Annotated in this window: 56 protein-coding genes (2 of these 56 cut by a window edge); 26 read left to right on the forward strand and 30 right to left on the reverse strand. The window is 63.4% G+C overall.

Annotation, left to right across the window (positions count from 1 at the left end; all coding sequences use genetic code 11):
- Positions 1-953, reverse strand: partial view of a multidrug transporter subunit MdtD gene (gene mdtD, locus ACL0K2_RS09285; RefSeq protein ID WP_239610477.1) — the 5' portion only. Its footprint begins 460 nt before the window's first position; only the first 953 of its 1,413 coding nucleotides appear in the window; it begins with the start codon at positions 951-953; the stop codon falls past the left edge of the window.
- A gap of 326 nt (positions 954-1,279) precedes the next feature.
- Between mdtD and ACL0K2_RS09290 the strand changes: the two genes are divergently transcribed.
- The 5 genes from ACL0K2_RS09290 (at position 1,280) to ACL0K2_RS09310 (ending at position 5,133) form a co-directional block, all read left to right on the forward strand.
- Positions 1,280-1,813, forward strand: coding sequence for an iron transporter (locus tag ACL0K2_RS09290; protein WP_413044270.1), 534 nt, complete (start codon positions 1,280-1,282; stop codon positions 1,811-1,813).
- A 13-nt stretch (positions 1,814-1,826) separates the two neighbouring features.
- Positions 1,827-2,159, forward strand: coding sequence for a cupredoxin domain-containing protein (locus ACL0K2_RS09295; RefSeq protein ID WP_413044271.1), 333 nt, complete (start codon positions 1,827-1,829; stop codon positions 2,157-2,159).
- A 21-nt stretch (positions 2,160-2,180) separates the two neighbouring features.
- Positions 2,181-3,038: an FTR1 family iron permease gene (locus ACL0K2_RS09300; RefSeq protein ID WP_413044272.1), complete on the forward strand. Its 858-nt coding sequence runs from the start codon at positions 2,181-2,183 to the stop codon at positions 3,036-3,038.
- Positions 3,035-4,411, forward strand: a complete 1,377-nt coding sequence (locus tag ACL0K2_RS09305; protein ID WP_413044273.1) for a 4Fe-4S binding protein — start codon at positions 3,035-3,037, stop codon at positions 4,409-4,411. Before ACL0K2_RS09300 ends, ACL0K2_RS09305 begins: the two co-directional genes overlap by 4 nt.
- A gap of 263 nt (positions 4,412-4,674) precedes the next feature.
- On the forward strand, positions 4,675-5,133 hold the full coding sequence (locus ACL0K2_RS09310) for a GNAT family N-acetyltransferase (RefSeq protein WP_045163578.1): 459 nt from the start codon (positions 4,675-4,677) through the stop codon (positions 5,131-5,133).
- A 156-nt stretch (positions 5,134-5,289) separates the two neighbouring features.
- Here ACL0K2_RS09310 and ACL0K2_RS09315 read toward each other — a convergent pair whose 3' ends face one another.
- Genes ACL0K2_RS09315 through ACL0K2_RS09325 form a run of 3 tightly spaced genes read right to left on the reverse strand, consistent with a single transcriptional unit; the run spans position 5,290 to position 8,197 of the window.
- Positions 5,290-5,985 carry an anaerobic ribonucleoside-triphosphate reductase activating protein gene (locus ACL0K2_RS09315; protein ID WP_045163579.1) on the reverse strand — a complete coding sequence of 232 codons (696 nt, stop codon included), beginning with the start codon at positions 5,983-5,985 and terminating at the stop codon, positions 5,290-5,292.
- Complete coding sequence (gene nrdD, locus ACL0K2_RS09320; RefSeq protein ID WP_045163580.1) at positions 5,982-6,149, reverse strand: anaerobic ribonucleoside-triphosphate reductase; 168 nt, start codon at positions 6,147-6,149, stop codon at positions 5,982-5,984. Before nrdD ends, ACL0K2_RS09315 begins: the two co-directional genes overlap by 4 nt.
- A 32-nt stretch (positions 6,150-6,181) precedes the next feature.
- Complete coding sequence (locus ACL0K2_RS09325) at positions 6,182-8,197, reverse strand: ribonucleoside triphosphate reductase (protein WP_413044274.1); 2,016 nt, start codon at positions 8,195-8,197, stop codon at positions 6,182-6,184.
- A gap of 235 nt (positions 8,198-8,432) precedes the next feature.
- Between ACL0K2_RS09325 and ACL0K2_RS09330 the strand changes: the two genes are divergently transcribed.
- The gene (locus tag ACL0K2_RS09330; RefSeq protein ID WP_045163582.1) at positions 8,433-9,110 is read left to right on the forward strand and encodes a Crp/Fnr family transcriptional regulator; all 678 of its coding nucleotides are present in this window, start codon (positions 8,433-8,435) and stop codon (positions 9,108-9,110) included.
- Positions 9,111-9,208: 98 nt separating this feature from the next.
- Complete coding sequence (locus tag ACL0K2_RS09335; protein ID WP_413044275.1) at positions 9,209-9,592, forward strand: putative zinc-binding protein; 384 nt, start codon at positions 9,209-9,211, stop codon at positions 9,590-9,592.
- Positions 9,593-9,709: 117 nt separating this feature from the next.
- On the opposite strand, the gene ubiT is transcribed toward ACL0K2_RS09335, so the two are convergent.
- From ubiT to norR, 5 genes are all read right to left on the reverse strand, one after another.
- Positions 9,710-10,204: a ubiquinone anaerobic biosynthesis accessory factor UbiT gene (ubiT, locus tag ACL0K2_RS09340; RefSeq protein ID WP_413044276.1), complete on the reverse strand. Its 495-nt coding sequence runs from the start codon at positions 10,202-10,204 to the stop codon at positions 9,710-9,712.
- Entirely contained in the window at positions 10,198-11,088 is an 891-nt protein-coding gene (locus tag ACL0K2_RS09345; RefSeq protein WP_045163585.1) for a U32 family peptidase, read from the reverse strand. The genes ubiT and ACL0K2_RS09345 overlap by 7 nt, the downstream gene beginning before the upstream one ends.
- 14 nt (positions 11,089-11,102) lie before the next feature.
- Positions 11,103-12,098, reverse strand: a complete 996-nt coding sequence (gene ubiU, locus ACL0K2_RS09350) for a ubiquinone anaerobic biosynthesis protein UbiU (RefSeq protein WP_045163586.1) — start codon at positions 12,096-12,098, stop codon at positions 11,103-11,105.
- Positions 12,099-12,448: 350 nt separating this feature from the next.
- The gene (locus ACL0K2_RS09355) at positions 12,449-12,658 is read right to left on the reverse strand and encodes a hypothetical protein (protein WP_045163587.1); all 210 of its coding nucleotides are present in this window, start codon (positions 12,656-12,658) and stop codon (positions 12,449-12,451) included.
- A gap of 107 nt (positions 12,659-12,765) precedes the next feature.
- A complete protein-coding gene (gene norR / locus ACL0K2_RS09360) occupies positions 12,766-14,295 on the reverse strand; it encodes a nitric oxide reductase transcriptional regulator NorR (RefSeq protein ID WP_413044277.1) in 1,530 nt (509 codons plus the stop codon).
- 146 nt (positions 14,296-14,441) lie between these two features.
- Here norR and ytfE point away from each other — a divergent pair, with 146 nt between their 5' ends.
- The 4 genes from ytfE to ACL0K2_RS09380 all read left to right on the forward strand — a co-directional run bounded on the left by ytfE (position 14,442) and on the right by ACL0K2_RS09380 (position 16,470).
- Complete coding sequence (gene ytfE, locus ACL0K2_RS09365; protein ID WP_045163589.1) at positions 14,442-15,113, forward strand: iron-sulfur cluster repair protein YtfE; 672 nt, start codon at positions 14,442-14,444, stop codon at positions 15,111-15,113.
- A gap of 55 nt (positions 15,114-15,168) precedes the next feature.
- Positions 15,169-15,315, forward strand: a complete 147-nt coding sequence (locus tag ACL0K2_RS09370; RefSeq protein ID WP_413044278.1) for a hypothetical protein — start codon at positions 15,169-15,171, stop codon at positions 15,313-15,315.
- A gap of 144 nt (positions 15,316-15,459) precedes the next feature.
- Complete coding sequence (locus ACL0K2_RS09375) at positions 15,460-16,143, forward strand: Crp/Fnr family transcriptional regulator (RefSeq protein ID WP_413044279.1); 684 nt, start codon at positions 15,460-15,462, stop codon at positions 16,141-16,143.
- Between the two features lie 135 nt (positions 16,144-16,278).
- Positions 16,279-16,470, forward strand: coding sequence for a DnrP protein (locus ACL0K2_RS09380; RefSeq protein ID WP_239610466.1), 192 nt, complete (start codon positions 16,279-16,281; stop codon positions 16,468-16,470).
- 1,486 nt (positions 16,471-17,956) lie between these two features.
- Here the strand turns inward: ACL0K2_RS09380 and ACL0K2_RS09385 are convergent.
- The 6 genes from ACL0K2_RS09385 to ACL0K2_RS09410 form a co-directional block, all read right to left on the reverse strand.
- Entirely contained in the window at positions 17,957-19,801 is a 1,845-nt protein-coding gene (locus ACL0K2_RS09385) for a nitric oxide reductase activation protein NorD (RefSeq protein WP_413044280.1), read from the reverse strand.
- A gap of 81 nt (positions 19,802-19,882) precedes the next feature.
- On the reverse strand, positions 19,883-21,310 hold the full coding sequence (locus ACL0K2_RS09390) for a cbb3-type cytochrome c oxidase subunit I (protein WP_045163594.1): 1,428 nt from the start codon (positions 21,308-21,310) through the stop codon (positions 19,883-19,885).
- 3 nt (positions 21,311-21,313) lie between these two features.
- Positions 21,314-21,754, reverse strand: coding sequence for a c-type cytochrome (locus tag ACL0K2_RS09395; RefSeq protein WP_045163595.1), 441 nt, complete (start codon positions 21,752-21,754; stop codon positions 21,314-21,316).
- A gap of 391 nt (positions 21,755-22,145) precedes the next feature.
- Positions 22,146-22,397 carry a cytochrome C oxidase subunit IV family protein gene (locus ACL0K2_RS09400; RefSeq protein WP_045163596.1) on the reverse strand — a complete coding sequence of 84 codons (252 nt, stop codon included), beginning with the start codon at positions 22,395-22,397 and terminating at the stop codon, positions 22,146-22,148.
- A 10-nt stretch (positions 22,398-22,407) separates the two neighbouring features.
- A complete protein-coding gene (locus tag ACL0K2_RS09405) occupies positions 22,408-22,992 on the reverse strand; it encodes a cytochrome c oxidase subunit 3 (RefSeq protein WP_413044281.1) in 585 nt (194 codons plus the stop codon).
- Positions 22,976-23,782, reverse strand: coding sequence for a CbbQ/NirQ/NorQ/GpvN family protein (locus ACL0K2_RS09410; protein WP_239610463.1), 807 nt, complete (start codon positions 23,780-23,782; stop codon positions 22,976-22,978). Before ACL0K2_RS09410 ends, ACL0K2_RS09405 begins: the two co-directional genes overlap by 17 nt.
- A 349-nt stretch (positions 23,783-24,131) precedes the next feature.
- Between ACL0K2_RS09410 and ACL0K2_RS09415 the strand changes: the two genes are divergently transcribed.
- The 8 genes from ACL0K2_RS09415 to ACL0K2_RS09450 are packed head-to-tail and all read left to right on the forward strand — an operon-like array spanning position 24,132 to position 29,637.
- Positions 24,132-25,841, forward strand: coding sequence for a nitrite reductase (locus ACL0K2_RS09415; protein WP_045163599.1), 1,710 nt, complete (start codon positions 24,132-24,134; stop codon positions 25,839-25,841).
- Between the two features lie 53 nt (positions 25,842-25,894).
- Positions 25,895-26,209, forward strand: a complete 315-nt coding sequence (locus ACL0K2_RS09420; RefSeq protein WP_045163600.1) for a c-type cytochrome — start codon at positions 25,895-25,897, stop codon at positions 26,207-26,209.
- Between the two features lie 16 nt (positions 26,210-26,225).
- Positions 26,226-26,567, forward strand: coding sequence for a c-type cytochrome (locus ACL0K2_RS09425; RefSeq protein ID WP_413044282.1), 342 nt, complete (start codon positions 26,226-26,228; stop codon positions 26,565-26,567).
- On the forward strand, positions 26,564-27,742 hold the full coding sequence (locus ACL0K2_RS09430; protein ID WP_413044283.1) for a cytochrome D1 domain-containing protein: 1,179 nt from the start codon (positions 26,564-26,566) through the stop codon (positions 27,740-27,742). The genes ACL0K2_RS09425 and ACL0K2_RS09430 overlap by 4 nt, the downstream gene beginning before the upstream one ends.
- Before the next feature lies 1 nt (position 27,743).
- Positions 27,744-28,202, forward strand: coding sequence for an Lrp/AsnC family transcriptional regulator (locus ACL0K2_RS09435; protein WP_413044284.1), 459 nt, complete (start codon positions 27,744-27,746; stop codon positions 28,200-28,202).
- A complete protein-coding gene (locus tag ACL0K2_RS09440; RefSeq protein WP_239610460.1) occupies positions 28,199-28,714 on the forward strand; it encodes an AsnC family protein in 516 nt (171 codons plus the stop codon). The genes ACL0K2_RS09435 and ACL0K2_RS09440 overlap by 4 nt, the downstream gene beginning before the upstream one ends.
- Positions 28,707-29,150, forward strand: coding sequence for an Lrp/AsnC family transcriptional regulator (locus ACL0K2_RS09445; RefSeq protein WP_239610459.1), 444 nt, complete (start codon positions 28,707-28,709; stop codon positions 29,148-29,150). Before ACL0K2_RS09440 ends, ACL0K2_RS09445 begins: the two co-directional genes overlap by 8 nt.
- Complete coding sequence (locus ACL0K2_RS09450) at positions 29,125-29,637, forward strand: Lrp/AsnC family transcriptional regulator (protein WP_045163606.1); 513 nt, start codon at positions 29,125-29,127, stop codon at positions 29,635-29,637. The genes ACL0K2_RS09445 and ACL0K2_RS09450 overlap by 26 nt, the downstream gene beginning before the upstream one ends.
- 30 nt (positions 29,638-29,667) lie before the next feature.
- Here the strand turns inward: ACL0K2_RS09450 and ACL0K2_RS09455 are convergent, their stop codons facing one another.
- A complete protein-coding gene (locus ACL0K2_RS09455) occupies positions 29,668-29,898 on the reverse strand; it encodes a hypothetical protein (RefSeq protein WP_045163607.1) in 231 nt (76 codons plus the stop codon).
- A 298-nt stretch (positions 29,899-30,196) separates the two neighbouring features.
- Between ACL0K2_RS09455 and nirJ the strand changes: the two genes are divergently transcribed.
- From nirJ to ACL0K2_RS09475, 4 genes are all read left to right on the forward strand, one after another.
- Complete coding sequence (gene nirJ / locus ACL0K2_RS09460) at positions 30,197-31,378, forward strand: heme d1 biosynthesis radical SAM protein NirJ (RefSeq protein ID WP_413044285.1); 1,182 nt, start codon at positions 30,197-30,199, stop codon at positions 31,376-31,378.
- A gap of 64 nt (positions 31,379-31,442) precedes the next feature.
- Complete coding sequence (gene cobA / locus ACL0K2_RS09465) at positions 31,443-32,288, forward strand: uroporphyrinogen-III C-methyltransferase (RefSeq protein WP_413044286.1); 846 nt, start codon at positions 31,443-31,445, stop codon at positions 32,286-32,288.
- Positions 32,279-33,772: a cytochrome D1 domain-containing protein gene (locus ACL0K2_RS09470; protein WP_413044287.1), complete on the forward strand. Its 1,494-nt coding sequence runs from the start codon at positions 32,279-32,281 to the stop codon at positions 33,770-33,772. The genes cobA and ACL0K2_RS09470 overlap by 10 nt, the downstream gene beginning before the upstream one ends.
- Before the next feature lie 109 nt (positions 33,773-33,881).
- Complete coding sequence (locus ACL0K2_RS09475) at positions 33,882-34,742, forward strand: LysR family transcriptional regulator (RefSeq protein ID WP_413044288.1); 861 nt, start codon at positions 33,882-33,884, stop codon at positions 34,740-34,742.
- A gap of 243 nt (positions 34,743-34,985) precedes the next feature.
- Here the strand turns inward: ACL0K2_RS09475 and ACL0K2_RS09480 are convergent, their stop codons facing one another.
- The 13 genes from ACL0K2_RS09480 to ACL0K2_RS09540 all read right to left on the reverse strand — a co-directional run bounded on the left by ACL0K2_RS09480 (position 34,986) and on the right by ACL0K2_RS09540 (position 51,081).
- Entirely contained in the window at positions 34,986-36,125 is a 1,140-nt protein-coding gene (locus ACL0K2_RS09480) for a CBS domain-containing protein (RefSeq protein ID WP_045163612.1), read from the reverse strand.
- Positions 36,126-36,505: 380 nt separating this feature from the next.
- Positions 36,506-37,249, reverse strand: coding sequence for an SDR family NAD(P)-dependent oxidoreductase (locus ACL0K2_RS09485; protein WP_413044289.1), 744 nt, complete (start codon positions 37,247-37,249; stop codon positions 36,506-36,508).
- Positions 37,250-37,361: 112 nt separating this feature from the next.
- The gene (locus ACL0K2_RS09490) at positions 37,362-38,552 is read right to left on the reverse strand and encodes an NnrS family protein (protein WP_413044290.1); all 1,191 of its coding nucleotides are present in this window, start codon (positions 38,550-38,552) and stop codon (positions 37,362-37,364) included.
- Positions 38,553-40,328: 1,776 nt separating this feature from the next.
- Complete coding sequence (gene tatA / locus ACL0K2_RS09495; protein WP_413044456.1) at positions 40,329-40,505, reverse strand: twin-arginine translocase TatA/TatE family subunit; 177 nt, start codon at positions 40,503-40,505, stop codon at positions 40,329-40,331.
- A 53-nt stretch (positions 40,506-40,558) separates the two neighbouring features.
- The gene (locus ACL0K2_RS09500; RefSeq protein ID WP_413044291.1) at positions 40,559-41,113 is read right to left on the reverse strand and encodes a nitrous oxide reductase accessory protein NosL; all 555 of its coding nucleotides are present in this window, start codon (positions 41,111-41,113) and stop codon (positions 40,559-40,561) included.
- Positions 41,114-41,135: 22 nt separating this feature from the next.
- Complete coding sequence (locus ACL0K2_RS09505; protein ID WP_413044292.1) at positions 41,136-41,963, reverse strand: ABC transporter permease; 828 nt, start codon at positions 41,961-41,963, stop codon at positions 41,136-41,138.
- Positions 41,960-42,886 carry an ABC transporter ATP-binding protein gene (locus ACL0K2_RS09510; RefSeq protein ID WP_045163617.1) on the reverse strand — a complete coding sequence of 309 codons (927 nt, stop codon included), beginning with the start codon at positions 42,884-42,886 and terminating at the stop codon, positions 41,960-41,962. The genes ACL0K2_RS09505 and ACL0K2_RS09510 overlap by 4 nt, the downstream gene beginning before the upstream one ends.
- The gene (locus ACL0K2_RS09515; protein ID WP_045163618.1) at positions 42,883-44,190 is read right to left on the reverse strand and encodes a nitrous oxide reductase family maturation protein NosD; all 1,308 of its coding nucleotides are present in this window, start codon (positions 44,188-44,190) and stop codon (positions 42,883-42,885) included. The genes ACL0K2_RS09510 and ACL0K2_RS09515 overlap by 4 nt, the downstream gene beginning before the upstream one ends.
- 65 nt (positions 44,191-44,255) lie before the next feature.
- A complete protein-coding gene (gene nosZ, locus ACL0K2_RS09520; protein WP_045163619.1) occupies positions 44,256-46,157 on the reverse strand; it encodes a TAT-dependent nitrous-oxide reductase in 1,902 nt (633 codons plus the stop codon).
- A gap of 55 nt (positions 46,158-46,212) precedes the next feature.
- Positions 46,213-48,402: a transcriptional regulator NosR gene (nosR, locus tag ACL0K2_RS09525; protein ID WP_413044293.1), complete on the reverse strand. Its 2,190-nt coding sequence runs from the start codon at positions 48,400-48,402 to the stop codon at positions 46,213-46,215.
- Between the two features lie 305 nt (positions 48,403-48,707).
- A complete protein-coding gene (locus ACL0K2_RS09530) occupies positions 48,708-49,964 on the reverse strand; it encodes an acyl-CoA dehydrogenase family protein (protein WP_413044294.1) in 1,257 nt (418 codons plus the stop codon).
- 259 nt (positions 49,965-50,223) lie between these two features.
- The gene (locus ACL0K2_RS09535; protein ID WP_413044295.1) at positions 50,224-50,664 is read right to left on the reverse strand and encodes a CopD family copper resistance protein; all 441 of its coding nucleotides are present in this window, start codon (positions 50,662-50,664) and stop codon (positions 50,224-50,226) included.
- Positions 50,665-50,727: 63 nt separating this feature from the next.
- A complete protein-coding gene (locus ACL0K2_RS09540) occupies positions 50,728-51,081 on the reverse strand; it encodes a hypothetical protein (RefSeq protein ID WP_239610447.1) in 354 nt (117 codons plus the stop codon).
- A gap of 197 nt (positions 51,082-51,278) precedes the next feature.
- Here ACL0K2_RS09540 and ACL0K2_RS09545 point away from each other — a divergent pair, with 197 nt between their 5' ends.
- The 3 genes from ACL0K2_RS09545 (at position 51,279) to ACL0K2_RS09555 (ending at position 54,525) form a co-directional block, all read left to right on the forward strand.
- Positions 51,279-51,680 carry a DUF488 domain-containing protein gene (locus tag ACL0K2_RS09545; RefSeq protein WP_413044296.1) on the forward strand — a complete coding sequence of 134 codons (402 nt, stop codon included), beginning with the start codon at positions 51,279-51,281 and terminating at the stop codon, positions 51,678-51,680.
- A 233-nt stretch (positions 51,681-51,913) separates the two neighbouring features.
- On the forward strand, positions 51,914-53,806 hold the full coding sequence (locus ACL0K2_RS09550; RefSeq protein WP_413044297.1) for a DUF294 nucleotidyltransferase-like domain-containing protein: 1,893 nt from the start codon (positions 51,914-51,916) through the stop codon (positions 53,804-53,806).
- A complete protein-coding gene (locus ACL0K2_RS09555) occupies positions 53,803-54,525 on the forward strand; it encodes a 3'-5' exonuclease (RefSeq protein ID WP_045163626.1) in 723 nt (240 codons plus the stop codon). The genes ACL0K2_RS09550 and ACL0K2_RS09555 overlap by 4 nt, the downstream gene beginning before the upstream one ends.
- A gap of 87 nt (positions 54,526-54,612) precedes the next feature.
- Here ACL0K2_RS09555 and ACL0K2_RS09560 read toward each other — a convergent pair whose 3' ends face one another.
- Positions 54,613-55,402, reverse strand: partial view of a BCCT family transporter gene (locus tag ACL0K2_RS09560; protein WP_045163627.1) — the final stretch only. Its footprint extends 851 nt past the window's final position; only the last 790 of its 1,641 coding nucleotides appear in the window; its start codon lies beyond the right edge, outside the window — the gene reads right to left on this strand; it ends in the stop codon at positions 54,613-54,615.

Raw genomic sequence — 55,402 nt, forward strand, 5'->3', positions numbered from 1 at the left:
ATCAACATTGCACCTAGTGCCAGCGGGATCATGCTCATGCCCGCCTGCGCCGGCGAATAGCCCAGTGCGACCTGCAGCAGCAACGGCAGCAGGAAAGGCAGCGCCCCACTGCCTAGGCGTGCGAACAGATTACCGAAAATGCCAACGGCGAAACTACGCGTGCGGAACAACGTCGGGCTGAACAAGGGTTCGTCGACATGCCCGGCGCGCAACCAATAGGCCGCCAGGCAAGCGCTGCCAATCACCATTAATAATAGAACGCGGGCGTGAGGCATCTGCATTTCCCCCAGGCCTTCGAGCGCAATGGTGATCAGCACCATCGAGCCACCAAACAGCAAAAAGCCGACCGTATCGAAACGCATCCGCTCACTGCTCTTCAGATCGGGCATGAAGCGAAGCGCGGCGATGCAGCCAACCAACCCGACTGGCAGGTTGATCAGGAATATCCAGTGCCAGGAGGCGTATTCCACTAGCCAACCACCGAGGGTCGGGCCGATCAGCGGACCGACCATGCCCGGTAACGCAATGAAGGTCATCACCCGCACGAACTCGCTGCGCGGATAGGCGCGCAGCACCACCAGACGCCCGACCGGAAGCATCAGCGCGCCCCCGATAGCCTGCACCACGCGAGCCATTACCAGCTGATTGAAGCTCGCACTCATCGCGCAGAGCAACGAGCCGAGCGTGAACAACACGATGGCCGAGAAAAAGATGCGTCGAGTGCCGAAGCGATCCGCCACCCATCCGGACGCTGGAATCAGCAGTGCCACGGTGAGCATGTAAGCAATGACCACGCCCTGCATGCGCAGCGGGTCCTCGGCCAGGTCACGGGCCATTGCGGGCAGCGCCGTGTTGAGAATGGTGCCATCGAGGGTCTGCATGAAGAACGCGATGGCGACCAGCCAGGGCAATACACGGGCGGATCGAGCATCCAGTGCGATGGCTTGAGGCATAGAATTCCCCGACTCGAAAATACATATGGTAGGCCGCTAACGATATCTCCCGCAGCTTTTATCGAGCCTCATAAACACTCCGGACAGGGCTGCCCTGGCATGCCGAGGCCAACCACTTCAGCGCCCACCCCGGTGCGACAACTCAACGCACCCAACGGCTCCAGGACACAGCACGCGGAGCATCCAGGCTCTGTGGAGCGTCGGACACAACCCATTCGGGCTATACGTAACAAAGTATTTCGATCAGAATTGACGCGAATCATTATCGTTAAGTATCACAGGTGCGAACCTCTCCACACATTCCATCTCTGCTCTTCGGAGGCTTCATGCGCATTCCTGCCACCCTCGCCGTTGCTTCGTTGCTACTCACTCCCCTCGCTCAGGCCAAGGAATACCCCATCGGCGAACCGCAGCAATGCGGCGGTATGGAAGTCGGTGCCGTGTACCTGCAGCCAGTCGAAATGGAGCCGGCCGGAATGATGCTCGACGCGGCCAAATCCGACGTGCACCTGGAAGCCGATATCTCCGCTACGGAAAACAACCCCAACGGCTGGCAGGAAGGCAGCTTCGTCTCCTACCTGAACATCAGCTACGCGCTGACCAAGAAAGGCTCGGATGAGAAAATCGAGGGTGACTTCCACCCGATGGTTGCCAACGACGGCCCGCACTACGGCGACAACGTCAAGCTGATGGGGCCGGGCAAGTACCAGCTGACTTTCACCATCTCGCCGCCGGATGGCAAGCACAGCATGTTCGGCCGTCACGTGGACAAGGAAACCGGAGTCGCGCCCTGGTTCGAGACCTGCAAGCTGAACTACGAGTTCACCTACGCCGGCATCGGCAAGAAAGGCGGCTATTGAGTCGGAGGTCAGCATGCGAGGCACCCTGCTCCCTACCCTCGCCCTGCTCGCTGCCGGTTTCGCCGGCGGCGCCCAAGCCGGGTTGCCCACCTACGAACTGACCATCCGTGACGGCCATTTCGAGCCGGCGACAATCGAAGTGCCGGCTCGCCAGCGCTTCAAGATCGTCGTCATCAATGCCGGCAGCGGGCCGACCGAGTTCGAAAGCACGCCGCTGCGGGTGGAAAAGGTCCTCTCGCCCGGCGTCACCTCGTTTGTCGTGATTCATCCGCTCAAGCCGGGCCGCTACCCCTTCTTCGATGAGTTCCACATGGACCTCCCGGAAGGGGAAATCATCGCCAAGTAGTTCCTTCACAGGAGAAGCGACATGGGCCAATCAATGTTCATCGTCTGGCGCGAAAGCGTCGAGGCGCTGCTCGTCATCGGCATTCTGCACGCCTGGCTGAGCCAGCAACCCGGCAATCGCCACGCGCTGCGTATGCTCTGGGCTGGTGTGGGCGCAGGCCTTGGCCTGGCGACGTTGCTGGCCTGGGGCATCCTCAGCGCCGGGGACTGGCTGGCCGGCCCGGCGGGCGAATGGTTCCAGTGCGCCATGCTGCTGGTTGCCAGCGTGCTGATCCTGCAGATGGTCGGCTGGATGCATCATCACGGACGCGATCTAAAACGCAATCTGATCGACAGCGCCAGCACACAGCTGAGCCAGGGCAACGGTGTCGGACTGCTGGTGTTGGCCATGCTTGCCGTGGCGCGTGAAGGCAGCGAGACGGTGGTCTTCTTGTACGGCATCGGCCATCAGCAACAGGGCATGGACCTGACCAGCTTCGTCATTGGCGGTCTGCTCGGTTTCGGCCTGGCACTGCTCAGCTACGCCGCACTGCAGGCGGGCAGCCGGTTCTTCTCCTGGAAACGCTTCTTCAAGATCAGCGAAGCCTTGCTGCTGTTGCTCGGCGCCGCCCTGCTGATGGCCGGACTCGACCGTTTCAGCGGTCAACTGATGGGCATGGACGTACCGGAACTGTTCTATACAGCCTTCGGCGATCCGCTATGGGACACCTCCGTCCTGCTCGATGACGGCGGCACCCTGGGCAGCACCATCGCCGGGCTGACCGGCTACCGAGCAATGCCTTCGCTGGCGGCGGTCATTCTCATGGCCTTGTACTGGCTGGCCGTCTGGGCCTGGTTGCGGCCGAAGGCGGAGGCTCGTCTGGAGGCGCATCCAGCATGATAGCCAACGCTCCCTGGCTGGCGCGTATCGGCGACCTGCTGCGCCAGCATGCCAAGACCATCCGCCTGATCCAGTGGCTGGTGGTCGGCTTCTATCTGGTCCTGTTGCTGGTGCCCGCCGTGCTTTCGCTGCCGCCTTCCGAGGCACGCATGCTGGACAACATCACGGTGTTCGCGCAGTTCCTGTTCTGGGGGCTGTGGTGGCCGTTCGTGTTGCTGTCGATGGTGATTTTCGGCCGACTCTGGTGCGGCGTGCTCTGCCCGGAAGGCGCGCTCAGCGAATGGATCAGCTGGCGCGGGCTGAACAAGCGCACGCCGCAGTGGATCCGCTGGAGCGGCTGGCCGACCATCGCCTTCGTGCTGACCACCGTCTACGGCCAGCTGATCAGCGTCTATGACTATGGTCGGGCCGCCGCATTGATCCTCGGCGGCTCCACCGTCGCGGCGATGATCGTCGGCTTCCTCTACGGACGCGGCAAACGCGTCTGGTGCCGCCACCTGTGTCCGGTGAGCGGTGTGTTCGGCTTGCTCGCGCGTCTGGCGCCGATGCACTACAGGGTCGACGAGCAACGCTGGCAGGCCAACCAAGGACCGAAGCTGGCGACCCCCAACTGCGCGCTGCTGATCGACATCCGCCGCATGCAGGGAAACAGCGAATGCCACGCCTGCGGTCGCTGCAGTGGCCAACGTGGGGCCGTCGCCCTCGCCGCCCGTTCGCCCAACGATGAAATCCTCATCGTCGGCAACCAGCCGCAGCACGGCCATTGGGACAGTACGCTGCTGCTATTCGGCATGATCGGCCTGGCCATGGGCGCCTTCCAATGGACGGTCAGTCCCTGGTTCATCACCCTCAAGCAGACCGCCGCCGAGTGGCTGGTCGATCGCGACATCTTCTGGCCGCTGGAGGCCAACGCGCCCTGGTGGCTGCTGACCCACTATCCGCAGGTCAACGACGCCTTCACCTGGCTCGATGGTGCAGCCATCCTTACCTACATCGGTGCCAGCTCGCTGCTGATCGGTGGTGCGCTGTGGTTGCTGTTGCGTGGCGCAGTGCGCTTGATGAACCGCCGCGATGAGGTTTTCCAACACCTCGCGCTTGCGCTCACGCCCCTGGGTGGTGCTGGGCTGTTTCTCGGCCTCTCGGCGACCACCATCAAGCTGTTGCGCTACGAAGGGTTCATCCTCGCCTGGGCACAGCCGACCCGCGCACTGCTCCTGGCCGGTGCTATCGGCTGGAGCCTGTACTTGGCGTGGCGGGTAATCAGCCGCCATGGGGCCAATGGCCTGCGACGGCTCAGTGCGTTAGGTTGCGTGGGACTGGCGACTGCGGTGGTGGGTTACGGCTGGTATTTGCAGTTCTGGGGTTGGAGCTGAACAGGCGCCCTGTCGGGCTCCGCCCAGCCTTCTTTTGGCGATCCCAGCCGCATTCGGAAACAAAGCGGACCCTCTGATACTCGCCCTGATCGCAAGCAAGGCTCGCTCCTGCAAGAGCGAGTGCCAACGCCGACGGCTTCCAGCAGTCCGACCCGCTCACGCAGGGCGTCGGGGAGGCTGCTTGCTGCTTGCAGGGACTGTCGACAGCGTTTGGCGTGGGATACGTTTAGTATCAGCGCAGGTATTTTCTACGAGTCGGCGTCATGTCAATCAACTGGATCTGCAAACACCACACCCAACTCAGCACGCAAGAACTCTATGCCATCCTGCGCCTGCGCGCGGACGTCTTCGTAGTCGAGCAACAATGCGTGTACCTGGATGTTGATGGCCAGGACCTGATAGGCGACACCTGCCACCTGATGGCCTGGCGCGACGAGCAATTAGCGGCCTACCTGCGCCTGCTCGCCCCTATCCAGCATGATGGCGACGTGGTCATTGGCCGCGTCGTGACCGCGCCCTCGGCCCGCGGTCAGGGCATCGGCCATGAAATGATGGTGCATGCACTCGACCATGCGGAGAAACAATGGCCGGGGCACTCGATCTTCCTGTCCGCCCAGGCCCACCTGCAAGGCTATTACAGGCGTTACGGCTTCGACCCGGTGGGCGAGGTGTATGTCGAGGACGGGATCCCGCACATCGGCATGCGCCGGAAGCGTGAGTAACACGCCTAAACGCCGCTCAGGAATCGCCAGCACCGGCTTGATACAAAACCTCCGATGCTCACCCTGATCGCGAGCAAGTTCGCTCGCCACGAGTCGTTATCGTTGCCAGCCCCGAAGCATCCGGAGGGAGCCGGAATGCTGCGAAGAGGCTTGACGTCACCCTCGCAGCACGAACGACGGAAACAGCATCCCCAGCCGATCCCAGAGTTTTTGCTGGTCATAGGGCGCGCGGCTGTCGGGCAGGGTGTTGTCGAACATCCTGGCGGTGCGCACGCACTGCACCGCAAAGCGCTCGACACCCAGGGCGCGAAGACGCTGGGCCAGGTCCCAGAGGTGGTCGGCATCAAACAGCTGCCAATGCACGGTGGTCCGGCATTCGTGGGCAACACCGCTTTCCAGCAAGTGCTCAAGGCTTTTCCAGTTGGCTTTGCCGCTGCCTTCGACTCCGGTGATCAGCATGCTGTGCTCCGGCAGGGCCTTGACGTCGAAGCCCACCCAATCCACCAGCGATAGCACCTGACGGAACAACCTGGGTTTGATGCCAGCGCTGTGCAGGCCGATCTTGAAACCCATCGCGCGCACCTCGGCAATCGCCTCGGGTAGCGCCAATTGCAGGGTCGGCTCGCCGCCGCTGAAAACGACCGCTTCGAGTAGTCCGACTCGTTCCCGAAGAAAATCGAGAATCCCGTCCCAAGGCTTTTCCTGCTCCCCACAGGCTGGAATCAGCCCGGGGTTATGGCAGTAGCGACAGCGCCAGCCGCAACCTTGGCAGAACAGCACGCAGGCGAGATGGTCTGGAAAATCCAATGTGGTCAGGGGGACCAGCCCCCCGACCCGAAGCGCTGCGTTCACGCAACGGTCACTCGCGCCGCCTGTTCAGTGAAGTGCCTGCGCTCCCGGTGCTCCGACTGCTTGCCCGGGTTGAAGGCGGTTACCGGGCGGTGATAACCCATCACACGGGTCCAGACTTCGCAGCGCTGGCGTTGGGCTTCGGGCAGTTGGGTGGCTTGGGTCATGTGTCGCTCCTCTGGGTTGGTTAGAACTCGTGTCACGCCGTGCAGGGGCATTCGGCCCGCCGCTTGGCAATCAATACCTCGTCGCACTTCGGGCAGAACTCGTGTTCGCCGCTCAGGTAGCCGTGGACCGGGCAGATGGAAAACGTCGGGGTGATGGTCAGGTAAGGCAGCCGGAACCGACCGAGCGCCTTGCGCACCAGGTTCTTGCAGGCCTGCGCCGACGAGATCTGCTCGGCCATGTACAGGTGCAGCACGGTGCCGCCGGTGTATTTGGTCTGCAGCTCGTCCTGCAACGCCAGGGCCTCGAAGGGGTCATCGGTGAAGCCCACCGGCAGCTGCGAGGAATTGGTGTAGTACGGTGCATCCGCCGAACCTGCCTGCAAGATGTCCGGGAAGCGCTTTCGGTCTTCCTTGGCGAACCGGTAGGTGGTGCCCTCGGCCGGCGTCGCTTCGAGGTTGTAGAGGTGACCGGTCTGCTCCTGGAAGCGCACCAGCACCGCACGCACATGGTCGAGCAAGTCGATCGCAAGCTGCCGCCCCGCCGATGTATGCAGCCCTTCGGCATCCTCCGTGAAGTTGCGCACCATTTCGTGCAGGCCGTTCACACCGACGGTTGAAAAATGATTGCGCAGGGTGCCCAGGTAGCGCTTGGTGTAGGGATAGAGCCCGGCGTCCATGTGATGCTGAATCACCTTGCGCTTGATCTCCAGGCTCTGCATGGCCATTTCCAGTAGCGCATCGAGATGCTCGAGCAACCCGGACCAGTCGCCGGCATGTAGATAGCCGAGGCGCGCGCAGTTGATCGTCACCACGCCGAGGGAACCGGTCTGCTCGGCCGAACCGAACAGGCCACCGCCTCGCTTGAGCAACTCGCGCACATCCAGCTGCAGCCGGCAGCACATCGAGCGCACCTGATTGGGCTGCATGTCGGAATTGAGGAAGTTCTGGAAGTACGGCAGCCCGTAGCGCGCAGTCATCTCGAACAGGCGATCGGCGTTCTCGCTGTCCCAGGGGAAATCATGGGTGATGTTGTAGGTCGGTATAGGGAAGGTGAACACCCGACCAAGTCCGTCGCCCGCCTGCATGACCTCGATGTAGGCGCGGTTGATCAGCTCCATTTCGGCCTGCAGCTCGCCATAGGCGAACGGCATCTCTTCACCACCGATATAGGGGATCTGCTCGCGCAGATCTTCCGGGCAGACCCAGTCGAACGTCAGATTGGTGAACGGCGTCTGGGTGCCCCAGCGCGACGGCACATTGAGGTTGTAGATGAATTCCTGAATGGCCTGGCGGATCTCGGCAAAGCCCAGATTGTCCTTGCGCACGAACGGCGCGAGGTAGGTATCGAAGGAACTGAAGGCTTGCGCGCCGGCCCACTCGTTCTGCAGCGTGCCGAGGAAGTTGACCATCTGCCCCAGCGCACTCGACAGGTGTTTGGGAGGCCCCGCCTCGACCCGGCCGGGAATGCCGTTGAATCCTTCGTTGAGCAGGGTGCGCAGCGACCAACCGGCACAGTAGCCGGCCAGCATGTCCAGATCGTGGATGTGCAGATCGCCTTCGCGATGCGCGGTACCGATTTCCGAACTGTAGACCTCGTCCAGCCAGTAATTGGCGGTGACCTTGCCCGACACGTTGAGGATCAGACCGCCCAGCGAATAGCCCTGATTGGCGTTGGCCCGTACGCGCCAGTCTTCACGAGACAGGTACTCGTTCATCGAGGCGGCGACATCGACGATCGCCTTGTGGTCGCGGCGCAGCCGGCCATGCTGCTCCCGGTAGACGATATAAGCGCGGGCAGTCGCGTAATGCCCCGCCTCCATCAGTACGCGTTCGACGGCATCCTGCGCCTGCTCCACCGCTACCACCCGCTGCTGCAAGCGCGTCAGCACCTGGGCAGCCAGCGCCTGGGCAGCGGTCTGGTCGAATTCACCCGTGGCCAGACCGGCCGCCTCGATTGCGGCGCCAATCTTGTCCAGTTCGAACGCTACCAGCCGCCCATCGCGCTTGCGCAGCGAGACAGGATGGTTCACCTCCTCAAGCCTGAGCATCACCCCTCCATCACCATATGTAGTAAGCAAAAAATCCAAAAACACAAGATGGTGTGAATGTAGAGAATCGAGGCCTGGAACGAATTGACCATCGTCAATTCGTCCTCGGTGTTTTTTCAACATCTGGCCTAGCCAACCGCGGCGGACGATCTTGTCCGAGGTCAAGGAAGCGCGACCACCGGGACTTCTAGGATGCAGCTTCGAACAATCCCGGACGCGTACCGGCGGAGGAACCATGCTCACCGAAACATCCCTTGTTGCGGAGCTTCGCCGCCATCACTTGTTCAGCCGGCTGCCCGAGGCGGCGATGCAGGAGGTCTGTGCGTCGGCCAATCTCAAGCGTTTGCCCGCTGGCGCTTCGCTGTTTCACCAGGGCGACAAGGCCGAGCGCTTCTACTTTCTGTTCAGCGGTCAGGTGAAATTGCATCGCGTAGTCTGCGACGGCCAGGAGAAACTGGTGGAGGTCATTCGCAGCGGCGAATCTTTCGCCGAAGCGCTGTTGTTCACCGGCGCGCCGAATTACCCGGTCAGTGCCACGGCGCTCAAGGCCAGCCTCATCGCCAGCCTGCATGGCCCGCACTATCGGCGCATGCTGGAGGAGCACCCGAGCATCTGCCTGGACATCCTCGCCACGCTCAGTATCCGTCTGCATCAGCGCATGAACGAAATCGACACCCTTACCCTGGCCAACGCCAGCCATCGCGTGGTGCGCTTTCTCTATCAGTCACAGGCGGACGACAGCGGCGTGGTCACGCTGGACGTGCCCAAACGCCTGATCGCCTCCAAGTTGGGCATACAGCCGGAAACCTTTTCGCGCATCCTGCACCGGCTGATGGAGTCGGGAATGATCAGCGTGCAACGCCGCCGCATCGAGATCCTGGACAATCAAGGCCTGGCTGCCTATCAGGAGTGACCTGCGACCAATCGCCCCAGCTTCTTGATGATCGTCAAAGGCAGAGATCCGCCAGGCTTGGATACTTGCCGACAGACCTATCGGATCGGGAGAACAGCATGTCGACGTCGCGCCTACCCTTGGTGTACGCCTGTTCAGGCTGCTCGAACGTGGCGCAGCTGGCCAACACCCTCGCGGTGCGCCTCGATCGTGCCGGGCTGGCAGAAATGTCCTGCATTGCCGGTGTCGGCGGAAGAGTCAGCTCGCTGGTCAACAAGGCCAACTCGGGCCGACCGATTCTGGCGATCGACGGCTGCCCGCTGCATTGCGTACAAGCCTGCCTGGCGCTCCACGAAGTGACCGCCGATGTCCATATCACGCTCAGCAGCTACGGCTTGCGCAAGCGCTATCGCGAGGACTGCTCGGAGGCCGAAGCCGACGCGTTGTTCGTGGACATGAAGGCCATCATCGCCAGCGATCGGATGCAGCGGCGCGCGGGGTGAAACCACACATCGCTGGTCGGCGACTCGATCAGCCAGGGCGGCGGACTGAGCCCATCCTACGGCGCAACACTGAAGACCACCTTGACCAACGCCGCACCCCTAGCACTGCTAGTCGGATCAGGCACCAGCCGCCTGGGCCCGCCCGGCCGCGGCCACTTCTTCGCCGGCGCCCTGCAGCAGTTTCCACAGCCAGCTCGGCAGCGAGTCGGGGTCGAGGCTGTCGATCAGGTTCTTGATCGCCAGGCCCAGCTCGGTATCGCCTTCGATGACCAGCCGGCGACGGAAGAACAGCGTATCCGGGTCTTCCTGACGGCTGGCCAACAGCAGGAACTCACGCCAGTTGCCGCGAATCGTCACCTCCACTGGCACCTGCGCGGCGATGCGCAGCTGCTCGCGCTCGCAGGTCAGGCACCAGGCGAGACCGAGGTCGGCGACTTCGAGCTTCAACCAGCGATCGTCCAGCACATCGAAGGCACCGTCACTCAGCGCTTCGGCGAATACCTGATTGAGGCTGCGCTCCAGCGCCAGACGCTGCAACAGGAACGGCGTCTTGGCGGCGAGCGGCAGCAGCCGCCCACCGAGATTCACCAGATGGCCACGCGGGCTCAACATAATCCGGCCTCCTCGGCACGCAGCATGCCCGGCTGGCCATGCCAATAACCATTGCAGCCATCCACCGCCAGCGGCGGCGGCGCGCCCTTGCGCACCGCATCGAAGGCGCCGATCACCTCTTCCATGCCGGCAGCGCGAGGGCTCAGGCGCAACAGATCGGCGCCAGTGTCGACCAGCCCGACATAGTCGGCCAGCAGGTTGCTGACCGAGGCCGACATCGTCTGGATGCCATTGATGGTGAACAGCGCCTCACCTTCCTGGCTGAGCAACGGAATGCCCTCGGGGTAGTTCTGGCAGCAGAACTGACAGTCATCCTTCGGCCGGTTCTCGGCGCGGGCGGTGAAGCAGCGCGCCGAATAGGCCAGCGGCAGGTGCCCGTAGGCGAATATCTCGATTTCCGGCAGCGTGACGTCCAGCTCCTGCAGCTGCGCGCGGGCGCTCTTGATCAGCTTGCCGGAGGCTTCCACCGGCGGCACCCAGCGGCTCATGCCGCTGGCCACCAGCTCGGCCAGCGCATGGCCGTTGTAGAGATTCAGCGCCGGGCCGCCGACGAAGGGCAACTTGCGTTCGGACATCAGCTGCACCGCACCCATATCGTTGGCTTCCACCAGCAGTTCGCCGTTGTCGCACAGGCGACGCAGGCTGGACAGTTCGGAAGCGGCTTCGACCAGGGTCAGGCCGGACAATACCAATTGCGCCGAGGAGGCTTCGGCCAGATCACGAGCCAGACCAAGCCAGTCGTCGAGCATCAGCGCGCGGCGCTTGGAGCAAACGGTTTCGCCGAGGTAGATAACATCCAGCGGCTGGCTGGCCATGTTGGCGTAGAAGTCCAGCGTCTGCTGGCGATCCCAGTAGAACAGCACCGGGCCCAGAGAAAGTTTCATGGGTGACTCCTCGTTCATTGCCAAGCCCGGTGGTAGGCACCCAGGGTGGTTTGCGAGCCTTCGGAGAGGCCGTCCAGCACCTGCCGCCAGCCGGGTTCGACCGTGTAGCGCTGCGGCGCCTTGAGGTAGCTGTCCAGCGCCGCGCGCCAGACCCGGGTGACCTGCTCGACATAGGCCGGGCTGCGCTGGCGGCCCTCGATCTTCATCGCGGTGACGCCGATGGCGGACAGCTCGGGGATCAGATCCAGGGTGTTCAGGCTGGTGGGTTCTTCCAGCGCGTGGAAACGTTGGCCATTGACCATGAAGCGACCCTTGCACAGCGTCGGGTAGCCGGCCGATTCGCCCTCGGCGTAGCGGTCGATCAGCACGTTGTTGAGGCGCGAGGTCAGTCCTTCCGGCTCCTCGCTCCAGCGCACTGCCTTGGCTGGCGAGCACACGCCGCAGAGGTTCGGTGATTCGCCAGTGAGATATGAAGACAGATGGCAACGACCCTCCGCCATGATGCACAGGCTGCCGAAGGCGAACACTTCGATCGGCACCGGGCTGCTGGCGGCGACCTGCTTGACCTGTTTGAGCGATAGCACCCGAGGCAGCACGGCGCGCTTGATGTTGTAGCGCTGCTGGTAGAACGCCAGCGCCGCGGCATTGGTCGCCGAGCCTTGCACCGACAAGTGCAGGTTGAGCTGCGGATGGCGCTTGGCGGCATAGCCCAACACGCCAGGGTCGGCGGCGATCAGTGCGTCGACGCCCATGGCGGCGGCCTGATCCACGGCGCGCTGCCAACGGCTCCAACCGTCGGGCTGCGCATAGGTATTGACCGCGATATACAGCTGCCGGCCCTTCTCGCGGATCAACTGCAGGCCCTTGTCGAGCTGCTTGTCATCGAGATTGAGGCCGGCGAAATGGCGGGCGTTGGTGTCGTCGCGAAAACCGACATAGATGGCATCGGCGCCCTGCTGGACGGCGGCCTTCAGCGCCGGCAGGCTACCTGCTGGACAGACCAAATGCATGGCAACTCCTAGACGTGCGGTTCATGCGCGCCGTGCCGATGGCAGCAGCGCCGTCCGGGCCGGACGGAAAGCCGGCAGTCTAGGTAGACGACCCGAGGTCGGCATTGATAAAGGTCAAGGAGGGGTAGCGCTCGAAGCTCGACGTTCGAAGCTAATCAGGGCTGGGCTTCATTCGGATATTGTCGATGTTGTTCTGCATGCCATGCAGTTCGCGCGGGGCGAGACGCCATGGGCGCGCGGCTTGTTCACGAGGCTCCGGCTGCGTTTTCGCCACAAGCTCGCTAAGCCGCGCATGCCGATCCGCCGACAGCCCAGCTTCTGCTTTTGCTGCCAGCCTCCAGCGCCTCGGTCTATATTCCCTCGTCGCCTTCGAATTCCTCGGTGGCGCGCGCCACCATCTGCCGCCAGGCACCGGATTCGTCCGCCAGCAGACGCATGGCCTTGAGGCTGGCGACGAAGGCCTGTTGGTAGTGCTGTGGATTATTCTCGCTGGCGGCGCGCTCGGCATGCGCCAGCGCCTCGGTCAGCAGCGCGTCGAACTGGTCATGGTCCAGAGCCATGGAAGTCTCCTCGATAGGTCATGTCAGCAGCTTAGACCAGCGAGCTGTCGAGACGACTCGCGCCGATTGGCGGCAATTGCGATGAAACGGTTGCAACCACGTCGGGGCTATTTGAGCTTCAGCCGTCTGGCGAGCTTGTGCAGGTTGCTGGAATCGACATCCAGCAAGCGGGCTGCCTGTGCCCAGTTCTCGCCGCTGGCCTCCAGGGCGCGAACGATCGCCAGGCGCTGAGCGTCATCGACGGCTTGGCGCAGCGAGACGATTTCCACTTCCGTCGGTTGCGGCTGGGCCTCGGCAATCGGCGCAAGCGAGGCGGCATGCGTGCTGTCCAGATCGAGCAGATCGGGCTCCAGGGTGAGGATCTCGCTGCGTGACGCGCCACGGCTGAGCAGTCGCAGCGCCGCGCGACTGATCACGTGCTCCAGCTCGCGCACGTTGCCCGGCCAGCCATAACCGAGCAACGCGCGCTCGGCGGCAGGTGACAGTCGCATGCTGCGCAGCCCCAGCCGGGCGCGGTTCAGCTCGAGAAAGTAGCCGGCCAGGATCAGCACGTCATTGCCGCGTTCGCGCAGCGGCGGAATCGGTGCCGGGTAGACGGACAAGCGATGGTAGAGATCGGCACGAAAATGCCCGTCGCGCACGCTCTCGCGCAGATTCCGATTGGTCGCCGCGATGATCCGCACATCGACCTGCCGCGGCTTGTCGGCCCCGAGACGCTGGATTTCTCCGTTCTGCAAGGTGCGTAGCAGCTTGGCCTGGACCACCAGCGGCAACTCGCCCACTTCATCGAGCACCAGAGTGCCGCCGTTGGCTGCATCGAAACGGCCGGGCCGATCGGTGGTGGCACCGGAAAACGCACCTTTGACGTGACCGAACAGCTCGCTTTCGGCCAACGATTCAGGCAATGCGGCGCAGTTGACCAGCACCAGGGGCTTGTTGCGGCGGCGCGAATGGCGGTGCAACCAACGGGCGAACAGCTCCTTGCCCACGCCGGTCTCGCCCAGCAGCAACACCGGCAGTTCGGAGTCGGCGACCACTTTCAGTTCCCGCAGCAGTTCGGAAATCACCTGACTCTGGCCGAGAATCTCACCGTCACCCGGCACTTCGGTGGGTTCCAGCACATCGGTGCGAGCCAGCCGAAGGCCGCGATTTTCGTGCTCCAGCCGGGTGATACGAATCGCCGCCTCGATCACCAGGGTATAGCGCTGCAGGTCGCGCCGCGCGTCGTCATCGAAGGTTCCGGCGTGCAACGCATCGAGGGTCAACGCGCCCCATAGCTTGCCTTCCACGAACAGGCTGACGCCCATGCAATCGTGTACCGGCAAAGGCTCGCCGGCACGTTCGTCGAGCAGCCCGTCGTAAGGGTCCGGCAGCCGGCTATCGGGTTCGAACCAGGTGGGCTCGCGTTGCGAGAGGATCGCAGCGAGCCGCGGGTGTTGCGCCACCACGAAGCGCCGGCCAAGCGCCTCCTGCACCAGCCCCACCGCGGCCAACGGGCGCAGCGTGTCGTCATCGAGGCGCAGCAACACCACCGCGCCACAGCGGAAGCGTTCGTGCAGGGTATGCACCAGTCGTTGCAGGCGAACCGCATTGGGCAGCTCGGTGACAAGATCGGCCAGCAGTGCTTCTTCCATCATGGTGCGAACTACCCTCAAGGTTTTTTAAACCCTATACCGGTCAGGTAGTTTTCACCAAGCCTAAATTTAGGTCCTTATGAATCAACCGGTTAGCTATGGCACGGAGCTTGCCCTTCTCCTGTATCTCCACTCACGGATACGCCGCCATGAACATCGCGCTTACCGAGCAGACCCTGGGCAGCTTGGCTTGCCTCATCCCCGGCGCCACCCGCGTGTTCCGCCAGTACAAACTGGATTTCTGCTGCGGTGGCAACATCCCGCTGCGCGACGCGGCGCTGCAGCGCAACCTGGACGCGCAAACCATAGCCAACGAGCTCGCGGCACTGAGTATCAACTCGACAACCGAGCTGGATTGGCGCAATGAATCGGTCGCCGAGCTCATCGAATACATTCTCGAACGCTTTCACGAACGGCATCGTGAACAGCTCCCAGAGCTGATCCGCCTGGCCAGCCGCGTCGAGCAGGTACACGGCAACAAGGCTGACTGTCCGACCGGGCTCGCCGAACACCTCTGGCGCATGCAGCAGGAGCTGGAAAGCCACATGCTCAAGGAGGAGCAGATTCTGTTCCCGATGCTGCGCCGCAACATCCAACTGTCGCCGACCCAGGGCCCGATCGCGGTGATGCGCTACGAGCACGACCAGCACGGCGCCGCGCTGGAGCGCCTGGCCGAGCTGACCCATGACATCACCCCGCCGGCCAACGCCTGCAACACCTGGCGCGCGCTTTATCGCGGGCTCGAGGAGCTGCGCGACGACCTGATGCAGCACATTCATCTCGAGAACAACATCCTGTTCGTCAACGCCGCTGCACATTGAGGCGACAACGAGCCACGCGGGCCAGATGGCCCCATCCTGTAGTAACGGAGGCGGTATGAAAGCAGTGATTCAGCCCTTGGTGTGGGGCCTGGCCATGGCGTCGATGCTGGCGTTGGCCAGCGGTGTGGCACTCGATCTGGTCGTCAGCCCCACACAAGCAGCCGTCAGCGGAACGAAAACGCTCTCACCCTGGCGGGCCTGATGCCATGCGTTTCAACACTTGGCATGCATCAATACTTCAGTCCCACGCCTGGGCTAGGCTCAGTAAAACCTCGACGCCGACACCTGTGAACCGGTACGGCACCCGTCCGAGGGCGGTTGATTATTAGAAAACAGGATGCCTTGCATGGTGCTTCATCGCGTACACAACCAGATCCTCCGTAGCCATCACCTGTTCGAGCCCTTGAATGACGAACAGATGGACCAGCTGATGAGCGCCAGCCAGCTGCTCAATCTCGACAAGGGCGACAACCTCTTTCATCAGGGCGAACCGGCCCATTCGTTCTACTTCGTGATTTCCGGGGCGGTTAAGATCTACCGGCTGACCCCGGACGGGCAGGAAAAGGTCTTCGAGGTGATCGGCAACCGGCAGACCTTTGCCGAAGCGATGATGCTCATGGACACACCCAACTACGTCGCCTCGGCCCAGGCCGTCTGCCCGACCCAGGTCTACCGGTTCTCCAATACGGCCTACATGCGTCTGCTGGAAGCCAACCAGAAGCTGTCCTTCGCGCTACTCGGCAAGCTCAGCGTGCGCTTGCATCAGCGCATCAACGAGATCGAAACGCTGTCGCTGAAGAACGCCACCCACCGCGTGGTGCGCTACCTGATGACGCAGCTGGCGCGACTCAAGGACGAAAGCAACAGCTTCGAGCTGCCGATGGCCAAGCAGCTGATCGCCGGCCACCTGTCGATCCAGCCGGAAACCTTTTCGCGCATCATGCGTCGCCTGATCGACGAAGACATCATCATCCAGGAAGGCCGGCAGATCACCATCCTCGATCGCCAGCGCCTCGAACAGTTCGAGTGATCGGCAGCAACCGCCCGCTCCCCCCGGTCGGCTGCCCGTCCAGGCCGAGCGGCTTTTTCAGGCGGTTGATTGCGGTCAACCTTGATCGGTCGCCAGGGATGGCAAGCTGGACCTGACGTAAAGAGGACGCCGCCCATGCCCAAGTGCTTGTACTGCCAGCAACCCAACCCGCCGCAGGAAGCCGAATGCAGCAACTGCGGTATGCCCCTCCCCGCCCACGCCGATACCGCTGGCGAACGGCGCCAACGCAAATTCTTCTGGTTCTGCATCGGCCTGACGGTGTTCTGTGCCGTGATGATCGTCTGGTTGCCGCGCCACTTCTTCTAAGGGGCGGCCACACTGCCCGCGTGATGCACAGAAGCGGAACGCCGCTTGCCTATCCTGCCGTCCTGAAAAGCTTGGCCCCGAGGGCGGGGCTCCCACAAAAGCAGTAAGAGTCGCGACCCGCGGCGAATGGCGCCGGTTCGGTGTCTGAAAAGCTTCGTTCCGAGCGCGGGGCTCCCACAACAAAGCAGTCGTGTATGCCGCCTTTGTAGGAGTCGCGACCCGCGGCGAGTGGCGCCGGCTCGGTGCTAAAAAGCTTCGCCCCGAGCGCGGGGCTCCCACAAAAGCAGTCGTGCATGCCGCCGCCTTTGTAGGAGTCGCGACCCGCGGCGAATGGCGCCGGCTCGGTGCTAAAAAGCTTCGCCCCGAGGGCGGGGCTCCCACAAAAGCAGTCGTGCATGCCGCCGCCCTTGTAGGAGTCGCGACTCGCGACGAATGGCGCCGGCTCGGTGTCTGAAAAGCTTCGCCCCGAGGGCGGGGCTCCCACAACAAAGCAGTCGTGCATGCCGCCGCCCTTGTAGGAGTCGCGACCCGCGGCGAATGGCGCCGGCTCGGTGTCTGAAAAGCTTCGCCCCGAGGGCGGGGCTCCCACAACAAAGCAGTCGTGTATGCCGCCTTTGTAGGAGTCGCGACCCGCGGCGAGTGGCGCCGGCTCGGTGCTAAAAAGCTTCGCCCCGAGCGCGGGGCTCCCACAAAAGCAGTCGTGCATGCCGCCGCCCTTGTAGGAGTCGCGACTCGCGACGAATGGCGCCGGTTCGGTGTCTGAAAAGCTTCGTTCCGAGCGCGGGACTCCCACAACAAAGCAGTCGTGTATGCCGCCTTTGTAGGAGTCGCGACCCGCGGCGAATGGCTGCGGCTCGGTGCTAAAAGCTTCGTCCCGAGCGCGGGGCTCCCACAACAAAGCAGTCGTGCATGCCGCCGCCCTTGTAGGAGTCGCGACCCGCGGCGAATGGCTGCCGGCTCGGTGTCTGAAAAGCTTCGCCCCGAGGGCGGGGCTCCCACAAAAGCAGTCGTGCATGCCGCCGCCCTTGTAGGAGTCGCGACTCGCGACGAATGGCGCCGGCTCGGTGTCTGAAAAGATTCGCCCCGAGGGCGGGGCTCCCACAAAAGCAGTCGTGCATGCCGCCGCCTTTGTAGGAGTCGCGACTCGCGACGAATGGCGCCGGCTCGGTGTCTGAAAAGCTTCGCCCCGAGGGCGGGGCTCCCACAATAAAGCAGTCGTGCATGCCGCCGCCCTTGTAAGAGTCGCGACCCGCGGCGAATGGCCGCAGCTCGGTGTCTGAAAAGCTTCGCCCCGAGGGCTCCCGCAAAAGCATCGTAGGGTGGGTCACACTTCACCGATCCACGGGGTGGCCATCCACCGAGCGAAGCCACGGCGGATGTGAAGCGCGACATCCACCCTACCGGCCACTGAGTGATGGACGCGTCCTCCAGTCCTCCGAAAGCGCATCTCTTAACACCGCGCCTCGTCCGTTTTCCATCCTGGCGCTTACCGCTGGGTCAGCTGCTTGTACAGCTGCGGCAGGCGGAACGGGAGCTGCTGCGGGTCCTTGATCAACGTGTAGCCATTGGCGCCGAACATGTAGGGCAGGTAGTCGCCGGCTTCCTGATCGATGGTGATGCAGAACGGCAGCAGCCCCTGGCGCCGAGCTTCCAGTACGGCCTGACGGGTGTCTTCGACGCCGTAGCGGCCTTCGTACAGGTCCAGGTCGTTGGGCTTGCCATCGGTGACCAGCAGCAAGAGCTTGCGCCGCTGCTTGCAGTTGCCGAGCAGTTCGGTGGCCTGGCGGATGGCCGCACCCATGCGGGTGTAGTAGCCGGGTTTGAGCGCCTGGATGCGCCCACGGGTGTCGTCGCCGTAGCGTTGTTTGAAGCTCTTGAGCTCCTGCATGCGCACCTGATGGCGGCGCAGTGAAGAAAATCCGTACAGGGCGAAATCGTCCCCGACCGCCGACAACGCCTCGCCGAACAGAAGCAGGCTGTCGGTGATCACATCGATCACCTTGTGCTCGTCGTCCAGGTGCGCATCAGTGGACATCGACAGGTCGGCCAGCAGCAGGCAGGCCAGGTCGCGGCGGTTCTGCCGCTGCTCCATGAACAGCCCGCGCTCGGCGCACTGGCCGTGCTGGCGCTCCACGTGGAAGTCGAGCCAGGCCTGCATGTCCAACTCCGAGCCCTGGGGTTGCCCGCGCAGCCATTGGCGGTCGTTGCGCAGGTGCTCGAACTGCCGGCGCAGCTTGCGCGCCAGCGGGCTCAGCCGCAGCGGCAGGCCCATGGGCTCGGAGCCGCGCGGCAGCATCGTCTGCAGGCTGACGAAGTTCTCCTGCATGCGCTGCTTGCGATAGTCCCACTCCGGCAGCTTGATGCCCTCGCCCAGCGGGATGTCATCGACGTCCGCTGGCGGCAGGTCGAGGTGCAGCTTGAGGCCGCCACCCTTGCGCATGCGCTGGCGCGACATGGCGATCTCGTCGAGGTCTTCGGCGACGCGGGAGGCATCCTCGTTTTCGCTGTCGTCGCCCTGTCGATCGAGCTCGACGTGCTCGGACCAGCTGAACAGATTTTCCAGGCGGAACAGCATCAGGCCACCCTTGCTGGTGCTGTCCTCGACCCGCTTGGCGCGCTTACGCAGGCCTTTCTGCTCGGTGGGCGGGGCCTGCAGATGGTTGTCCTGATCCTCCTCGGCTAGCTCGGTGGCCTGCGGCACGCCGAGATTTTCCGCCGGATAGAGCCACATCGGCAGCGGCCATGGCGCCACTTCGCTGCGCGGGAACTGCGTGACACTGCCCGGCTCGCGCAAGGCCTGGCACAGCGCCCGCTCCAGCGCGCCCTCGGCACGCGGTAGGCTGGCCGGGTCCGGGCGCAGTTGCAGGTGCGCCTCGACCAGCCGTTCATAGCGCGGCCGCATGGCCGGGAAGCGCTGGAGGATGGACTGGGTCCAGCGCTGGTTGTCGCGCGCCCAGTGACGCATCTCGCCCGCTTGCGCTGCGAGCAGCGCCAGCCAGCGATACAGATCCTGATTGAGTGAAACTTCGGGATAGACCGCGAGGCGTTGCGGTAAGCGCAGGTTGTTCGCGTCGCACCACGCCACCGGCAGTTGTTTACAGGTCCCGGCGACCTGTTGCAGCAGGTTGCGCCGCAGCATCAAATCGCGCGCATTGGCAGCCTCGACGCCGACGCCGCTGGCGCCACCCATGGCGCGGAACAGCACCGACAGCGACCGCTGCATGCTCTCCAGCGCGACGCTCGCCTCGGGAAAATCCGGGCTAGCGCGACGGGTGATGAAGCGGTGCCAGACACTGCCGACCCACTCTTCGACTTCAATGGTAAAAGCCATGCTCAATCACTCCGTTGCGCCGTATAAAAACGGCAACGGCCCGCTGGGTCAGCCGGGCCGTTGCTCATGTTGCAATCACTCTCAGGCTGCAGCGACAGCTGCAGTCGCGTCGGCAGTCGCCCGGCCACGCTGCCTGAAGCTGTACAGGTAGCAGACCAGGCCGATCATGAAGAACACCCCGGCAATCAACCGCAGCCAGAAGAACACGCTCAGCTGGTCCACGGTGTTCATGAAGGACATTGCCGCCCCGTCCGCCGGGATCCGTTGCAGCCAGACCTGCACCACGCCAGCGGCGGTGAGGAACAGGGTGATGGCAACCATCGACAGGGTCATTAGCCAGAAGCCCCAGATCTCAATGCGCTGAGCGCGGGCATCCGGCGCTTCACCCAGGCCCCGCAAGCGCGGCATGGCGTAGCTGATCATGGTCATGATGATCATCGCGTAGGCACCATAGAACGCCAGGTGACCATGGGCGGCTGTCAGTTGCGAGCCGTGGGTGTAGTAGTTCACCGGTGCCAGGGTGTGCAGGAAGCCCCATACGCCCGCCCCGAGGAACGCTGTCACGGTAGTGCCGATGGCCCAGAGCGATGCAGCCTTGTTCGGGTGCTGGCGACGGCGACGGTTCACCATGTTCAGCGAGAACAGCACCATGGCGAAGAACGGCAGCGGTTCCATCGCAGAGAAGATCGAACCCAGCCACAACCAGACTTCAGGCGCACCAATCCAGAAGAAGTGGTGGCCGGTGCCGATGATGCCGGTGATCAGAGCCATGGCGATGATCACGTAGAGCCACTTCTCGATCACTTCACGGTCCACGCCGGTGATCTTGATCAGGACGAAGGCCAGCATCGAACCCATGATCAGTTCCCACACGCCTTCCACCCACAGGTGCACCACGAACCACCAGTAGTACTTGTCGCGCGCCAGGTTTTCCGGGTTATAGAAGGAGAACAGGAAGAACACCGCCAGGCCGATCAGGCCGGTCATCATGACCATGCTGATCGCAGTCTTGCGACCCTTGAGCAGCGTCATGCCGATGTTGTAGAGGAAGCCCAGGGCGACCACCACGATACCCATCTTGGTGATGGTCGGCTGTTCGAGGAACTCGCGGCCCATGGTCGGCAGCAGCTCGTTGTGCGTCAGCGCGGCCAAGCCGGCGTAGGGCACGAACAGGTAGCCGAGAATGGTCAGCACGCCGGCGGCGGCGAACACCCAGAACAGGATGATCGCCAGTTTCGGGCTGTGCAGTTCGCGGTCCGCTTCCTCAGGGATGAGGTAGTAAGCCGCACCCATGAAGCCGAACAGCAACCAGACGATCAGCAGGTTTGTATGAACCATCCGCGCCACGTTGAACGGCAGCAGCGGAAACAGGAAGTCACCGACGACATACTGCAGACCCATGATCAGGCCGAACAGGATTTGACCGACGAACAGCATCAGCGCAAACACGAAGTAGGGTTTGGCGACAGCCTGCGATTGGAATTTGAGATGCGGATTCATGATGCTCATCTCTCAGCCCTCCTTGTTTGGCGGCCAGTTGTTGGTGTCGATCTTCGATGTCCACTTGAGGAACTCGGCCAGATCGTCAACTTGTTGCTCGTTCAGGTTGAACTGCGGCATCGCCCGGCGCCCTGGAACGCCGAGTGGCTGTGCCTTCATCCATGCGTGCAGGAAGGGCTTGAAGGCCGCATCCTCACCGCGACGAACGAAGACGTTGCCCAGCTCCGGCGCGAAGTAGGCACCTTCACCAAGCAGGCTGTGGCAGCCGATGCAGTTGTTGTTTTCCCAGACCGCTTTGCCGCGCACCACCGATTCGGTCAGCGCCGACTCATTGGATCGCTCTGGAAAGGTCTGCTCTGTGTGATAGGTCAGGCCCAGAAATACCAGGAAGAAGAACACGCTTCCCCCGAAGTAGATGTTTCTGGCCATTCCCTTGGTAAAGGTCTCGGACATGGTCGCCTCCTCATGGCGTTGGCGTGGCCAGTTTAAGAAGGTGGCTATCGAAACCTGCTTGATGACAATCAAGAAAAACCTGAACGTGATAGTTGGTCTTTACCGCCCTGAACGATGGAGCTCAACGCAGGCGACCAACGAAACGAGCAACCGGCCGCACCCCGCGCGGGGCGGGCTTTGCACACGTAGGGTGGATGTCGCTTTTTACATCCACCGAGCTTAGGTCTGGTGGATCGGTGAAGCGTGATCCACCCTACGATCGTGCTCTCCATCACGGCGTGGACGCAGCGTAAAGCCGAGCGTGTAGCTACGGTGGGGTTCAGCCCACCAGACGCTACGGCAGAGCAAGCGTAACGACAGAGCTGCGCGGGTTGCCCTGGCTACGCAACCGTCAGAGGCTGATCGCCAACAGAATCCCGCCTGCCATCACCAATGGCCAACAGAACAGCAGCAAGCGCCACATCCGTGGCGCATGACGCAGCTCCATGAAGCCGTCGGAAATCAACCAGGCCTTGACCAGCGCAACCGCCAGCACCCCGGCGGCGAGCAGCAGGGTCGAGCCGGAACTGCCCAGCAGCACGGTGAGCGTGGTCAGGACCGCAAGCCCAAGCCAGCAGAGGATCAGCACGATCGACGCGGACATCCGCCCCTCCTCAATTGATGATGTAAACGAGCGGGAACAGCAGCACCCAGACCATATCCACCATGTGCCAATAGAGCACGCCGGACTCCAGCCCGGAGCAGTCTGTCGCCGCGTAGGCGCGGCGGCGACAGCGCTCGGCCATCCAGCCGAGAATGACCATGCCCAGCAGCACGTGGAGGAAGTGAAAGCCGGTGAGAATCCAATACAGGGTGAAGAAGGTGTTGTGCTCCAACCCCAGCCCCATCCCGGCCAGATGGCCGTACTCGTTGAGTTTGAGCACCACATAGACACAGGCACTGATCAGCGCCGTCAGCAGCAGCACCGCCGCGCGACGCGGCTGCGCCATGCGCACCTGCTCGACCGCCAGGGCGGCAAACAGACCGGAAGTCAGTAGACTCAGGGTCAGAGCCAGCCCGATGGAGCTGTCCAGCGCCGTCCGGCTCTCGCGAAAGAACGCCGGGTTGAGCCACTGCGCCACGGCAAAGACGAGGATCAGAATGGCGAAGACGGTCAGCTCGGCCAGGATGAAAAACCACATGGCCAGGTCGCCTGGCAGCCGCCGGGTCGCTGCGCTCGCTTCATGCGAAATGGACATCGACCACATCCATCAGCGCCGCAACGGTCTGCGCATCGTCGGACAGCGGCTCGGCCAGGCACGACAGGCAGGCTTCACGCGGGCTCATGCCGGAACGGATCATTCGCGCGGCGAAGATCAGCAGACGAGTCGAGGCGACCTCTTCCAGATCATGCTGTTCGAGGCGACGCAAGGCCTGCCCCAGCTTGACCACCTGCTTCGCCAGGGCCGTGTCCACCTGCGCCTCGTTGGCGACGATGCGCTCTTCCTCGGCGGCCGCCGGATAGTCGAAGCGCATGGCCACGAAGCGCTGGCGGGTGCTGGGCTTCATGCCCTTGAGCAGGTTCTGGTAACCGGGGTTGTAGCTGACCACCAGCATGAAGCCCGGCGGCGCCTTGAGCGCCTCACCGGTGCGCTCGATGAACAGCTCGCGGCGATCGTCGGCCAGCGGGTGCAGCACCACGGCGGTGTCCTGGCGCGCCTCGACCACTTCGTCCAGGTAGCAGATGCCCCCTTCGCGTACCGCTCGGGTCAGCGGGCCATCCTGCCACCAAGTGCCCTGTGCGCCGATCAGGTGGCGGCCGACCAGGTCCGCGGCGCTGAGGTCGTCGTGACAAGCCACCGTGTACAGCGGCAGGTTCAGCCGGTGCGCCATGTGCTGCACGAAACGCGTTTTGCCACAGCCGGTCGGGCCTTTGATCAGCACCGGCATGCCGTGCCGCCAGGCCTGCTCGAAGAGCACCTCTTCATTGCCCAGCGACTGGTAGAACGGAGCACCAGGCAAGTCGGCAAAATTCTCGGGCGCGTTCATTGGCAATACCTCACGGCAACGGTTGGATAAGCATCTGCCGCCAAACTAACCGTCGGGTCATACGTCCCTCAAGGCATCCACGAGCGAAGCTTGATTACGGTCAAGCCCAGTCTCAAATGAGCCCTCGCGAGCCGACAGACAACCCTGTTCGGCCGGCTTTTCTTCCCTATTCGCCAGGCCCCCGCGACACGGCGTCACGCCCCGGGCATCACGGCAGGTCTCTTGATTGCCATCAAGCGCAATCGCCCAAAGCCCGCCATAGGATGCAACCGCACACAGCAAGACCCGGGAACTGCCACATCGCCGTCACTAGCAGGAACCGCACGAAGCGGTCAGAGGAGATAAGAGTATGAGCAAACCAATACTGGCAGGCCTCGTCGCCGGCCTTTCGCTGCTCGGTCTGGCAGTTGCCCAGGCGGCCGTGAATCCGGAAAACGCCGATGCCGCCTACAAGGGCCAGGCCTCTGCCGTCGACCCAGCCAGCGCCCAAGTGGTCCATTCGCCCGGAGCACCGGATCTGAACGCCGCCGAATTCGAGAAAGCCAAGGAGATCTACTTCCAGCGCTGTGCAGGCTGCCATGGTGTCCTGCGCAAGGGCGCGACCGGCAAGCCGCTGACCCCGGATATCACTCAGGCACGCGGACAGGCCTATCTCGAAGCGCTGATCACCTACGGCTCGCCTGCCGGCATGCCCAACTGGGGGACGTCGAATGCGCTGACCAAGGATGAAATCACCTTGATGGCCAAGTTCATCCAGCACACCCCGCCGACTCCGCCGGAGTGGGGCATGGCTCAGATGAAGGATTCCTGGACGGTGCTGGTCAAACCCGAGGACCGCCCGAAGAAGCAGATGAACAAGCTGGACCTGCCGAACCTGTTCTCCGTCACCCTGCGCGACGATGGCAAGATCGCCCTGATCGATGGCAAGACCAAGGACATCGTCAAGACCATCGACACCGGCTATGCCGTGCACATCTCACGCATGTCCGCCTCCGGCCGCTACCTGTTCGTGATCGGCCGCGACGCCAAAATCGACATGATCGACCTTTGGGCCAAAGAGCCGATCAAGGTTGCGGAAATCAAGGTGGGCATCGAAGCCCGCTCGGTGGAAACCTCGAAATACAAGGGCTACGAAGACAAGTACGTGATCGCCGGTGACTACTGGCCTCCGCAGTTCACCATCATGGATGGCGAAACGCTGGAGCCGCTGCAGATCGTATCCACACGCGGCATGACCGTCGGCACCCAGGAATACCATCCGGAACCGCGCGTAGCGGCGATCATTGCCTCACACGAGCACCCCGAATTCATCGTCAACGTCAAGGAAACCGGCAAGGTCATGCTGGTCAACTACGAGGACATCGACAATCTCTCCACCACCATGATCGGCACCGCGCCCTTCCTGCACGACGGCGGTTGGGACGTCAGCCATCGCTACTTCATGACGGCGGCGAACAACTCCAACAAGGTCGCGGTGATCGACTCCAAGGACCGCAAGCTCGCCGCGCTGGTCGATGTCGGCAAGATCCCGCATCCGGGCCGCGGCGCCAACTTCGTGCATCCCAAGTTCGGTCCGGTCTGGGCCACCAGCCACCTGGGCGATGAAACCATTTCGCTGATCGGTACCGATCCGGCGAAACACCCGAACCAGGCCTGGAAAGTGGTCGAAACGCTCAAGGGCCAAGGCGGCGGCTCGCTGTTCATCAAGACCCACCCGAAATCCAATCACATCTACCTGGACACCACATTCAACCCTGACGCAAACATCAGCCAGTCGGCCGCGGTGTTCGACATCAACGATCTGGGGGCCGGATACACTGTGCTGCCGATTGGCGAATGGTCGGGCCTGACCGGAGGCGCCAAGCGCGTCGTGCAGCCGGAGTACAACAAAGCCGGCGACGAAGTCTGGTTCTCGGTATGGAGCGGCCAAGAGGAGCAATCGGCGATCGTGGTGGTCGATGACAAGACGCTAAAACTGAAAAAGGTGATCAAGGACAAAAGGTTGATCACCCCAACCGGTAAATTTAACGTCTACAACACTCAGCACGACGTGTACTGAGTGCCCCATCGGGGGAGCGCAGACTCCCCCATCTAGCCTTGAGGAAGTAACTCATGAAGAAAGTACTGGTTCCACTGCTCGCCCTAGGCGGCGCGATGCTGTTCCAGCCCGCCATGGCGCAGGACGGTGAAGCACTGTTCAAGAGCAAGCCTTGCGCTGCATGCCATAGCATCGACGCCAAGATGGTTGGCCCTGCACTGAAGGAAGTCGCCGCCAAGTACGCCGGACAGGACGGCGCTGCCGATCTGCTCGCCGGTCACATCAAGAATGGCACCGTAGGCGCCTGGGGCCAGATCCCGATGCCGCCAAACCCTGTCACCGAAGAAGAAGCCAAAACCCTCGCCGAGTGGGTTCTTAGCCTCAAGTAACGCCCAGGAGGACATCATGATTCGGTCCCGACATGCAGTCATCGGTTTGGGGCTCACCCTGGTGTCCCTCTTCCCCTTTTCCATTGCCCTGGCCGACGGCCCTACAGCCGAACGCCAGGGTCAACTCGAGCATCTGCTCGTGCAGGACTGCGGCTCATGCCACGGCCTGCGTCTGACCGGTGGCCTGGGTCCGGCTCTGACCCGCAGCGCCATCGCCGGCAAACCCCGCGACATCCTCATCGCCACCGTCACCCACGGTAGACCCGATACCGCCATGCCTGGCTGGAGCGCGCTGCTCAGCGAGCAGGACATCGTCTGGCTGGTCGACCGATTGATCGAAGGAAAATCCACGCCATGATGCGCCCATCCCTGTTGCTGGCCGCCGCCAGCCTGCTCCTCGGTGCCTGCGCCGCACAACCGCTACGTGGCACCGGTGACCTTGGCGTGGTGGTAGAGCGTGCCACTGGCGCCCTGCAGATCGTCGAAACAACCGGCCAGACGCGCCTGGCCCGGATTGAAGGATTGGGCGACCTGTCGCACGCGTCGGTGGTGTTCTCCCGCGACGAACGCTTCGCCTATGTCTTCGGACGCGACGGCGGGCTGACCAAAGTCGACCTGCTACGCCAGCGCATCGACAAGCGCATCATCCAGGGCGGCAACAGCATCGGCGGAGCCATCAGCCAGGACGGCCACCTGATCGCCGTCGGTAACTATGAACCAGGCGGGGTCAAGGTCTTCGACGCCGATAGCCTTGAGCTGGTGGCTGACATTCCGGCCACACCGCTGGCCGATGGCAGCCGCAACTCCCGCGTGGTCGGCGTCATCGACGCCCCTGGGCGGCGCTTCATCTACAGCCTGTTCGACACCAACGAAACCTGGCTGCTGGACTTCAGCCAGGGCAACACGCCGGCCATCACCCGCTTCGAGGGCGTCGGCAAACAACCCTATGACGGCCTCTTGACCCCCAACGGGCGCTACTACATCGCCGGTCTGTTCGGCGAAGACGGCATGGCCAAGATAGACCTCTGGCACACCGCCCGCGGCGTCGAGCGAATCATCGACGGCTATGGCCGCGGCCAGGAAAAGCTGCCGGTCTACAAGATGCCGCACCTTGAAGGCTGGACGGTCGCCGGCAACCAGACTTTCGTGCCCGCCATCGGTCAGCACCGGGTGCTGGTGATGGACTCGCAAAGCTGGAAGCAGACCGATGCCATCGACGTGGCCGGCCAGCCGGTGTTCGTCATGTCGCGTCCGGACACTCGGCAGATCTGGGTCAACTTCGCCCACCCCGACAACGGCAAGGTGCAGGTGATCGACAGCGAAACCCACGAGATCATCAGCACGCTGGAACCCGGCCCGGCGGTGCTGCATATGGAGTTCACTCCACGCGGCGAGCAGCTCTGGCTGTCGGTGCGCGACGGCAACGAGGTGCAGGTCTGGGATCCCTATGCGCTGAAGCTGATCAAGCGCCTGCCGGCCGACAGCCCGAGCGGGATCTTCTTCACCAGCCGCGCCCACGAGACGGGGTTGTGACATGCAGATCGATCCGCTCAGCCGCCGCCTGATCGACCGCTTCCAGCACGGCATGCCACTGTGCGCCGAGCCTTACCGCGCCATGGCAGACGCCTTGGACTGCAGCGAAGCCGAGGTCCTTGCCTGCCTCGAACGCCTGGAGCACGGCGGCGGCCTGTCGCGCGTCGGTCCGGTGTTCGAGCACAGCCGCGCCGGCGCCAGCACCCTGGTCGCCTTGGCGGTCCCAGAGGCGCGCCTGGAGTCGGTCGCCGCCCGTATCAACAGCTATCCCGAAGTCAACCACAACTACCTGCGCGAGCATCGCTACAACCTCTGGTTCGTGGTAACCGGCCCCGACCGCGCCCACGTCGATGCGCTGCTGGCACGGATCGAGGCGGAAACCGAACTCACGCCGCTCGATCTGCCGATGCAGGCCGCCTACCGCATCGACCTCGGCTTCCCCATCGGAGACGCCTCATGAACGCCCTGCTCGACGATCTTCAGACGCTGCAATTGCGGCGCCTGCTCGAAGCGGGCCTGCCACTGGCCGCCCGCCCCTATCAGCTGCTGGCCGAGCGCATTGGCGCCAGCGAAGAGACGGTGCTGGAGCAGGTCCGGCGTTGGAACGACAGCGGGCTGTTTCGCCGCATGGGGCTGGTCATCAAGCACCGCGCCCTGGGCTTTCGCGCCAACGCCATGTTGGTGATGGATATCCCGGACGAGATCGTCGACGCGGTCGGTCACAGTCTCGGCCAGGCCGCCGGTATCAACCTCTGTTATCAGCGGCCGCGACGTCTGCCGGACTGGCCCTATAACCTGTTCTGCATGGTCCACGGCCGCGAGCGCGAGCAGGTCTGCCGGCTGATCGCCGCGCTGCTCGCCGAACACGGGCTCAGCGACGTGCCGCACCAGCTGCTGTTCAGTACCCGTGCGTTCAAGCAATGCGGTGGCCGTTACGCCCCACCCGCGCGCCCGGTGGCCGCCCATGGATGAGCTCGACCGGCGCCTGATCAATCGCCTGCAGCACGGCCTGCCGCTGGTCCGCCGTCCCTGGCAGGCATTGGCCGAGGAGTTGGATGCCGACACCGAGCTGCTGCGCGAACGCGTCCAGGCCCTGCTCGATGACGGCACCCTGACCCGCTTCGGGCCGATGTTCGATATCGAACGCCTCGGCGGCGCCTTTACCCTCGCCGCACTTTCGGTGCCGGAAGAGCGCTTCGATCGTATCGCCGAGCAGCTGGCGGCCATGCCCGAAGTAGCGCACAACTACCGCCGCGAACACGTCTGGAACATGTGGTTCGTGCTCGGCTGCGCCACGCCGCAGGGCATTGCCGAGACCATTGCGCGGATCGAAGCCGAGACCGGCCTGCCGGTGCTCAACCTGCCCAAGGAGGAGACCTACCATGTCGGCCTGCACTTCGCCGTTTGATCCCGCCGAGCAGGCCGAGCTGGCCGGCCGCCTGGTGTCGCTCACCGAAGGCGGGCTGCCGCTGGTGGACGATCCCTGGGGCTGGCTCGCCGAGCGTCTGGACATCAGCGCCGACGCCACCCTGGCGCTGTTGCAGCAGCTGCAGGCCGACGGCGCTATCCGCCGCGTCGCCGCGGTTCCCAACCATTACCGCCTGGGCTATCGCCACAACGGAATGACCGTCTGGGATGTGGACGACACCAAGCTTGCCCGCCTCGGCCCGCTGATTGGCGAGCAGGCCTTCGTCAGCCATTGCTACCGTCGGCCACGGCAGGACGGTTGGCGCTACAACCTGTTCGCCATGGTGCACGGCCGCAGCGCAGAAGAGATCGACGGCTACCGCGCGCAGATCCGCGCCTTGCTCGGTAGTGCCTGTCGCGCCGACGAGATGCTGGTCAGCAGCCGTATCCTCAAGAAGACCGGATTGCGTGTGGGCAGCCCTCGCTAGCGCTGCCGCTAACGCGCTGCAGCCGGGCCATCAGAACCGCCACTCGGGCTTGAACAGACCGACCACGAAGAAGAGCGTGGAGAAGCCCCACATTACCAGCGCATACAGGCGGATCTGCTCGGCATTCCAAGGCCAGGCGAACCAGTCCAGAACGACCATGCTCTTCCAGCCCTCGATCCACTGGGCCCCGCCCCAACTGATGATCCATTTCCAAAACGCGCTGTTGAGAAGGTAAAGCGCAACGAATTCGGTGGTGCTCATTCAGCGTGTCCTGAAAATCCCTGCAAGGAAGCCGGGGAACCCGGCCAGGTGTTTATCCGCATCCCATCCAAACGGGACGCTTGCGACATTATCGGGACCGATTTCTTTGCGTCCACCACAGATCATGGGCACGCGTTCCGTTTGTGAAGAAGGCCAAACCCAGCTCAGGTCTGTTCAAGGCGCATGTCCTTACCAGGACCAAGGCTTTTATTGTTTCCAGTCAAGGATTGGACGGTGTCGCTCGGAGATGCTGCGTCCATCGAACCACGCAAGACGCGTGACGCGGGGAGAGACGCTCATGTTGAGAATCAGCCATTACCTGCGCGCCCTCGCCCGGCCCGCCATGCCGGTACTGGGCGCGCGCAGCACGGGTGCGGCGCGCCCGCCGGTGGTGATCTGGAACCTGTTGCGCCGTTGCAACCTGACCTGCAAACACTGCTACGCGACCTCCGCCGACAGCGTGTTCCGCGATGAGCTGGGCACCGCCGAAGCACTCAAGGTGATCGACGATCTGCATGAAGCCGGCGTACGGGTACTGATCCTGTCCGGTGGCGAGCCGCTGCTGCGCGAGGACATCTTCGAATTGTCCGAGTACGCGCGCCTACGCGGCTTCTTCGTCGCGCTGTCAACCAATGGCACGTTGATCGACGAGCGCAACATCGAGCGGATCGCCGCGGCGAAGTACGACTACGTGGGCATCAGCATCGACGGGCTCGAAGCAGTGCACGACGACTGGCGCCAGCTCAAGGGCAGCTTCGCCGCGTCCATGCACGCCATCGACCTGTGCCGCCAGCACGGCATCCGGGTCGGCCTGCGCACCACCCTGACGCAGAACAACTACCCGCAACTGCCGGCTCTGCTGGCGCTGATGCGCGAGCACGACGTGCAGAAGTTCTACCTCTCGCACCTCAACTACAGCGGGCGCGGCAAACGCAGCCGCAAGGCCGACGCCCATCACCAAATGACCCGCGACGCCATGTACCAGCTGTTCGAGCAGGCCTGGGCCGACGTGCAACACGGCCGCGAAACCGATTTCGTCAGTGGCAACAACGACGCCGACGCCGTGCTCCTGCTGCATTGGGTCGAGCAGCGATTGCCGGAGCACCGTGACCGCCTGGAGCGGATGCTGCGTGCCTGGGGTGGCAACGCCTCGGGCAGCGGCATCGCCAACATCGACAACATCGGCGACGTGCACCCGGACACCTACTGGTGGCAGCACACCGTCGGCAATGTGCGCCGACAGCCGTTCCGCGAGCTGTGGCTGGACAAGCCCGAGCCGCTGCTCACCGAGCTGCGCCAGCATCCGCGCGCCATTGGCGGGCGCTGCGCCGAGTGTCGCTGGCTGTCGATCTGCAACGGCAATACCCGCACCCGCGCCTGGGCCGAAGGAAACCTCTGGGGCGAAGACCCCGGTTGCTACCTCAGCGATCAGGAGATCGGTTTGCCGCAACCGCAGCGCATCCCCAGCCTCTCCATTTGATACCGAGCGCGGCCCCGAGGCCGCCCAAGACCTACCGCAGTCCGACGAGATTTCAGGAGTTCGCATGGATCAGCCAATCACCCTCCCCGCTTCGCTCGGCGCCACGTTGGCCCCGGGCGAAGTCGCCTTGATCGGCGCCGGCCCCGGCGACCCCGGGCTGCTCACGCTGCGGGCCTGGAGCCTGCTGCAACAGGCCGATGCGGTGGTCTACGACCGCCTGGTCAGCAATGATCTGATGCAACTGTTGCCGGCCGGCTGCGTTCGCCACTACGTCGGCAAGACCAGCGGTTACCACAGCCTGCCGCAACCACAGATCAATCAGCTACTGGTGGACCTGGCGCAACAGAACCTGCGTGTGGTGAGGCTCAAGGGCGGCGACCCTTTCATCTTCGGCCGCGGTGCCGAAGAGCTCGAGTATCTGTTGAAGCGCGGCATCAATGGTCAGGTGGTGCCGGGCGTAACCGCAGCGGCTGGCTGCAGCGCCTATGCCGGCATTCCGCTGACCCACCGCGACCTGGCGCACTCCTGCCAGTTCATTACTGGTCACCTGCAGGAGGACGGCGCCCTGCAACTACCCTGGAGCAGCCTGGTCGAGGGCAAGCAGACCCTGGTGTTCTACATGGGCCTGGCCGCACTCGGCGAGATCTCGCGCAACCTGATTGCCGCCGGCCTTCCGGTCGATACCCCCGCCGCGCTGATCGGCAATGGCACTCGTGCCGACCAGCGCGTGGTGCGCTGCAGCCTCAAGCAACTGCCGGGCATGGCGCAGACGCACCAGCTGCTGCCGCCGACGCTCACCGTGATCGGCCAGGTGGTCGGCCTGTTCGCCGACACCGCACTGGAGTTCCCCGCTCGGATGCTGGCCACATGTCAGGCGCAACCCGTCCAACAGGAGGCCCTATGCGAGTAGTCCCGGTTCTTCTTTTGGCATGGTCTGGCGCAATTCAGGCGGCGCCGGAGGTGGTCAGCCTGGAACAGGCCAGCACGCTCTACGAGCAGCATTGCCTGAGCTGCCACGGCGTCAACCGCCTCGGCGGCGCCGGCCCGGCGTTGCTGCCGGAAAGCCTCAGCCGGCTCAAGCCGGACGAGGCCCGCGCGGTGATCCATGACGGCCGGCCAGCCAGCCAGATGACGGCCTTTGGCGATCGCCTCGACGCCGCTCAGATCGACGGCTTGGTCAACTACCTCTACCAGCCGGCCGCCACCCCGCCGACCTGGAGCGACGATGACATCCGCACCAGCCACCGAATCCTTGCCGACGTGAAGGCTTTGCCGAGCACGCCGCAGCACGGCGCCGATCCGCTCAACCTGTTCGTCGTGGTCGAGGCCGGCAATCACCACGTTCGCGTGCTGGACGGTGATCGCTTCGAGGAGCTGGCCAACTTCCCGTCGCACTTCGCCCTGCACGGCGGGCCGAAGTTCTCGCCGGACGGCCGCTTCGTCTACTTCGCCTCGCGCGACGGCTGGGTCAGCGTCTACGACCTTCACAACCTGACCATGATCGCCGAGGTGCGCGCCGGCCTGAATACCCGCAACCTGGCCGTCAGCAATGATGGCCGCTGGGTGTTGGTAGGCAACTACCTGCCAGGCAATCTGGTGCTGCTCGACGCCCGTGACCTGTCGCTGGTCAAGCACATCCCGGCGGTCGCCGTCGACGGCACGCCGTCGCGGGTCAGCGCGGTCTACACCGCGCCGCCGCGAGACAGCTTCGTGGTCGCGCTGAAGGACGTTAAGGAAGCCTGGGAGCTGTCCTATGCCGGCACACCGAACTTCCAGCCACGGCGCATCCCGGCTGCGGACTTTCTTGACGACTTTTCCTTTACCCCGGACTACCGCTACCTGCTGGCCACCTCGCGCAAGGCCCTCGGCGGCCAGGTCATCGATCTGGACACCGGCGAGGCGGTCACTGACATTCCGCTGCCGGGCATGCCGCACCTCGGTTCGGGCATTTACTGGAAACGCGACGGCCAGTGGATCTTCGCCACACCCAACGTCAGCAAGGGACTGATCTCGGTGCTCGACCTCGACACCTGGAGGCTGGTCAAGGAGATTCCCACCGAAGGGCCGGGCTTTTTCATGCGCAGCCACCTGAACTCGAAATACGCCTGGACCGACGTGTTCTTCGGCCCGAACAACGACGCCGTACACCTGATCGACAAGCAGACCCTAGAAGTCGCCCATACCCTGCGTCCGATGCCTGGCAAGAACGCCGCCCATGTCGAGTTCACCAACGACGGCCGCTATGCCCTGCTCAGCGTCTGGGATACCAATGGCGCGCTGATCGTCTACGACGCCAAGACCCTGGAGGAGATCAAGCGCATCCCGATGAACAAGCCCTCTGGCAAGTACAACGTCGGCAACAAGATCGAGTTTGCCGAAGGCACCTCCCACTAGATCGGCTCAGGCTTCAGGCGGTTATCCGCGCCTGAGGCCTAGCGTCTGCGGTTGTTTTTTATCATTCCAACCTGCTTTCATATCATTCCCTTTGATATGAGTCCTTCCCATGGACATCGATCTCGCCCGTACTTTTCTCGAGATCATTCGCAGCGGCAGCTTCATCGCTACTGCCGACCGTTTGCACATCACCCAGACGGCGGTGACCGCGCGGGTACGTAGCCTGGAAACACAGCTCGGTTGCCGACTGTTCATACGCAATCGCGCCGGGGCGCGGCTAACCGCCGATGGGGAGCGCTTTGTCGCCTACGCCACGCAGCTGGTGCAGACCTGGGAAACGGCGCGACGCGACCTGCCGCTGCCGCGTGGCTACGACAAGCTGTTGTCACTCGGTGCCGAGATGAGCCTGTGCAACCCGCTGATGCTCGCCTGGGTGCAGCGCCTGCGCCAGGTGATGCCCGACCACGCGCTGCGCAACGAGGTGGCCAGCGGCGATGAGCTGCAGAAGCAGCTCGATCTGGGCGCGCTGGACGCGGCATTGCTGCATCAGCCCGAATACTGGCCGGGCCTGCAGGTGGAGCAGTTGCTGGAGGAAAAACTTATCCAGGTGGTGCATGCGAGCGAGCCGGATCCTTATCTCTACGTCGACTGGGGTCCGGCGTTTCGTCAGCAGCACGACCTGTCGCTGCCCGGGCACATGCGCGCCGCATTGTCGTTCAGCCTGGGCCCGCTGGCGCTGCAGTATCTGGTCCAGTGCGGCGGGCGCGGCTACTTCCGCACGCGTGTGGTGCAGCGCTATCTCGATGAGGGCGTGCTCAAGCGCGTCGAGCAGGCGCCGGAATTCAGCTATCCGGTCTATCTGGTCCACTCTCGTGCGGCGCAATCGCCGGCGCTGCTCAAGGCGCTGGAGCTGCTACGCGAGGTCGCCCGGGACGATTACGACTGGTCGCGCTGGACCTATGAAATCTGAACCGGCACGGCCCTCGAGTGCTCGGCCCACTTCATCCAGCGCGCTTACACGTGGGGGCGAATCGCTCCGGCTGACGCCCCGTCAATGAGCCGGATCGCCACGGGTAGGCAGGGCGGATTCAGCGCTTCTAGAACATCCGGCGGAGACGAATGCACGACCGCAACCAATGGTTCAGGCGCTCTCGCAAGGGCTCTGCTTGCTCGCCGAGGGGTAGGCTTGCCGCCTGCACCAGCAGGGCGCAAGTCAGTCGGGCAGATGCTTGAGCCAGTTCCGGTAGAGCGCGGCAATGAGGTCGGTCTGAGTGATCATGCCGACCAGCCGCTGCTGATCGTCGACCACCGGTAGGCAATGCAGGCCGCGGTCGGAGAGGAGGAACACCAGGTCGACCATGTGGCAGTCCTGGGTTACCGAGACCACGGGCGTGCTCATGATCGTGCGTAACTGGACGCCGCGAAGGAACTTGAGCTGGCCGAACTTGATCCGTGCCGACGCTGGCTGGAAGTGCTTGAGCAGATCGACCAGGGTGACGATACCCACCAGCCGTTGGCTGTCGGGCTCCAGCACCGGGAAGGAGTGCAGGCGGTGTTCGCGCAAGGTTTGCCAGGCCCGTTGAATCGAGCAATCCGGCGTGCCCCAGTAGAGATCGCGGGACATGATATCGGCCGCGGTGATCTCGCCCATGCTGCGCCGCAATGCATGTTTTTCGGTCTGCTTGATCAGCTGGGCGAGATCGTCCCGGGTCACGTCGACGTACTCACCGAAGTCTGCCAACGCCTGCTCGACGTCGTCCTCGCTGAAGCTCATGCGTTCGCTGGGCAAGGGATCATGGGTGTGATGCGGGTTGTCTTTTTGCGGGCGCGGTTTCGGATAGGCATGTCCGCTGAGGTTGTTGTAGATCAACGCAACCGTGACCAACAACAGCGAGTTGAATGCGACCGGATAGAGCAACTGAAAACCGTAGGCATGTAGCTCCGGGGTGCCAATCACCGCCACCAACGCCAGCGCCGCGCTGGGCGGGTGCAGGCAACGCAGGCCGAACAGGCAGACGATCGTCAAGGTTCCGGTCAGGCCGGCAGCCGTCGCCACCGGAAGATCAGTGGCGCCCAGCGCGACACCAATCGCAGTCGCCAATAGATTGCCGGCGGTCACCGACCATGGCTGGGCGAAGGGACTCGACGATGCGGCAAACAACAATACAGCCGACGCGGCTGTCGGCGCTGCCAATGGCAGGGTGATCGAGACACCGAAAAGCAGGGCTCCGGCCGGGATAACCACGAGTAGCGCCAGACCAATACCGATTGCCGCGCGCAGCCATTCCGCGGGACGTGCCGAAAGCGGCGCCGGTGCGAAGGATCGGCACCAGTCGAGAAGACGTTGTTGCATGTGGCCTGCTTGATCGAAGGGAGGACGTACTGCGGTCGTCCGGCAGGACGCGATACCGCAATCGGGCTGCTTACCGGTGCACGAAAAAGAGGCACAGCCAGCCCAGCCGCACATTGTCGGTGCGTCGAGTCAGCGCCGCCAATGAATCCTATTGATCCTTCGATGCAATAATTTTGCTAACAATCCACTGCTGCAGCCTCGCCATCACCGTCTCATGGCGGCGTTGAGCGCGAGCGGGTTGGCGATGCCGCTGTTGAGATCGACGATGCCGTTGATTTCCCGCGAATGGGTAGCCAGGGTCTCGATCTGGTGCGACACCTGATCGAGACCGTTCGCGAACGGTTCGCTTGCATCCGAAGATGATCGTCAGCCCCGCGAGGTTAGCTGAGCGTGTAGCCGTTATCGACCACCCAGTCCTGGCCGTAGACGCCGCGAGCGCCCTGGGACAGCTGGAACAGGATGACATTGGCAACCGCCGCCGATTCGAGGAAGTGCCCCGGCAAAAGACGCTTGGTGACGCCTTCGGCGACCTGTTCGAGCTGCTCGTCGGGCAACCCCAGGGTGCCCCATATCGCCGTGGCGGTCGGGCCCGGCGAGACCACGTTGATGCGCACATCCAGGGGCGCGAATTCCACCGCCAGGGTGCGCGCCTGGGCCACCAATGCCGCCTTGGTAGCGATGTAGGCAGCCAGGCCGGGAAAGGTCCCGCGCGTCAGGAAGGTGCCGACGAACACCACCGAGGCGGGTTTGGCCAGTTCGGCGCGCAGTGCCGCCAGGGTATTCAACGCGCCGGCGCCGTTGACCGCCCACTGACGATCGAAGCAGGTCATGTCGAGGCTGTCGCCCAGCTCGGCGATGCCCGCGTTCGGTACCAGATAGTCCACCGGCCCGAGTTCGGCAGCACGCCGGCTCAGCGCCAGCAAAGCGTCCGCAGAGGTCACGTCACCCGCCAGCCAGTGCAGCTGCTCGGAATAGGTTTCCATCAGCTGCCCCAGACCGCCCAGGTTGCGCGACATGGCCAATACGCGAGCGCCACGCTGCAGCAACGCCGCGCACAATGCCAGTCCAATCCCGGAGCTGGCTCCGGTGACCACGGCCAGACGGTCCTTGAATTCAGTTTTCATCATCATCTCCGATGCCGGCGTTCGCCGAGCCGCAGGCTGCCCGTCCCAGGATGGGCAGGCAGCGGTTTTTCAGTGGGTGAACAGGGAAACCGAGAAGGCGCCAGGACAACGATCAGCCAGGGTGACCGTCGACCCGCGCAGTCACCAGCATCGGCGCATAGCGCCAGGCATACAGGGCGAACGCCAGCACCCAGCAGATGGTGGCGAGCCAGAGCCCGGTCATCGGCCACTGGCTGGCGAGGAACACCCGCGAGACGGCGCCGAGGTTGAACAGCACGAAGGCGGCGACGATGCCCGACGGCAACTGCAATGGGCGTCCGGTATGGCCAAGGGTGACCCGCGCGATCATCGCCAGGATCAGCCCGCTCATCGAGCCTACCGAGAGTGCATGCAGCGCAGCGCTGGAGTTGGCCAGCAGGCCGAAATTCCACAGTGCCAGGCCTGCCGCGGCAATCACCAGCCAGAGCATTGCCAGGTGCAGCGACCAGAGCAACGACACTCGCCAGATCCCCGCGTCGTACCAGCGAGTCAGGCGCAGCAGGTGGCCGATGGCGATGGCGAGAAACAGCACACCGAGCCACACGTTCGGTAGCAGCGCGACGCCGGCGGCATAGAGCGCAGCGACCAAGCCGGTCCCGACCAGCAACGCCACGTCCAGCCAAAGCCAGGGTTTCACGGCTTCGCTGCGACCGAGGCCGCGCTGGGTGAAGAACGGAATCACCCGGCCTCCGATGATGGCCATCAACGCCGCCACCAGCCACAGCCCGGCGAGCACGCCCTGGCGCTGCAGCCCATCGTCGCTCAGGGCGACGCCGCAGAGCACCAGCACATCGGCACAGGTCATCAGGGTGAGTACGGCGATGATCGGGTAGTTGCGTTTCTGCCTGGCCACCCAGAGCATGCGCGCCATCAATCCGGTCACGCCGAGCAGAAATAGCAGGTCCGCCACGATCAGCAGGCCGATCGGCGCACCCAGCAACCAACCCAGCCGCGCCAGCAGCCAAACGCCCGCCAACGCTGCCAACCGGTTGCCGGAGACGCCGGGCTGGCCGGTCCAGGTCTGCCCCGCCGTCAGCAGGAAGCCAGCGACGATTGCCATGGCGAAGCCGAACAGCATTTCGTGGCGGTGCCAGGCGAGCCAGCCGCCGGTGGGGTGAAAGCCCGACCACAGTCCGGTCCAGGCCCCGATCCACAACGGGATCGCCAGCATCGCGAAGAGGTTGCCGGCGAGAAAGAATGGACGAAACGCGAGCCGCCAAAGGGGCGGGATACTGAGGGCTTTTCGCCGATCGATGACTTGCACGGGGCCTCCTGACACTCATTCTGCAACGGCCGGCGAAGCAGTAAGCCGCCGGACCGAGGAACCAGGGCGCCGAGATTCCCGGAGCCAGGGTTACTTTTTACAGGGTAGGAGGCGTTCCCAGACTTGATTGCAATCAGTTTTTGCTGAGGGTCCCGCTGGCAGGCCGTGGCAGGGTTGCAGCCGGCATCCGGCAAGCGGCGCCACGCCTCGTCGAGCCGCCGACTGCCGAGCCACGGTGGATGTAAAAGGCGACATCCACCCTACGCAGCTCTTCATGAGAGCCCGTGCGTGGCGCCGACTGATGCAGGTGGCTTGTTTTTCTGTGGGAGCCGCGACCCGCGGCGAATGGCGCAACTCGGCGCCGGAAAAGCTTCGCCCCGGGTCGGGGCTCCCACAAATCGAGCCCGTGCGTGACGCTGCGTTGTGCAAGTCGCACGCTTTTTCTGTGGAGCCGCGACCCGCGGCGAATGGCGCAACTCGGTGCCGGAAAAGCCTCGCCCCGGGTCGGGGCTCCCACTAATCGAGCCCGTGCGTAACGCTGCGTTGTGCAGGTCGCACACTTTTTCTGTGGGAGCCGCGACCCGCGGCGAATGGCGCAACTCGGTGCCGAAAAAGCCTCGCCCCGGGTCGGGGCTTCCACAAATCGCGCCCGTGCGTGGCGCTGCGTTGTGCAGGTCGCACGCTTTTTCTGTGGGAGCCGCAACCCGCGGCGAATGGCGCAACTCGGTGCCGGAAAAGCTTCGCCCCGGGTCGGGGCTCCCACAAATCGAGCCCGTGCGTGGCGCCGACTTATGCAGGTGGCTTGTTTTTCTGTGGGAGCCGCGACCCGCGGCGAATGGCGCCAAGTCAGCACCGAAAAGCTTCGCCCCGGGTCGGGGCTCCCACAAATCGAGCCCGTGCGTGGCGCTGCGTTGTGCAGGTCGCACGCTTTTTCTGTGGGAGCCGCGACCCGCGGCGAATGGCGCCAAGTCAGCACCGAAAAGCTTCGCCCCGGGTCGGGGCTCCCACAAATCGAGCCCGTGCGTGGCGCTGCGCTGTGCAGGTCGCACACTTTTTCTGTGGGAGCCGCGACCCGCGGCGAATGGCGCCAAGTCAGCACCGAAAAGCTTCGCCCCGGGTCGGGGCTTCCACTAATCGAGCCCGTGCGTGACGCTGCGTTGTGCAGGTCGCACGCTTTTTCTGTGGGAGCCGCGACCCGCGGCGAATGGCGCCAAGTCAGCGCCGGAAAAGCTTCGCCCCGGGTCGGGGCTCCCACTAATCGAGCCCGTGCGTAACGCTGCGTTGTGCAGGTCGCACGCTTTTTCTGTGGAGCCGCGACCCGCGGCGAATTGCGCAACTCGGTGCCGGAAAAGCTTCGCCCCGGGTCGGGGCTCCCACAAATCGAGCCCGTGCGTGGCGCTGCGTTGTGCAGGTCGCACGCTTTTTCTGTGGGAGCCGCGACCCGCGGCGAATGGCGCAACTCGGTGCTGGAAAAGCTTCGCCCCGGGTCGGGGCTCCCACAAATCGAGCCCGTGCGTGGCGCTGCGTTGTGCAGGTCGCACACTTTTTCTGTGGGAGCCGCGACCCGCGGCGAATGGCGCCAAGTCAGCACCGAAAAGCTTCGCCCCGGGTCGGGGCTTCCACTAATCGAGCCCGTGCGTGACGCTGCGTTGTGCAGGTCGCACACTTTTTCTGTGGGAGCCGCGACCCGCGGCGAATGGCGCCAAGTCAGCGCCGAAAAGCCTCGCCCCGAGGGCGGTTCCTACAGGAAAAGCGCAAAGACAGTCGGTTGCGACGCTATTTCGGCTCGTGCTTGACCGCATCGGCCGCAGTGTTTTCACCGTCGCTCATGGATTTGCGGAAGCCACTGATCGCGCCGCCCAGGTCGGAGCCCAGGCCGCGCAGGCGCTTGGTGCCGAATAGCATGACCACGATCATCAGCACGATCAGGAGTTGCCAGATACTGATACCCATCATTGCAAATACCTCGTTTCAAGTTGTGTTGATCGGCCGGTGCCGACGGCCGATCAGTGGCCGCTGTGGGCCTGTTGATGATCGGTCATGTCCATGGACATGGTGGCTTGGGGTTGCAGCACGGCCTGGTCGATCTCGTCGAAGCGCAGCACCCGCCCACCTTGCTCGGCTGCCAGGCGCTGTGCGTCGGCTTCCTTGGCGAAGGTCGCCAGTACCGCGCCCATCGCGCCCTTTAGTTTCGTACCGGCCACATAGTAGGCGCTGGTTGCATCGATCAGGTAGTGATCATCGGGTTTCTCCCAACTGCTGCGGCCCATGTCGTGAACATAGAGCTTGGCCTGCAGCGTGCGGTTTTCCGGCTGCAACCACCAGCCGAGCAGTTCCGCGGTGGAACAGAATTTCCTCACCTTGCCCTTCTCCACCGCCTCTCCCTTGGGGCCGGGGAAATCGCTGATCGCCATGCCGCAAACGTGGCACTCATCGCTGGCATGGAAGGCCACCGGCGCCAGCGCCTGTTCGTTGGTCTCCGGCTCGTTGCAGGCAGCCAAACCCAACAGCAGCGCCGCGGTTAGCAGCAGTCGTGACGAACGGATATATAGCGCATTCATGGTTACAGTTTCCTTCTCGTAGTCATGCCAAACGGCGGCGGAACACGCCATAGGCCAGTAGCAGCGAAACGCCCACCCAGAGCAGCAGGCATAGCCAGAGCGCGGCACCCGGTAGCGGCAGATCGCCGCCCAGCGACAACACACCCATGGCGTTGCCACCTTCGAAACCGGACAGATTGATCAGGCGGTAAATGTCGGCGGGGTTGAGCAGCAGCAACCAGGGCAGCGCCTCGGAGCTGAAGGCGCCCTCGCTGAGCACCAGCAGCGCCAGCAGGACCAGATCGAACACCAGCACGAAGAGAAACCACACGCCGAGCGCCAAGCCGGCCGCACTGGATTTCTCGCTGACCTTGCTGCTCAGCACATAGGCCATGGCCAGAAATACCCAGCCAAGCAGCGTCGAAGACACCATGAAGCGACCGAACGCCCAGAGCAGCAGGCCGATCTCGATGTCGTCGACCAGCACCGCGATGGCCAGCATCGCGCAGCCGAAGCCGATCAGCACCGCCAACGCCAGAATCAAGCCGTGGCCGACGAACTTGCCGAGCAGAATCTGCCCGCGCCCCAGCGGATAGGTCAGCAGCAGCATCAGGGTGCCGCCCTCGTCTTCGCCGACGATGGCATCGTAGGCCAGCAACAGTGCGATCAATGGCATCAGAAAAGTCGCCAGACTGGCCAGGCTGGCGACCGTGGCCGGGATCGAGGTGAAGCCGAGCTGACCGGACGCCGCGGCGCCGAGCCAGGCGATGCCCACCGCCAGCACCGCGAACAGCAGACTGATCGCCAGCAGCCAGCGGTTGCGCAGGCCATCGCTGAGTTCCTTGCGCGCGATGTTCCAGACCTGGTTCATAGCGTGCCCTCCGAGGCGCGGACGTCGCCGGCGCGCTCCATGTAATAGCGGTACAGGTCCTCCAGCGAAGGCTGATGGATCTCGATGTCATCCGGCTCGCCTTCGCCGAGCAGCTCGCGCAGCAATGGCAGTTTGTGGCCGTTGATGGCGGAAACCTCGACGCTGCGCTCGCCCAGCGTGCGGGCCGGGTGACCGGCCGCATCCCAGCGCTGGACCCAGGCCGCGCCGTTGTCCATGCCGCTGGCACGGATGCGCACCGGCAGGCCCGCCTCGACACGCAATTGCGCCAGACTGCCGACCGCCTGCAAGCGGCCTTTAGCGAGGATTGCCGCGCGGTTGATGTGCGCCTCGACGCCAGGCAGCACGTGCGAACAGAGAATGATGCTGGTGCCGCGCTGACGCAGGCGGTCGATCAGCTGATACAGATCGCCGGTGGCAATCGGATCAAGGCCCACGGTAGGTTCGTCGAGCAGTAGCAGGCGCGGCTCGCCGAGCAGCGCCTGGGCCAGGCCGAGGCGCTGACGCATGCCCTTGGAATAAGTCTTGACCCGCCGGTCGGCCGCATGGGCGAGGCCCACCTGCTCCAGCAGATCGTCGACCTGTTTCAGCGGCGCGCTCTTCAATCGGGCGAAATGCCGGAGCGTTTCGCGGCCGCTGAGCTGCGGGTAGAAGGTCACGTTCTCAGGCAGATAGCCGAGCTGGCGGCGCACCGCCGGGTCGTTCGGCGCATGGCTCAGCACCCGCACCTGCCCTTCGCTGGGCATCAGCAGGCCGAGGATGAGCTTCATGCTGGTGGTCTTGCCGGCGCCGTTGTGGCCGAACAGGCCCAGCACCTCGCCCTCGCCGAGGGTCAGGTTCAGATCATGCAGCACGGTCATGCTTCCGTAACGCTGGTTCACGCCCTGGATTTCTACAGCGCTCATGGCGTTGGCTCCTGCGTTTTGCTCATCAATGGTTCGGTTGGCGGCTTCATCAACGGATGGCTGTCTTGCACCCCAGGCGACTTGATGACCGGGAAGGCCCGTTGAACCCAGCGCAGCACCTCGATGCTCGGGCTGTTCATCAACAACCGCACCTGCGGGTAGAGCCACAACAGACGATCGACGTTGTCGTTGGGCTCGTAGGCTACGTCGCCCCGCCCATCATCGTTGCGGTCCCAGCCCAGGTAGTCGCTCCAGTAGTTGCCACGGCCGTCGATGGACCATTCCTGAGTGCGAGTGGCCACGTACTTGACCTGCTGCTGATTGTCGATAAAGGCATTGCCAGAGATGCGGTTGTCTTCCGAGCCCGCAGTCAGGTGGATGCCCAGCGCGCTTTTCTCGAAACGGTTGCCTGCGATGGTGTTGAACAAGGAGTTGTAGATGAACAGCGCCTTGCCCTCGGCGCCCGAGATCATGCTGTCGCCGGTCGAGCCGCTGCGCACGTCACTGACGACGTTGTCGCGAATGGTCGAATAGGTGATGTAGTTCATCAGGATGCCGTAGTTCTCGTCCTGCTCGGAGCGGTTGCCGATGACCTCCAGCTTGCGGCTCTGCATCAGCGCATAACCGGTACGGGTTCGACGGGTGATGTTGCCGATCACCCGGTTGTCATTGGCGAACATGTAGTGCACCCCGTAGCGCAGATCCTCCAGCACGTTGTTCTGCAGCAGGTTGCCGTTGGAGGTGTCGATGTAGATGCCGTCACGGGTTTCGCGCACGTGGTTGCCGATCACCTGCGCGCCCTTCACGGCGTACAGATGGATGCCGTTGCCGCGGTCCTGCGAACGGATGTTCGGGTCGCCCTGGATGCGGTTGCCGATCAGGCTGACGTCGTGGGTGGAGTCGACCCAGACGCCCGAGCCCGGGCCCTGCATCCGGTTGTCCTCGATCACCGCGCCGTGCGCCTTCGGTCCGATGAACACGGCGGAATTGAGGTCGGTGAGGTTGTGCCCCCAATTGCGCAGGGCGCAGCCCTCGACGCTGACGTCGGGTGCGGTGATGGTCAGGGCGTTGCCCTCGCCTTGTGCGTCGATGACCGCACCGGGTTCGCAGCGGATCTGCAGCGACTCGTCGATACTGAACGAGCCGCTGTACTCACCGGCGGGCAAGCGCCAGCGCTGTTCGCCGTCCGCCTGTAACGGCAGCACGGTGATGGGTTGCGGGGCCGCCACGGCCACCCCGCAGAACAGTGCCAGCAGCAGCGCTGCCAGCGGTTGAAGCCTGGATATCGCCTGAGATCTGAGCACTGCGTTGTTCCTCTTCAGCTTCCAGGCAGGTGAAAGGCGGGAGCGATCGCCCCCGCCCGGTCGTGTTACGCCGGCTCGACCAGCATGCGGCCGACCATTTCCATGTGCAGCGCGTGGCAGAACCAGCTGCAGTAGTACCAGTGCAGGCCCGGCTTATCGGCAATGAAGGTGATGGACGAGGTCTGCTGCGGGCTGATCTCCATGCTCGCGCCGTGGTTGGTCATGACGAACCCGTGGGACACGTCCTCGATCTGGTCGATATTGGTGATGACCACGGTGACTTCGTCGCCCTGCTTGACGTTGAACTCGGTCAGGCCATAGGTCGGTGCCGACGAGGTCATGTAGACGCGCACCTTGTTGCCGTCGCGGATGACCTTGTTGTCGGTTTCCAGGGTGATGCCGTCCTTCTTCGCCATCTCGACGGTCGGCGCGAAGAATGGATCGTTGCGTTCCCAGATCTTGCGCGTCTTGATCTGGTCGCGACGGGCGAGGATGCAGTCGTGCGGCTCGGCGTAGGTCGGGCCGTCATGCACCAGTTTCATCTCGTCGCCGGAAATGTCGATCAGCTGGTCGTTTTCCGGGTGCAGCGGCCCGGTCGGGAGGAAGCGATCCTTGGAGAACTTGCACAGCGCCACCAACCATTGACCGTCGGCTTCGCTGGTTTCGGTCAGCGAGGCATGCAGGTGGCCCGGTTGATACTGCACATCGAGCTTCTGCTTGATGTAGTTGACCTTCTCGCCGTTGTAGGCGCGCACCGCGTCGGCCATGTTCCATTTGACCACCTGGCTGTCGATGAACAGCGTGGTGTAGGCATTGCCGCGACCGTCGAAGGTGGTGTGCAGCGGGCCGAGGCCCAGTTCCGGTTCGGCGGCGACCACATCGCGCGGATCCTTCAGCTTGCCATCGAACAGGTCATCGAGCTTGGCGATCTCGATCATGGTGACGGTCGGCGACAGCTTGCCGGCTGCGATGAAGTACTTGCCATCGGAGGACGTGTTGCAGCCGTGCGGGTTCTTCGGCACCGGAATGTAGCGGGTGAACTCGGAGCCTGCGCGACCGTCGACCACCGGCACCTTGGAATCACCGATGGTGCTGAACTTGCCGGCCTTGATGGCGGCCTCGATGCGCGGAATGTTGTACACCACGACCCAGTCGCGCTCGTTGCGCATCATGCCGCCCAGGTCGTAGGCCTTTTCCGAGTTGTAGCAGGTGGAGGCGGCATACTTGCCGGTGTAGTCGGCGTCGGTGTTGTCCAGATTACCGTCGACGATGACCTGGAAGGCCATCTCCATCTTCTCGGCATCGATGACGTTGAACAGGGTGTAGGCGCTCTCGGCCTGCAGGTCGAAACTGCTGCCGTCATTGGGGTGCGGAATCACGAACTCGGCGTTGGCGAACACGTACTTGGTGTGCGGCACCTTCTGCAAACGCAGGCCGTGAATGGCCTGGACGTTGGGCACGGTGAGCATCTTGTCGCACTTCATGATGTCCAGACGGATCCGCGCGACGCGGCTGTTGGCCTTGTCATTGATGAACAGATATTTGCCGTCGTACTTGCCATCGGTCATCGAGATATGCGGATGGTGGCAGTCGCCGTTCAGGTATTTCGCGCTGTCGCCCATGATGTGGCGGCTTTCGTTGGTCAGTCCCCAACCAGTGGCCGAATCGACGTTGAACACAGGGATACGCATCAGCTCACGCATCGACGGCACGCCCACCACGCGTACTTCGCCCTGGTGGCCGCCGCTCCAGAAACCGTAGTAATCGTCGAGCTCACCGGGCGCGACGTGGATCTTCGATTTCGCTTCCTTGACCGCAGCCGCCCACGACTCGCGCGTCATCACGCCGCCGGTCAGGGCCGTAGCCGCTACCACCGCGCCGGTCATGGCGCTGGCCCCGAGGAAGCCGCGGCGACTGAGGCCACTCTTCTCCAGCGCCTGGGGGTTCTTGGTTTCTTTGTCGCTCATGTGATTGCTCCTTAGGGGACAGCTTTTGGTCAGAGGATCATTGCGAGCTTTCGCGCTACGGCGCCTCGCTCGCGGGGTCCATCACTTGCACTACGGGAATCAGCGTCGGGCCGGCAGGGGCTTTCTTGCCGCGCTTGGTGCGCTTGTTCTTCAGAATCAGCGGCGGGCACTTGTTTTCGTTGTGGTAGGTCATCTGGCAATCGAGGCAGTAATGGCACTCGTTGGCATTGATGTGGCCGTCCGGATGAATCGCCTGGATTTCGCATTCCTTGGCGCACAGCTGGCAGGGGTTGCCGCATTCCTTGCGTCGATTGAGCCAATCGAACAGGCGGAACTTGGTGGGGATCGCCAGCGCCGCGCCCAGCGGGCAGATGTAGCGGCAGTACACCTTGCGGGTGAAAACGTTGATGACCAGCAGCGCCACCGCGTAAGCGACGAACCACCACTGACGATCGAAGTGCAGGGTGATGGCCGTCTTGAACGGCTCCACCTCGGCGGCCTTCTCGGCCATCATCATCGACTCCAGCGAGATGCCGAACAGCACCAGCAGCACGATGTACTTGATCGCCCAGAGCCGCTCATGCACGGCAAACGGCAGTTCGTACTGCGGGATCTTCAGCTTGCGCGCGGCCTCGTTGATCAGCTCCTGCAGGGCACCGAAGGGGCACAGCCAGCCGCAGAACACACCGCGTCCCCAGAGCAGGATGCTCGCCGCGGTGAAGGTCCAGAGAATGAAGATCACCGGGTCGGTGAGGAACAGCTCCCAGCGAAAATCCTGAAACAGCGCATGGACGAAGGTCAGCGCATTGACCACCGACAGCTGCCCTAAGGCGTACCAGCCGATGAACACTACGGTGAACACCAGGTAGCCGCGACGCAGCCAGTGCATGAAGCGTGGGCGCCGGGTAAAGGTGTCCTGCAGGAAGAGGATGACGGTCAGCAACGCCAGGGCGACCAGGATCACGCCGATCTGGAAGCTCTTCTGGTACCAGATGTTGACCCACATCGGCCGGCTGGCCTCCTCGGCCGCAGCCAGTTCCTCGGCACTCGGCTGCGGGCGATCGAGGTAGGCCTCGGGCATCTGGTACGGCAGCTCGAAACTGGTGAACACGCCGCTGACCGGGCCAGTCTGGCGCCGCACCAGCAGCTCCAGCGTCCAGGGTGAGCCGGGGTCGAAGGCGCTGTGCTGGCGGACGATGAACACGGCCATTTCACCGAAATCCGGCATGCCCTCGGCATAGACGTCATCGAGGCGCTGGAAGTCCATGTCGCGGAAGCTGATGACATTGCCGAACTGGCGCAGCTGCACCCGATCGAAGATGCCACCGCGCACGTACCCCGAGCCCTTGAAGGAATATTCGCCGCTGGCCATCACCGCAACGGCATGCTCGCCCGGCTTCAGCGCTCCCATGAGCGACTGGTACTGGCTGTCGCCCAGCAGGTTGCGGCCGATGGTCGGCGGGTTGATTTCGGCGGCATAGAGGTCGATGAAGGTCTCGTTGGCAGCTTCCGGGGCGGCTTCGTCGATGCCCTCGGCGTCGGTGCCCTTGAACGCCTGGTCGATGTCGCCCTTGGTCAGGTGCAATCGGCGGATCGCGCCGTTGCCGGTGAGCTCGCTCCAACTGGCCGGCTGATAGTCATCCTGGCGAATCGTGGCCGGTTTCTGCGTCGCGCCGCCCTTGTCCTCGACCAGCCCGAGCGATACCGCGACGTCGTGACCGGCACGCATGACGATCTCGTTGACCACCATCACAGTGACCGTGGCGCCGGTCACGGCATCGATGGTGACGGCCTTTTCGTCACTGGAATGGCCAACGACCACCCGCTGATCGATCTTGATGCCCTGGTACTTGGCGGTAAATGCGTGGAGCTTCTCCACCGGGATGCCCACCAGCAGGATCGGTTCGTGGTGCTCAAGCACATAGGCATCGACTATCACGCCCTGCGGATCGAGCAGCACCTGGATATTGATCGGCTTGCCGGAATAGGCCGGAATGTCGACCACGTTGATGGTCTGGAAGGCGTAACCGAGCACCTCGTCAGCCTTGCGGATGGTGCGCACCTGATAGTCGCCCTCGGGCGCGGAGAGGCTGGTGCCAGGAAAGAATTGTTCGAGTCGCTGCTGTTCGGCTTCGTATTCCTTGGCCTCGAGGGTTACGGCGCCCAACATCAACGTCATCAGCAGAGTGAAGCCAAGCCCCCATGCACGCCTGACAGCTACTGCGAGAGATAGACGGGACTTCATGACCTACCCACTTTCACTTATCGAATGTGAAGCGATGGTAGGGAGTGGGTCGGGCGCTCTCCTTGACTCGGATCAAGCTTGCACGGGTAACCCTGATTGCATTGAGCCATGTCAACGAGACGGGATCTGGCGGAGCGCCGATAGTCTCGCGCCCGTCCGAAGCAAGAGCGGTTAGCTGGTCTGCTCGCGGTTCAGTCGCAATGACCATCGAGCATTGACCGTGGCGGTCTGGCGCTCACCGTGAATGAAGGATTCGCACCCGGTAGGATGGGCCGAGCGGCGTTCCGCTTCAGCCCACCAGCCAGCTACACGCCGTGACGTCCGGGCGGGGTGAGGTAGACCATGGTCGCACCGCGGGTGGCTTCGCTGGCCTTGATCTCCATCCGCGCAATGCTGCGCAGGTGCACCTGATCCGGACCGTCGGCGAAGCGCAGGGCACGGCCGGCGGTCCACATGTCGGCCAGCGGCGTATCGGGGGTCAGCCCCATGCCGCCATAGACCTGCATGGCGCGGTCGACTATCCGCGTCTGCATGCGCGGCACCAGCGCTTTGATCATTGCGATCTCTTTGCGCGCGGCCTTGGCACCGACTTCGTCGATCATCCAGGCGGTCTTGAGCACCAGCAGCCGCGCCTGTTCGATCTCGATACGCGACTCGGCGATCCAGTCGCTGATATTCGAATATTGTTGCAGGTACTTGCCGAACGCCTTGCGCTCCTGGCAGCGCTCGACCATCAACTCCAACGCCAGCTCGGCCATGCCGATCGAGCGCATGCAATGATGGATGCGCCCTGGTCCGAGCCGAGCCTGGGCCATCATGAAGCCCTGCCCTTCCTGGCCCAGCAAGTTGGTGGCCGGCACCCGCACGTTACGCAGCAGCAGCTCGCAGTGGCCTTCCGGCGCGACGTGGTTCATCACCGGGATATTGCGCACTCGCTCGACACCGGGCGTGTCGAACGGCACCAGGATCATGCTCTGCTGCCGATGGGTATCGGCGTCCGGGTCGGTCTTGCCCATGACGATGAGCAGCTTACAGTTGGGGTGCGAGGCATTGGTGATGAACCACTTGCGACCGTTGATCACGTAGTCGTCGCCGTCGCGGCGGATCAGTGTCTGGATGTTGGTAGCATCGGAGGATGGCACGTCCGGCTCGGTCATGGCGAAGGCCGAGCGGATCTCGCCCTCGAGCAGAGGCTTGAGCCAGCGCTCACGCTGCGCCGGCGTGGCGAACAGGTGCAGCAGCTCCATGTTGCCGGTGTCCGGCGCGTTGCAGTTGAACACCTCCGATGCCCAATGCACACGGCCCATGATTTCGGCCAGCGGGGCGTATTCGAGATTGCTCAGACCCGTGCCCGGTTCGTCCTCGCCGAGCGAAGGCAGGAACAGATTCCACAACCCTTCAGAGCGTGCCAGCGCCTTCAGATCCTCCATGAACGACACCGGGTAGGCGCCGGCGGCGACCTCCATGTGCCAGGCGCCGTTACGCGGCACAACGTACTCATCCATAAAGGCCAGTAGCTGCTGGCGCAAGGCCTCGACACGTGGGCTGTAGTCGAAATTCATCGGATACCTCGTTGATCTGACGGGCCGGGATGCGCTGACGATAGGCGCGATGGGAGCCGAAACAAACAAGGCTAAAGCGGCTGAATCTGCCCACAATCACGCCAGCCGATAGCGCATGGGGATTGACCGAGGTCATCGCCGACCCTGTGTCGATGCAGTAGAGACGCGACTGGCATAAACCGCCCGATCGACAACAGGCACAAGCCGAAGGCCCGCAGTGAGGCCCGTTGGGGATAACGGCCTGGGCGGCCGCGGCCCGCTACCAGTGCAGGTAGAACATGCCCTTGGCCAGCAGCACGATGCCAATCATCTGGGCAAATATTGCCCAATGAACGCGCCGATAGCGCGCCGGCGTCATGCGCCCGCTGCGCAGCAACATCGCGACCAGGCCGAAGGTGAAGAACACCCCGATCGCCAGCAGGATTTTCAACGACAACAACGTCGCGAAGCTGCTGGAGAAGGGATCGGCGAGCGCTTGGCGGTGATGCCAGGCCAGGCCGATGCCGGCGCCATAGACGAACACCACCACCCAGTGCAGCACCACCCGCAGGCGCGCACCGACCGCCTTGTCGACGGCCTGCATGGTCGCCGGCTCGATCTGCTGGCGCACCCGGGCGAGCACGGCGACCTCGACGAACAGCGCGCCGATAAAGAAGATCGCCGCCAGTAGATGCGTGATGTGTAACAAGGAGTAGCTCATCTCGGCTCCTTCGCGTCTGATGCCGGCCAGCCTATCAGAACGGCAGACCTGCGCTGCGGGGCCCTAGCGGTTGTCTGCGCTGATGAGCGTGCCGTCGCGTTGTACCTGCTCCCCGGCGACCAGGCCATTGTGAGAACTGCGTAGGCGTGATTGGCTGCCATCTTCGTGCTCAACGACATAGAGCGTCTGTTCGAGCCCCGCCGCCTTCTGCACGCCCTGCCCGGCAAAATAGCCCAAGCCACCGCCGACCAGCGCGCCGATTGGCCCACCGGCAGCGGCCCCGAGCATGAATCCACTGAGCCCGCCGAAACCGCCGCCGACGACGCGGTCCTCTTGCGCCGTTACCACCGAATCAGCGACAGCCAGCGAGCTGGACAATAGGGTTGCACAGGTAACCAAAGCGACTAGATTTTTCATGCGATGCTCCTTCAAGGTGTTGTGTCGTTCCCTTGATGACAATCACGAAACGTGCCGCTTTTAATTTCTTTATTTTTCAAACACCTGAAACAGATGATGTACTTTTTACCCCCATCCATATGGTTATAACGACCTAGCGATAAGTTTTTTTAACCCTTATTTGATCGCCTTATATTTCATGCTGATGGAGCCGGCCGATGATCCGCTGCAAACGCGCCTACGAGACTCCGGAACCCAACGATGGACATCGTGTGCTGGTTGATCGGCTCTGGCCGCGAAACCTGCGCAAGGAGGCGCTGGCGCTGGATGACTGGCGCAAGAATCTGGCGCCCTCGACCGAGCTGCGACGCGCGTTCAAGGCAGGCGAAAAGGCATACGAGACCTTTCGAGACGATTACCGGCGAGAGTTGGCGGGCCACCCGGAGCACTGGTGGCCGCTACTGGACATCGCCACTAAAGGCCCGCTGACGCTGATCTACGCCGCCCGCGACGAGCAGCAGAACAACGCGCGAGTACTGGCCGAATGGCTGGAGGAAGAGCTGGAACGGCGTGGCGCGCCGAGTTCGCCGACCTGCTATGCCGGCGAGCGGATGGCGTGAGGGGCAGGGTTGCGGTTGACCGTCAGCGCACGCATCACGTCGGCTCTGATTTGCGCGTCATACGACGGCCATAGCACAGGATATCCTCGCACCAGCATTCAAACGAACCCGAGCGCGCCACCGAACGACATGCAGCTGCCAGCCAACGACTCGCGCCACCGCGCCCCGACGCTGAGAGCCGCGGCTATGGTTCAATGCATTCAATAGCGTGAGCGTGCTGCCAGGAGATTTGCATGCAGGTCGAGCTGATAGAGATACGCGACCACCTGAGTCGCTTCGCCCCCTTCGACGGACTGCCGGACGACACCCTCGACGAAATCGCCCGGCAGGTCGAGGTCAGCTATTTCAAGGCCGGCAGCGACATCCTCCGCTATGGCGAACCGATCGAGGACCTGCACTACATTCGCAGCGGCGCGGTGGAAATCTACCGGCGCAACGGCGAGCTGTACAACCGCCTGTCCGAGGGTGAGGTGTTTGGCCAGTTCGGCCTGCTGCGCGGACACAGGGTGCGCCTGCCGGCACGGGCGATCGAAGACAGCCTGATCTACTTCATTCCCGGCCAGCTGTTCGAACAGCTGTGCGAGGCGCATGACGCCTTCGCCGACTTCGTCGAGGCCGAAGGTCAGTCGCGGTTGAAGCCGGAAGAGCCGAACGGCAAGGCCAGCGAGCTGATGAAGATCAAGGTGCGCAAGCTGATCACCCGGCGCACCGTCAGCGTACCGCTGGGCACCAGCGTGCAGGAGGCGGCGCAGGTGATGACCGAACATGGGGTCTCCTCGCTGGTGATCCTGGGCCCACCAGCGACCGCTTCCGCGCCGTCCAGCATCCAGATGATGACCGGCATCACCACCGATCGCGACCTGCGCACTCGAGTATTAGCCGAAGGCCTGGCACTGGATACCCCGGTCGACCAGGTGATGTCACCCAACCCGATCACCATTCAGGCCGACGACTCGGTATTCGAGGCGATGCTGTGCATGCTGCGCCATAACATCCATCATCTGCCGGTGATGCATCGCCAGCGCCCGGTTGGGGTGATCAACCTGTCGGACATCATCAAGTACGAATCGCAAAGCAGCCTGTATCTGGTCAACAGCATCTTCAACAAGCAATCGGTGGCCGAACTGCAGGCCCTGCTGCCGGACCTGCGCGCAACCTTCCTGCGCATGGTCAATGAAGAGGCCACCGCGCACATGATCGGCAGCGCCATGTCAGGGATCGGCCGCAGCCTGACCCATCGCCTGCTGGAACTGGCCGAGGAACGGCTGGGACCACCGCCGGTGCCCTACTGCTACATGGTCCTGGGGTCCATGGCGCGTGACGAACAGCTGATCGTTACCGACCAGGACAATGCCCTGGTAATCGACAACCGCTTCGACCCGCGAATCCACGACGAGTATTTCCTCCAGTTGGCGAGCTTCGTCAGCGACGGTCTGGCTGCCTGCGGCTACAGCTACTGCAAGGGTGGGATCATGGCCAGCAACCCCAAGTGGCGCCAGCCGTTGAGGGTCTGGAGAAGCTATTTCACCCAGTGGATCGAGCAGCCCAACCCGGAAACCCTGCTCAACAGTTCAATCTTCTTCGACCTCGACAGTGTTTACGGCGAGGCCAGCCTGGTGGAAGGCCTCAAGGATCTGATTGCGCAGAAAGCCAGCAGCAACCCGCTGTTTCTCGCCAGCCTGGCACGCAACGCGCTCAACCGCACACCACCCCTGGGCTTCTTTCGCACCTTCGTGATGGAAAAGGACGGTCAGCAGAACAACATCATCAACCTCAAGGGCCGCGGCACCGCGCCTCTGACCGACCTGATCCGGGTACACGCCCTGGCCGTCGGCTCCAAAGCCCAGAACTCGCTGGAGCGCCTGGACGCCATCGCCGCCACCAAACTGTTGACCGAAGACGCTATCACCCAGCTGCGCAATGCCCTGGAGTTCCTCTCGATCGTGCGCATCCGTCATCAGGCCATGGACCTGCTGGAGGGGCGCGAGCCGGATAACTACATAGAACCGGAAAAGGTGTCAGCCAACGAACGACACAACCTCAAGTCGGCCTTCCAGGTGTTGAGCAATGCGCAGCAGTTCCTGCGCTTCCGCTACCCTGGTCAAGCTCAAAGCCGACCACTATGAAGCGTAACGCCCATACGCCAACCCCCGATTGGCCAAGCCTGTTCGCCCAACTGGCGCAAACGGCACGCGATCCACGCCTGGTACGCTTCTACCAAGCCGGCACGGTCAGCGCTGACACGCCCCTGGAGCAGGTGCCCTTGCTCGCGCTGGATGTCGAGACCACCGGCCTGGACAGTCAGCGCGACTCGATCGTCAGTCTCGGCCTGGTGCCCTTCGACCTGCGCCGCATCCGCTGCCGCGAGGCCAGTTACTGGGTGGTCAAACCGATTTGCGAGCTGAGCAGCCAATCGGTCACCTTCCATCACATCACCCATTCGGATATCAGCGAGGCGCCACGACTGGCCACCGTGCTCGACGAGCTGCTCGCCGCCATGGCCGGCAAGATCGTGGTGGTGCATTACCGCAACATCGAACGGGGTTTTCTAGACCAAGCGGTGCGCCACCTGCTGGGTGAAGGGCTGCAATTCCCGGTGATCGACACCATGCAGCTTGAAGCACGGCTGCATCCGCGCCGACGCCGGCCCGGCTGGCTGCGCCGTCTGATCGACAAGCAGCGGCCGGTATCGATCCGGCTGGCCGACAGCCGCCTGCGCTACGGCTTGCCGCTGTACCAGGCACACCATGCCCTGACCGACGCCCTGGCCACCGCCGAACTGCTGCAGGCGCAGGCGGCCAGGCACTATCCACCGACGACGGCGGTGGGCGATCTCTGGAACTAAAAAAACGCGACCGCCATGGGTCGCGTTTCTTTGTAGAACACTGGGGTACACACCTGATCGGCATGCACCCCCGGATACGTCCGTTAACTACCGCGGCTCACTCATCAAACCTTTGACGATGGACACGCAGCCCACCAGCAGCACGATGGTAAACGGCAGACCAGTCGATACCGCCATGGCTTGCAACGCGACCAGGCCGCCCCCGAGCAGCAAGGAAATGGCCACGATTCCCTGCAACACGGCCCAGAACGCCCGCTGCGGAACCGGCGCGTTGACCTTGCCGCCGGCGGTGATGGTGTCGATCACCAGGGAACCGGAGTCCGACGAGGTGACGAAGAACACCACCACCAGCACGATTCCGACAAAGGAGCTGATCTGCGTCAGCGGCAGCTCGCCGAGCATGGCGAACAGTTTCAGTTCCAGCGCCGCATCCTGCACCCCGGTGAAGCCATCGGTGACGAACTGGCCGAGGGCCGTGCCGCCGAACGCGGTCATCCACAGTACCGATACCAGCGACGGTACCAGCAGCACGGCGATCAGGAATTCACGTACGGTACGGCCGCGGCTGACCCGGGCGATGAACATGCCGACGAAGGGCGACCAGCTGATCCACCAGGCCCAGTAAAACGCTGTCCAGCCCTGACTGAAGTTGGCGTCGTCGCGACCGATCGGATTGGACAGTGCCGGCAAGTTGGTCAGGTAGCTGCCCAGGTTACTGAAGAAGCCGGTCACGATCGCAAGGGTCGGCCCGACTACGATGATGAAGAACAGCAGCAACAGCGCCAGCACCATGTTGATTTCCGACAGGCGCTTGACCCCCTTGTCCAAGCCGGCCAGCACCGACATCAGGGCGATCACGGTGATACCAGCTACCAGC

The organism is Pseudomonas sp. YJ42, assembly GCF_047225135.1.
GTDB lineage: Bacteria > Pseudomonadota > Gammaproteobacteria > Pseudomonadales > Pseudomonadaceae > Stutzerimonas > Stutzerimonas stutzeri_E.

What these genes read in the sequence shown, in the direction of transcription:
- ACL0K2_RS09290 (WP_413044270.1), top strand. Translation starts at nt 1,280, where the DNA reads ATGCGCATTCCTGCCACCCTCGCCGTTGCTTCGTTGCTACTCACTCCC.
- ACL0K2_RS09295 (WP_413044271.1), top strand. Translation starts at nt 1,827, where the DNA reads ATGCGAGGCACCCTGCTCCCTACCCTCGCCCTGCTCGCTGCCGGTTTC.
- ACL0K2_RS09300 (WP_413044272.1), top strand. Translation starts at nt 2,181, where the DNA reads ATGGGCCAATCAATGTTCATCGTCTGGCGCGAAAGCGTCGAGGCGCTG.
- ACL0K2_RS09305 (WP_413044273.1), top strand. Translation starts at nt 3,035, where the DNA reads ATGATAGCCAACGCTCCCTGGCTGGCGCGTATCGGCGACCTGCTGCGC.
- ACL0K2_RS09310 (WP_045163578.1), top strand. Translation starts at nt 4,675, where the DNA reads ATGTCAATCAACTGGATCTGCAAACACCACACCCAACTCAGCACGCAA.
- nrdD (WP_045163580.1), bottom strand. Translation starts at nt 6,149, where the DNA reads ATGACCCAAGCCACCCAACTGCCCGAAGCCCAACGCCAGCGCTGCGAA.
- ACL0K2_RS09325 (WP_413044274.1), bottom strand. Translation starts at nt 8,197, where the DNA reads ATGCTCAGGCTTGAGGAGGTGAACCATCCTGTCTCGCTGCGCAAGCGC.
- ACL0K2_RS09330 (WP_045163582.1), top strand. Translation starts at nt 8,433, where the DNA reads ATGCTCACCGAAACATCCCTTGTTGCGGAGCTTCGCCGCCATCACTTG.
- ACL0K2_RS09335 (WP_413044275.1), top strand. Translation starts at nt 9,209, where the DNA reads ATGTCGACGTCGCGCCTACCCTTGGTGTACGCCTGTTCAGGCTGCTCG.
- ubiT (WP_413044276.1), bottom strand. Translation starts at nt 10,204, where the DNA reads ATGTTGAGCCCGCGTGGCCATCTGGTGAATCTCGGTGGGCGGCTGCTG.
- ACL0K2_RS09345 (WP_045163585.1), bottom strand. Translation starts at nt 11,088, where the DNA reads ATGAAACTTTCTCTGGGCCCGGTGCTGTTCTACTGGGATCGCCAGCAG.
- ubiU (WP_045163586.1), bottom strand. Translation starts at nt 12,098, where the DNA reads ATGCATTTGGTCTGTCCAGCAGGTAGCCTGCCGGCGCTGAAGGCCGCC.
- ACL0K2_RS09355 (WP_045163587.1), bottom strand. Translation starts at nt 12,658, where the DNA reads ATGGCTCTGGACCATGACCAGTTCGACGCGCTGCTGACCGAGGCGCTG.
- norR (WP_413044277.1), bottom strand. Translation starts at nt 14,295, where the DNA reads ATGATGGAAGAAGCACTGCTGGCCGATCTTGTCACCGAGCTGCCCAAT.
- ytfE (WP_045163589.1), top strand. Translation starts at nt 14,442, where the DNA reads ATGAACATCGCGCTTACCGAGCAGACCCTGGGCAGCTTGGCTTGCCTC.
- ACL0K2_RS09370 (WP_413044278.1), top strand. Translation starts at nt 15,169, where the DNA reads ATGAAAGCAGTGATTCAGCCCTTGGTGTGGGGCCTGGCCATGGCGTCG.
- ACL0K2_RS09375 (WP_413044279.1), top strand. Translation starts at nt 15,460, where the DNA reads ATGGTGCTTCATCGCGTACACAACCAGATCCTCCGTAGCCATCACCTG.
- ACL0K2_RS09380 (WP_239610466.1), top strand. Translation starts at nt 16,279, where the DNA reads ATGCCCAAGTGCTTGTACTGCCAGCAACCCAACCCGCCGCAGGAAGCC.
- ACL0K2_RS09385 (WP_413044280.1), bottom strand. Translation starts at nt 19,801, where the DNA reads ATGGCTTTTACCATTGAAGTCGAAGAGTGGGTCGGCAGTGTCTGGCAC.
- ACL0K2_RS09390 (WP_045163594.1), bottom strand. Translation starts at nt 21,310, where the DNA reads ATGAGCATCATGAATCCGCATCTCAAATTCCAATCGCAGGCTGTCGCC.
- ACL0K2_RS09395 (WP_045163595.1), bottom strand. Translation starts at nt 21,754, where the DNA reads ATGTCCGAGACCTTTACCAAGGGAATGGCCAGAAACATCTACTTCGGG.
- ACL0K2_RS09400 (WP_045163596.1), bottom strand. Translation starts at nt 22,397, where the DNA reads ATGTCCGCGTCGATCGTGCTGATCCTCTGCTGGCTTGGGCTTGCGGTC.
- ACL0K2_RS09405 (WP_413044281.1), bottom strand. Translation starts at nt 22,992, where the DNA reads ATGTCCATTTCGCATGAAGCGAGCGCAGCGACCCGGCGGCTGCCAGGC.
- ACL0K2_RS09410 (WP_239610463.1), bottom strand. Translation starts at nt 23,782, where the DNA reads ATGAACGCGCCCGAGAATTTTGCCGACTTGCCTGGTGCTCCGTTCTAC.
- ACL0K2_RS09415 (WP_045163599.1), top strand. Translation starts at nt 24,132, where the DNA reads ATGAGCAAACCAATACTGGCAGGCCTCGTCGCCGGCCTTTCGCTGCTC.
- ACL0K2_RS09420 (WP_045163600.1), top strand. Translation starts at nt 25,895, where the DNA reads ATGAAGAAAGTACTGGTTCCACTGCTCGCCCTAGGCGGCGCGATGCTG.
- ACL0K2_RS09425 (WP_413044282.1), top strand. Translation starts at nt 26,226, where the DNA reads ATGATTCGGTCCCGACATGCAGTCATCGGTTTGGGGCTCACCCTGGTG.
- ACL0K2_RS09430 (WP_413044283.1), top strand. Translation starts at nt 26,564, where the DNA reads ATGATGCGCCCATCCCTGTTGCTGGCCGCCGCCAGCCTGCTCCTCGGT.
- ACL0K2_RS09435 (WP_413044284.1), top strand. Translation starts at nt 27,744, where the DNA reads ATGCAGATCGATCCGCTCAGCCGCCGCCTGATCGACCGCTTCCAGCAC.
- ACL0K2_RS09440 (WP_239610460.1), top strand. Translation starts at nt 28,199, where the DNA reads ATGAACGCCCTGCTCGACGATCTTCAGACGCTGCAATTGCGGCGCCTG.
- ACL0K2_RS09445 (WP_239610459.1), top strand. Translation starts at nt 28,707, where the DNA reads ATGGATGAGCTCGACCGGCGCCTGATCAATCGCCTGCAGCACGGCCTG.
- ACL0K2_RS09450 (WP_045163606.1), top strand. Translation starts at nt 29,125, where the DNA reads ATGTCGGCCTGCACTTCGCCGTTTGATCCCGCCGAGCAGGCCGAGCTG.
- ACL0K2_RS09455 (WP_045163607.1), bottom strand. Translation starts at nt 29,898, where the DNA reads ATGAGCACCACCGAATTCGTTGCGCTTTACCTTCTCAACAGCGCGTTT.
- nirJ (WP_413044285.1), top strand. Translation starts at nt 30,197, where the DNA reads ATGTTGAGAATCAGCCATTACCTGCGCGCCCTCGCCCGGCCCGCCATG.
- cobA (WP_413044286.1), top strand. Translation starts at nt 31,443, where the DNA reads ATGGATCAGCCAATCACCCTCCCCGCTTCGCTCGGCGCCACGTTGGCC.
- ACL0K2_RS09470 (WP_413044287.1), top strand. Translation starts at nt 32,279, where the DNA reads ATGCGAGTAGTCCCGGTTCTTCTTTTGGCATGGTCTGGCGCAATTCAG.
- ACL0K2_RS09475 (WP_413044288.1), top strand. Translation starts at nt 33,882, where the DNA reads ATGGACATCGATCTCGCCCGTACTTTTCTCGAGATCATTCGCAGCGGC.
- ACL0K2_RS09480 (WP_045163612.1), bottom strand. Translation starts at nt 36,125, where the DNA reads ATGCAACAACGTCTTCTCGACTGGTGCCGATCCTTCGCACCGGCGCCG.
- ACL0K2_RS09485 (WP_413044289.1), bottom strand. Translation starts at nt 37,249, where the DNA reads ATGAAAACTGAATTCAAGGACCGTCTGGCCGTGGTCACCGGAGCCAGC.
- tatA (WP_413044456.1), bottom strand. Translation starts at nt 40,505, where the DNA reads ATGGGTATCAGTATCTGGCAACTCCTGATCGTGCTGATGATCGTGGTC.
- ACL0K2_RS09500 (WP_413044291.1), bottom strand. Translation starts at nt 41,113, where the DNA reads ATGAATGCGCTATATATCCGTTCGTCACGACTGCTGCTAACCGCGGCG.
- ACL0K2_RS09505 (WP_413044292.1), bottom strand. Translation starts at nt 41,963, where the DNA reads ATGAACCAGGTCTGGAACATCGCGCGCAAGGAACTCAGCGATGGCCTG.
- ACL0K2_RS09510 (WP_045163617.1), bottom strand. Translation starts at nt 42,886, where the DNA reads ATGAGCGCTGTAGAAATCCAGGGCGTGAACCAGCGTTACGGAAGCATG.
- nosZ (WP_045163619.1), bottom strand. Translation starts at nt 46,157, where the DNA reads ATGAGCGACAAAGAAACCAAGAACCCCCAGGCGCTGGAGAAGAGTGGC.
- nosR (WP_413044293.1), bottom strand. Translation starts at nt 48,402, where the DNA reads ATGAAGTCCCGTCTATCTCTCGCAGTAGCTGTCAGGCGTGCATGGGGG.
- ACL0K2_RS09530 (WP_413044294.1), bottom strand. Translation starts at nt 49,964, where the DNA reads ATGAATTTCGACTACAGCCCACGTGTCGAGGCCTTGCGCCAGCAGCTA.
- ACL0K2_RS09535 (WP_413044295.1), bottom strand. Translation starts at nt 50,664, where the DNA reads ATGAGCTACTCCTTGTTACACATCACGCATCTACTGGCGGCGATCTTC.
- ACL0K2_RS09540 (WP_239610447.1), bottom strand. Translation starts at nt 51,081, where the DNA reads ATGAAAAATCTAGTCGCTTTGGTTACCTGTGCAACCCTATTGTCCAGC.
- ACL0K2_RS09545 (WP_413044296.1), top strand. Translation starts at nt 51,279, where the DNA reads ATGATCCGCTGCAAACGCGCCTACGAGACTCCGGAACCCAACGATGGA.
- ACL0K2_RS09550 (WP_413044297.1), top strand. Translation starts at nt 51,914, where the DNA reads ATGCAGGTCGAGCTGATAGAGATACGCGACCACCTGAGTCGCTTCGCC.
- ACL0K2_RS09555 (WP_045163626.1), top strand. Translation starts at nt 53,803, where the DNA reads ATGAAGCGTAACGCCCATACGCCAACCCCCGATTGGCCAAGCCTGTTC.